Source organism: Moritella sp. 36, from assembly GCF_018219415.1.
Classification (GTDB): domain Bacteria; phylum Pseudomonadota; class Gammaproteobacteria; order Enterobacterales; family Moritellaceae; genus Moritella.
This window is the reverse complement of the sequence record NZ_CP056120.1, coordinates 3,863,987-3,921,657: the sequence shown is the minus strand read 5'-3', so window position 1 is coordinate 3,921,657 and position 57,671 is coordinate 3,863,987. Positions and strand designations below refer to the sequence as shown.

Here is a 57,671-nt window from a genome sequence, read left to right as displayed (position 1 = left end):
TAATAGGAATATCCAATAAAGTCAGATCTGACGCGATATCAGGGTTGAGATAATTTGGAACGGTGTTTGAAACAGTCGATGTCATGTTAGTGCTCTATTTTAGTTGAATACACCATTAAACTAGCATCTGATTATTTAATTTTAATGACAAAATTTCATATTATCGAAATAATAACGGCATAAAACTGTCACATACCCAGTCTAGAATGTGCGTCATAAATACTTATCTATTGTGTAGAAAGTTATCAATTAATTTATCAATAAAGGATGTTATTGATGCACATTTTTAAACAGTCAATACTCACTGCAGCCATCATTTTAGGTGCTTCTTCTCCAGCGTTTGCGAAAGAGGAACTGACCGTTTATACCTCTTTTGAAACGGACCTTTTAGCCTTATTCAAAAATACTTTTGAAGAAGCTCATCCCGATATCGATATTAAATGGGTACGAGATTCAACGGGGGTGATGACGGCGAAATTATTAGCCGAAGGTCAAAATGCGAAAGCGGATGTCGTGTGGGGACTGGCGGGTTCATCATTAGCATTACTTAAAGATAACGGGATTGTTAAACCTTATACCCCAGCTAATCTTGATGGTTTAAAAGCGAGCATGGTTGACCCAGAAGAAAACAAAGCCTGGTTTGGTAATGACGCCTTCTTTAATACTGTTTGCTTTAATACCATTGTTGCTAAGCAACTTGGTTTACCAAAACCGAAAACCTGGGAAGACTTATTAGATCCTGTCTACAAAGGTCACATCGTGATGCCTAATCCAGGTTCATCGGGTACCGGTTATACCCAAGTAATAGCCTGGTTACAAGGGATGGGCGAGCAACAGGGTTGGCAGTATATGGAGCAGTTGGATAAAAATATTGCGCATTATACCCATTCAGGTTCTAAACCTTGTGTTCAGTCGGCAATGGGGGAAACTGTGATCGGTATATCTGCGGCGATTCGAGGTTCGAAGTTGAAATCTCAAGGCGCACCGATTGACTTAATTTTACCTAAGGGCATAGGCTGGGATACGGAGTCTGTTGGCCTAGTAAATGCTAATTCTGACGCGGCTAAGAAGCTGGTGGATTGGTCGTTATCACTGGATGCGAACAAAATGTACAACACGATTTATCCTGTAGTTGGTCATAAAGACGTGAATGGCGCTGTTGCAAACTATCCAAACGTAGAGGATGCAATCGTCGATATGGACTTTGGTAAAATGGCTAATGATCGTAGCGCGGTACTCACTAAGTGGTCTGATAAATTTAATAATAAATCAGAATCGAAAGGCTAATTTAACGCTATTTTTTATAGTTTCAATTCAACTCACTATTTTAGTTAAATCGGTGCAGTAAGAGATTATGATGATCTTATTGCATTGGTGTTTTTGATAACAGGATTTGTCTATGTTTACACTACGCGCTTCTCACCTTATTTATAATAATCAGCCTTTTCATTATTTTTGGTTAAAAGATAATTGTCGTTGTAACGACTGTTTACATTCGTCTGGGCAACGCTTGCAAGAAATCCTTGATTTAGATTTAGCGATAAAACCCGAAGTGGTTACTATTGAAAATGATAATTTAGTGATCACTTGGCAAGATGGACATTGCAGTCATTACAGTCAAGACTTCTTAGACAGTATGCAGAGTTGTGAGAACAAGGGGGTTGACGTCGATCATCGGGTATTGTGGGATGGGCAGTTAGCCGCATCAGACATCACCTTTAGCTATCCAGACGTACTGAGTCGTAATACGATTAAACGTGACTGGTTACGTGCTGTGGATCAATTCGGCTTGGCATTTTTACAAGATGTCCCAAATACCGATAAACAGCTATTTGAGGTCGTAAAGCAGTTCGGTTTTGTGAGAGACACCAATTACGGCAGCCATTTCGAAGTTATCTCTGAAGAAAATCCGGTTAATTTAGCCTATACCCCAAAACCATTAAGCCTGCATACCGACAATGCTTATCGCCATCCAGTACCGACATTACAGTTATTACATTGCTTAGTGAGCGCTGAACAGGGCGGAATAACCGCGTTAACGGATGGCTTTTATGCGGCGCAATTATTACAGCAACGTTATCCACAGCAGTATGAGTTATTAACCTCGACGCCAGTGACTTATCGCTTTAAGAATGATGAGACGCATCTTGAACATACCGGTTATATCATTGAGTTAAACAATAGTGGTCAACTCGAGCGTATCCGTTTAAATAACCGCTCCATCCAAGCGATCAAATTACCGTTTGTTGAGATGGCTGCATTTTATGAAGCATATCAAAACTTCAGCCGGATCTTACACAGTGAAGAGTGTAAGTTCTCGTGTACTCTACAACCGGGCGAACTGATGATCTTTAATAATGAGCGTATTTTACATGGCCGAGAAGTAGCGGCCGAAGGGGCGCGTCATCTACAAGGCTGTTACGCCGACATTGATTCTTTAAAAAGTACCTTAGCGGTACTTGAGACTAAGTTAGAGACGACGTTAGAAATTCAATTAGAGTCTAACGTGGAGATTAAATGATGGATATTATTGCGTTTATTAAACAGCAGTTCGAAGAAAATGGTCACGTTGCTTATGGTGAGCATATTTCCATGGGTGAGCATATGCTGCAGTCAGCCTATTACGCGGAGCAAAAAAATAGTAGCGATGCGATCATTACGGCGGCGTTATTACATGATTTCGGTCATTTGATCTTAGAACTACCAGAAGATATTACCGAAAACGGTATTGATGGTTATCATGAGGATGTTGGGGCTAAATTCTTAGCGCCGTATTTTCCGAAAAAAATTATTGATGGTATTGCACTACATGTGCAAGCAAAGCGTTATATGTGCGCTGTAAAACCCAAATATCATGGTCAATTGAGCCAAGCATCGCAAGATACACTTGCCGTACAAGGCGGTCCTATGAATCTTAAAGAGATTGCTGACTTCGAACAAGAGCCATTTTATAAAGATGCATTACAAGTACGTTTATTTGATGACCTTGGTAAAAATATTGAATTAGAACATCCTGATTTAACGCATTACTTACGTATTGCCGCGCAGTTTGTCGTGTAAATAATAAGTAAAGCCTTCGTTTTTTTATAAGATGATTTTAAAAAATCGAGGGTTTTGTATCTATGCTAGTGGCTTCTACGTGTCACATTATCTCTATAGCATAGGTAATGATATTTAGGCTAATGAATAAACTGACAAAATTTACACTCGCTGACCTCAATCTCCTCATTTTCTCCATATTTTCCTGCCTATTTTACGGTATTATACGATATCAAAATTTTAGACGCGCTATTCATGGATGAAAGCTGCCACGCTCATTTTTATAGAAGAGATATAATGTATAAACGTACTTCCCTTACGATAATTAGCGCTCTTATTTTTAGCTTCGTTAGCTATACGGCTCCCGTTCATGCCAAAGGTGGCAATGCTGGAAAAAGTGCTGAACGTGTGGTTTCTGTATATACGGATACCGTGCAATATCATGAAGTTTCACAATCAATTTCATTGATTGGTAAATTACAGTCAGATCAATTTGTTAGTGTGGCACCTGAAGTGGCAGGTAAAGTCGACAGTATTAAGATTCGAGCCAATCAAACGGTGAAAGCAGGGCAGCTATTAGTGCAACTCGATGACGGTAAAGCACAAGCTGCATTGATGGAGGCAAACGCTTATTTTACTGATGAAAAACGTAAGCTAAATGAATATTCAACACTGGTAAAAAGTAACGCTATCACGCAAACCGAAGTGTATGCACAAACGGCATTAGTGGCTATTGCAAAGGCGCGTTTAGCGGCAGCACAAGCGAATGTGGATGATCATTATTTAACAGCACCTTTCGCTGGTACGGTTGGTTTGTTAGATTTTAGCCGAGGAAAAATGGTGTCGGTTGGCACCGAACTATTAACATTGGATGACTTATCGACGATGCAACTGGATCTTGCAGTGCCTGAGCGTTATTTATCGCAATTATCAACAGGCATGGTCGTTACCGCAACAAGTCGGGCATGGTCTGGCAGCAGCTTTAAAGGTGAAGTGGTTGCTATCGATTCACGGATTAACGCTGAAACATTAAATCTGCGCGTTCGGGTAAATTTTGAGAATAAAGATAATCGTCTTAAACCGGGCATGATGATGTCATCAAGTGTGGTTTTCCCCGCAATTAATGAACCAATCATTCCAGTACAAGCGTTGGAGTATTCGGGTACTAAGCGCTTTGTGTATGTGGTTGGTGAAGATGCGCGAGTGACGCGTACCCAAGTATCGTTAGGTGCACGTATTGTTGATCAAGTACTGATTGAAAGTGGTTTAGAAATTGGTGATCGTATCGTTGTTCAAGGCTTAGTTAATATGCGCAATGGGCTGAAAGTGAATGATTTGACTGGCCAACAGGAGACTAACTAATGTGGTTGTCTGATACGTCAGTTAAACGGCCGGTCGTCGCTATTGTATTAAGCTTATTGCTTTGTGTTTTTGGTGCTGTGTCGTTTAGTAAACTTGCGGTACGTGAAATGCCGGATGTTGAAAGCCCTGTTGTGAGCGTAATGACGCGTTATGAAGGTGCTGCTGCATCCATTATGGAAAGCCAGGTCACGTCTGTCATTGAAGATCAAATTACCGGCATTAGTGGTATAGATGAAGTAAGGTCAGTAACCCGTAATGGTATGTCGCGTATTACTGTTACCTTTGATTTGGGGTGGAACTTGACAGAAGGCGTCAGTGATATTCGTGATGCGGTTGCGAAAGCGCAGCGCAGCCTGCCAAATGAAGCGGATGACCCCATCGTATCGAAAGATAATGGCAATGGTGAACCCTCAGTTTATATCAATTTAAACTCAACGGAAATGGATAGAACTCAGCTGACTGATTACGCTCAGCGGGTATTAGAAGATCGTTTTAGCTTGATTTCTGGTGTGAGTTCGGTCGGTTTATCGGGTGGGTTATATCAGGTTATGTACGTTAAGTTGTTCCCTGATTTAATGGCTGGCCGAGCAGTAACAACCAGTGATATCGTCACTGCATTGAAAACTGAAAATGTCGAAAATCCAGGTGGTGAAGTACGTAATGATACCACGGTAATGTCAGTGCGTACGGCGCGATTATATGCGAAACCACAAGACTTTGAGTACCTTGTAGTACGTACTGCAAGTGACGGTTCACCTGTTTATTTACGCGATGTGGCACAAGTCTATGTCGGGGCCCAGAATGAAAGCTCGTCATTTAAAAGTAATGGTATCGTTAATCTTAGTTTAGGCATTGTCGCGCAATCGGATGCGAACCCACTCGATGTTGCGAAAGCAGTGCATGCGGAAGTTGATAAGATGCAAAGCTTCTTACCGAAAGGCATGAGCTTAGCGGTTGATTACGATTCAACGGTGTTTATTGACCAATCTATTTCGGAAGTGTACAGCACGCTATTCATCACGGGTGGTTTAGTTGTACTCGTCTTATACATCTTTATTGGTCAGGCGCGCGCTACCTTGATCCCCGCGGTTACCGTACCAGTATCGTTAATCTCGTCATTTATTGCTGCTTATTATTTTGGTTTTTCGATTAACTTAATTACCTTAATGGCACTTATTCTATCGATTGGTCTAGTTGTGGATGATGCTATTGTCGTGATCGAGAATATTTTCCATCACATTGAGCAAGGTGAGAAGCCACTGCTCGCTGCTTATAAAGGTACGCGAGAAGTTGGTTTTGCGGTAGTCGCTACGACAATGGTATTGGTGATGGTGTTCCTGCCTATCTCTTTTATGGATGGTATGGTGGGCCTGTTATTTACTGAATTTTCGGTATTGTTAGCAATGTCAGTGATTTTCTCTTCATTGATTGCACTGACACTAACGCCGGTACTTGCCAGCAAAATGTTAAAAACAGAACAAAAAACTAGCCGCTTTAGTTTATGGATGGAAGGATTATTCGAACGGTTAGAAAACGGTTATCGCGGTATTGTTGTTAAGGCTATTAAATATCGTTTGGCAGCGCCTGTGGTTATTATCGCTTGTGTTGCTGGCAGCTTTTTCTTGATGAAGCAAGTACCGTCACAGCTATCACCGCAAGAAGATCGCGGTGTATTATTTGCGTTTGTCAAAGGTGCGGAAGGTACGAGCTTTAACCGTATGACTGAAAACATGGATATTGTTGAAGCGCGCTTATTACCTTTAGTGGGGCAAGGTGTTATCAAATCCTTTAGCACGGAGGCGCCTGCATTTGGTGGCCGTGCCGGGGATCAAACCGGTTTTGTGATCATTATTCTTGAAGATTGGGCTGATCGTAGTGTCAGTGCTGGTGAAGCATTAGGCATGGTGGCAAAAGCGTTAAAAGATATTCCCGATGTGATGGTTCGTCCAATAATGCCTGGTTTCCGTGGCGGTTCGAGTGACCCAGTGCAATACGTACTCGGTGGTTCTGATTATTCGGAATTAGAAAAGTGGGCGGAATTACTAAAACAAAAAGCCGAGGATGCAGGTGTATTGGTTGGTGGAGACCTAGATTATTCTGAAAAAACCCCTGAGCTGGTGGTGAGTATTGATAAAGAGCGGGCTGGAGAACTTGGTATCAGCGTTGATGAAGTATCAACAACGTTAGAAATAATGCTTGGTGGTCGTAGTCAAACCAGTTATATCGAACGTGGTGAAGAGTATGATGTTTACCTGCGTGGTGATGAAAACAGCTTTAACAACGTCAACGATCTAAGCCAAATTTATATTCGTAGTGCCAATGGTGATCTGATTACGCTGGATACCATTACTACAATCGAAGAAGTGGCTTCAGCAAGTCGTTTATCACATAGCAATAAACAAAAATCTATTACCTTAAGCGGCAGTTTGGGTGACGGCTATACCTTAGGTGAAGTATTGGATTTCTTGGATGCACAAGCGATAGAATCATTACCGAGTGATATCTCCATTGCTTATTCTGGTGAATCAAAAGACTTTAAAGAAAACCAAAGTAGTATCTTAATTGTATTTGGTTTAGCTCTGCTGGTTGCTTATTTAGTATTAGCGGCGCAGTTTGAAAGCTTTATTAATCCGATGGTGGTGATGTTCACCGTGCCGATGGGGGTACTGGGTGGTTTCTTAGGCCTGTATTTCATGGGCGTTGGCCTGAATATTTACAGTCAGATTGGTATGATCATGTTAATTGGTATGGTGACGAAGAACGGTATCCTAATCGTTGAATTTGCCAACCAGCTACGTGACCGCGGCGTCGCTCTAGAGCAAGCCATTGTTGATGCGTCTGCACGTCGTTTACGTCCAATTCTAATGACGGCATTCACAACGTTAGCAGGCTCAATCCCATTAATATTATCCAGCGGGGCGGGTGCAGAAAGTCGTGTTGCTGTAGGTACTGTCGTGTTCTTTGGGATGGCGTTTGCGACCTTAGTAACCTTATTGGTTATTCCGGCAATGTATCGCTTGATTTCGGGAACAACGCATTCTCCGGGTCATGTTGAAGCTATGTTAGAGGCGGAATTAGCTGAGCAATCAGAAAAATTACGATCAGAACAATCAGCTAGACAAGTAAAAGGTGTGCATGTAGTGAAAGATGTTGCTTAACTATTCGTTGTAGATCTAATTGACGTTAATACTGACGATAAGGGCAAGCATAATCGATATTATGTTTGCCCTTTTTTGTGTTTAGTCGGCATGACCAAATAAAAATTCTTCTTTGTTTTCCAACCATTGTGGGTATTTTGCCATTGCTTTGGCAAATCGTTGATCTTGTAAATGTTGATTAAGCCAATTACGTAAATGTGGCAAGGGCGCTTGCAGATACCACTGGCGATCTACACGAGCAAATTGGCGGATCAGTGGTAAAATAGCGTAATCAGCTAAACTGACTTTCTCGCTCATTAAATAATGATGCTGACTGAGGCGTAATTCGAGCATAGTTACATAGTCAGCACATTGGTTTCGTAATTCAGCTTCATTATCTTCATGATAACGTACTGCATATTTGTATTTACTTAAGGCTGAAGTAAATACAGTATCGTGAATGTCAATTAGCGCTAACATTGCTGGATAAGCTTCTGGATCTTCACTGTGTAGTAAGTTCAATGGATCACTTTGATGTAGTGCCCAAATCATGATATCTAAACTTTCGTCAATTACACTACCGTCATCGAGTACTAATACCGGTACTGTTGCTTTAGGTGAAACCGCTAACATTTCTGTGGGTTTATTTTTCATGACCACGGCGCGTAACATGACAGGCTGCTGGGCGAGTAATAAGCCCAGTCGTGCGCGCATCGCATAAGGACAGTTTTGTAGTGAGTATAAAATTGGCAGTGACATTGACATTCCCTTCGTTCTCGTCACCGTATATTGATATCTAATGACGAAATTATTATTAGAAATCGATAGTAACGTATTCTCGATGGATGTCTAAATATACAGTATCACTTTAACTCAGTTAATTTTTAGCAATAAAAAAGCGAACCCTTAGATCCGCTTCGTCGTTTAAGATGCTGATAGCACTTCGTCATGATGCTGTTTTAATTGCTGATACAACACATCTTTTAACTTGGCTCGTCGTAATTTTAACTGTGTCATATGTCCATCATCAGTGGGGCTGCCATCCATTTCCAACTGGCGAATATCATAATCTAATAGGTGGTATTGCTTTGATTTCTCTCTGAATGTTTCATTTTTATAATTCAAATAAACGATATCTTGTTTTAATTCTGGAAAGTCAAAGATAAGTGCATGATTCTCATTTAGCATAAGGTTTCCTCAAGAATAAAAATAAACGACTTTCATAACTATAGCATTACTATGTACTGTAAACATCGACCTAATCACGTTTTTATAATTTACTAAGCATGTCAGTTTGACTTGATTTTGTAATTTTGAACAAATCTTATTTTTGCTGCTTAGCAGAGGCTTTTGATGATATTAGTTTGATCTTATCGACAAAAAGGTATGAATTGATGATGATATTTTTATAATTCTGTATAATTAATTTAAATCGCCTGATTATTGCTGCTTTGTTGGTGGAAAATATCCTTTTCGATTGGCTTTTTATGTTCGACGTTATGCCCCCTTTAATACTCCTGATAGGCTTGAGACATGCTTAATTATAGTAAAATAAATCAGATGTTTAACCAAGAAGAAGAGACTACGATTCATCTTGAGATGCTTTACAATATCGCGATTAATAATTATCAGGGACTATCTCGATTCTCAATTATTTTGATTAAAGACAATCAAGCCTCCAATTATTTTGTCCGTGATAGACTTGTAGCCGATTGTAATGGTGAAATTTTTACTCAAAAAGTAAATAAAGGGACCAGTCTTCCCAAAATGATAAAGTTAAATTCAGAACGTGTAGTGAACGATCTATCCAGTCTAAAATTAAATGCAAGAACCCTTTATTTATTAGAAAATGGTCATCGTAGTAGTTTTTCTTATCCCTTGGTGTTCAAGGGGCGTCCGATTGCTATTGTATTTTTTAATGCCTCAGAGCTTAATTTCTTTGCAGAAAATTCAGTACAGCAAGACATGTTATTTTTATCTATGCTCATTCGTTCTATCATGGTACGTCAATTTGAGAAAAAACAATTTATTAGTATTTCACTCGCGATCGCATTAGATATGGGTCATGCCAAAGATCCTGAAACAAAAGGGCACCTACATAGGATGGAGCGTTATAGCTCAAAACTTGCTTCTCTCTTAAGTAAAGAAAAAGGTATTTCCCATGAGTTTATTCGTTGTATCGAATCGTATGCGGCTTTTCATGATATAGGTAAATATAAGATCCCAGATGAGATTTTATTTAGTAGTACGATCTTTACCCCAGAAGAACGTAAAATCATGAATCAGCATTGTAGGCATGGGGTTGATATTATTAATGGTGTGCTTGGGTATTTTCCTGAGAATCTACGGCATGTTGAAGAATATCGTTTTTTAAAAAATATTATTCTTCACCATCATGAACATTTTAATGGTAATGGTTATCCGATGGGATTAAAAGGGGATGCTATTCCGTTAGAAGCTCGGATAGTAATGGTCGCAGATGTGTTTGATGCGTTATTAAGTAAACGTTTATATAAACAGGCTTGGAGCATTGATGATGTTGTTACCTATATGAAAGATAACTCAGGCATTATGTTTGACCCTGATTGCATCAATTCTTTAATCTCTAATCTACCTGAATTTATTGAAATTTATGAAGCTTATGCTGATTAAATTGAGGGCTAATATCTGCTATTGCAGGCCCTTGTAAACTATTCTGGTAGCCATCGTTCGTTAAATGTAATGGAAAGTGTAATTCTTGTTGGTTATGCCTCGCTATAATAGAAATTGAATCCGCTTGTAGTAGTGCTTTCAGCATTTCAGGTGGAATTTCTGCAAGTATTAAGTCATGAATATCATAATGTGTTTTACTCATACCGAATTCTTCTTGTAACGCATTCAGTTCAATTTCGGTTAAAACTTGATTGTCGGTATTTAATTTTGATTCATTAATTGGTTTTTTCATCGCATAACCTCGTAAGAAATAATCACTGTTACGGGACTAACGCAGTCATGATCGTCGTTTAACTAGACTACATTTAGTGTAATGTACGATAGCTCTATAGTAAGTCAGTCATTATTGTTAAAAGTTCGGTATTTTTTAATATTTAAACTTAAATTGTGAACAAGCTAATTGTGATTTTGTTTATTTGCTAAATGTTCAATTTTTATGAACGATAGGTTAATTTCATTCTAATGTTTTTAACTTATAGAGCAGGTTATACTATTGGCTCTTAGAAAGAGAGAGTCCAACATGTTCAAATTCGTTACCAATTCGTCATTTAAAAAAACAGACCTATTGTTTATCACTATCGGTTTATTGTGTCTAACACCGCTTATATCATCACCCGTGGCTTTAATATTGGGTTTTATGCTGGCCACGTTAGGTCTTGTTCCTCAAGGTATCAATTTAAGTGTCATCACTAAAAAAACACTGGCTTATTCTATTGTCGGTTTAGGTTTCGGTATTAACTTAGAAGACGCGATAATTGCGACGAAAGATGGGATTGGCATTATCGTTACGTCTATCTTCTTTACCTTAATATTAGGTTGGTTTTTAACTAAAGCGCTTAAAATTGAAAAAAAAACCGGTTATTTAATTTCTGCGGGTACAGCAATCTGTGGGGGGAGCGCGATTGCTGCTGTGGCGCCAGCCATTAATGCTAAAAATGATCAGACCTCGCTGGCATTAGCGACAGTATTTATTCTTAACTCTGTGGCATTATTCTTATTTCCTGTTATTGGTCATCTACTGGACATGAGTCAGCATGCATTTGGGGTATGGAGTGCGATTGCTATTCACGATACGTCATCTGTTGTCGGTGCAGCTTCAGCTTATGGTGATGAAGCATTATTAACGGCTACCACATTAAAATTGGCCCGCGCTTTATGGATCGTACCTGTGGCGTTTATTAGTGCCTTATTATTTAAAGGTGACAGTAAAAAATTAACAATTCCGTTTTTCATCTTATTCTATTGTTTTGCTATTTTTATTGCGTACGTATTGCCGGACTATCAGGTGTTTTATCAAGGTATTTTCAGTGTTTCTAAACACGTATTAGTCATGTGTTTGTTCTTGATAGGTGCGGGTATCACGGTACAAAAAATAAGAGATGCAGGTGTAAAACCATTATTGTTAGGTGTGTTACTTTGGATTGCTATTAGTGTCAGTTCACTGGTTTATATTTTGTTTTTTATGTAGTCGTATTGTTATAGATAGATAGATAGATAGATAAAGCGTTTAAAAGAGAGGTTCTACCACCTCTCTTTTTTATGTGTTTGCTTTTTTTTCTGCTTTCTTTTTCCTTAATAGATAGGTTATCAATAATGAAAATGCGGTGAGATCTAATGCTGATGATATTAATCCACTCGTGAAAACGGACAATAGTATAGATAAACATACCAGTAGTATTATGAGTTTGTTGATAAGCATATTGGCTCCTTGCGATTACTTGTATTTGTATTATTGAAGTAATAAGAGCAAAATGGGAAATACCGTAAATTTATATCTAATAACTAATAACAATTCTTCGTGTATTCAACACGTTGTTTTCATACTTCTTGCACTATTCTTATGATGCTCAATTTACATTTGTGAGGTCGGTAATGAAGGAAATACCACATGGTTTAATTAAGGGTGAGGTTACTGGGCGTATTAATTGGACTGATAGCGAATTCAGTTTACAAGTCACCGCCGAAATATCTCGTTATACCGCAGGCCAATTTACTAAGCTAGCACTGTTCGATGAGGCTGGAGAATGGATTCGTCGGGCTTATTCATTTGTTAACTCACCTAATCAGGCGCAGGGTCAACAGGTGATGGAATTTTTGATTATCACTGTGCCTGATGGGAAATTATCGCCACGCTTAGATAAGTTACAGGTAGGCGATGAAGTATATGTAGGGAAAAATCCTGCCGGATTTATGACCTTGGATGAGATCCCGCGTTATACGAAAGATCTATGGTTGTTGTCGACTGGCACTGCGATTGGCCCTTTCCTATCATTACTTGATGAAATGGATACTCAGCAGCGTTTTGATAATGTGGTATTGGTGCATGCCGTGAGAACGTCTGTCGAGTTAGTTTATCAGGATAAAATTCGGCTACTTGAAGCGCGATATCAGGGTAAGTTTCATTATGTACCAGTCGTGTCTCGAGAAAATAGGAAAGAAACATTACGCGGTCGGATCCCTGCCTTACTGGAGACCGGTGAGTTGGAAAAAGTAGCGGGTGTACCATTGACTCCGGAACGTAGTTTTTTCTATTTATGTGGTAATCCGAGTATGGTTAAGGACACGAGTGAGGTGTTAAAGCAGCTCGACTATCAAAAACACTCACGTCGCAGTTCCGGTCACTTTAGTTCAGAGAACTATTGGTAGTTACTTTCTCGTCCTTTTTTCGTATGTTGTAAAGCGGCTTGTTGCTTTAACCAGACCTTAAAACATTCAATTGCGGGCGAGTGATGATGTTGGATCAAATAATATCCAGCTTGTGCATCGATAGGACTGAAGGGCGAGGCTAAACCAGCTTTGGCTAGACCCGCTGTGGTTAAATCATTATCAAGCAGTGCGCAGCGGGCTAATGCAACACCTAACCCAGCGGCTGCGGCTGCAATTGCCATATCTGTACGATTAAAATAATGCCCGTGTTTACTGAGCACATTCTTTCCTGTGTTTGCTTGTTTTGTTTTTGGCGTTTCGAGAGACATTTGCTGTAACCAAAATTTCCATTCAGCGTTTTTATCGGCATGCTGCCAAGGCATCGCATCATGTAAGAGCGTAATCGTTTTCCAGAAATTACAGCTGTCACTATCGTTAATTTGGTTATTATTCGCCATATCCCAATTAAATTTTTCCATATATTGCGGGCTCATCACAGGCAATAACTGCTCTGCCAATAACAATTCAGCGTTAATCTTCTTATCACTCGATTGATAGGGGCTTTGGCCATAATCAATTGCCAGATCAAAATTAGTATCGGTATGATCCACTAGTGCTCCTTCGGCAAAGGTATGGATCTTAATATCTGGGTATTGCTGATAGAAATCTTGTAAGCGGGGGACTAACCATTTATATGCAAAAGAGGGGGTGAGTTTAAGATGCACCTCACCTGCATGGCGATTAACTTGTTGTAACTGGCTAATGACATCGCCAATATCCGTTAAGCTTTGTTCGACGACTTGATGTAATTGATATCCTGCTGAAGTTAAACGAATACCACGAGAATGGCGTTCAAATAGGGTCAATTTAAGGTTTTGTTCCAACTGTTTTATTTGCTGGCTAATGGCACCAGTCGTTATATGGAGTTTTTCAGCGGCTTGAGTAAAACTATTGCAACTGGCCGTCGCCGTAAATGTCGCTAAACCGGATAATAGATTATCGTTAATTTTTATCATCAATGGCTCCAATCTCGATTTTGCGTTTAGTTTATCTAAAGGCTGATGTTAATACTTATGGATTGTTAAGTAAATGTAACCTCCTTATGCTAGCCGTATTATTTATTGGTGATGGTCGGTATAACATGAAAGTGATGGTATTAGGTTGTGGGGTTATTGGATTAACGTCGGCGTGGTATCTGGCAGAAGCTGGTCATGAGGTGACCGTCATTGACCGTCAGGCAAAGGGGGCTGAGGAAACCAGTTTTGCTAATGCCGGGCAGATTTCTTATGGTTATTCTTCGCCTTGGGCTGCACCAGGCATTCCGGTGAAAGCCATTAAATGGTTGGCACAAAAACACGCGCCATTAAAAATAAAACCAGGACTATCACCTGATTTGTATTTATGGGCAGCAAAAATGTTAGCTAACTGTAATCAGCAGCGCTATGAAATAAATAAAGCGCGGATGCTACGTATTGCTAATTACAGTCGGGACTGTTTGATTGAGTTACGTCAGCAGCAAGATATTCACTATGAAGGTCGGCAAAAGGGTACCCTGCAGGTATTTCGTCATGAATCCCAGTTATCAGGGATAGCGAAAGACATTAAAATATTGGCGGATAGCGGGACTTCATATGAAGCGCTAGATGTTGCGGGCTGTATCGCGGTCGAACCTGGATTAGCAGGCGTTAAAGATAAAATTGTGGGCGGATTACGTTTACCCGATGATGAAACCGGTGATTGTTATCAGTTCTGTCAGCAGCTTACGGCATTAGCACAAGCGGCGGGTGTTAAATTTAAATTTGGGCTAACCGTCAATAAGCTCAATCAAAATGACGGCAAAATCAGCTCGGTGGATACCAGTGTCGGGGAATTAACAGCGGATGCCTATGTCGTCGCGATGGGCAGTTATTCATCTGCATTATTATCATCAACGCTGTCACCTTTCGGGTTAGCCCTGCCTATTTATCCGGTAAAAGGCTATTCGTTGACTGTGCCTGTTGTTGATAGTGCGCAAGCACCAGTATCAACCGTCATGGATGAAACCTATAAAGTAGCGATGACGCGCTTTGATCAACGTATTCGAGTTGCTGGAACGGCAGAGTTAGCCGGTTATAATTTAGATTTGACGGCTTCTCGTAAAGAGACCATCGCGATGGTTATCAAGGATTTATTTCCCAATGCTGGCGACATGAGCAAAGCTGAGTTCTGGACCGGATTGCGACCAATGACACCTGATGGCACACCTATTATTGGCAAAACGCCTGTGGCTAATTTATTCACTAATTGTGGCCATGGTACATTGGGTTGGACCATGGCATGTGGCTCCGCTCGTTATCTTGCTGATGTAGTCAGTGGGGTCACGCCAGATATCGATAGCCGTGATTTGGATGTTTACCGTTATGGTCATTAATGCTACCTAAACAAGGTGACATGATGACTTGCTAAAAATTGAGAACCCATTTCATAACCCATTTGATAATCGGCTGCTAATGCTTCATCACTGCTCCCTAAAATTCGACTTTCTAAAGCTTCGGGTGGGGCGATTTCGATGATCTTGGCATCTTCTGGTGGACTATGTATAAAGTCGATTGCTTCACTATATGAATTCTCATGGCCGGTAATAATATCCAGTACTTTCGGACAGCGTTGTGAACTGCATACCCAAGATTTCAGCTTATGTGCCCACGGTGAACGCGTATTATGGTGTGCAGGTACGGTGCGGATCACTATTATTTTTTTAGCGCCGCGATGATATGCTTCTTGAATTGGAATTGGCAGTGATACCCCCCCATCGACGTAATGTTCATCGCCAATTGCGACGCCTTTTTTATATAAATAAGGTAATGCACTCGATGCTTTTAACATGGTAAGCCAATTGTCAGCGGTGGGCTCAAAAAAAGTAGGACTGAACCCACTGATGTTAGTTGCAGAAAAGAGCAGTTGACGGTTTTTTAGTTGTGCTTGTGCGCAATCCATATTGAGTTGGTGATCCGCATCATTTACCTTGTCAAAATACCAATCTAGGTTAACCGTATTGCGTCCCATCAGCGTTCGTTTCATATTAAAGAATTCAGGATGCTTGGATAGTTGCATGATTGAGCGTTTAGCATGCCCAGATTGTCTGGTCATGTAGCTTGATAAATTTTGAGCGCCAGCAGAAGTACCAATCAATAATGCGAACGGATTAAAATCTTGCGCTAACCAGCTGTCTAATACTCCGGCTGTGAAAATACCGCGTTGACCACCACCTTCAACTACCAGTGCCGCGTCTTTAATCGGTACGCTAGCGTTGCAACTGGCAATATTAATTAAGGAATTTTGGGTTATGCAGTTCATATTCAAGTCCTAAAGAAGGTAAGAGCTAAATTTATCGTATATATTAACATTTGTTAAATCGATTGAATGTTTCTAATTGATAGCATTTGATTATCAATGGATTTTGTATCCTGGTTGTTTTCTGTTTTAAAATCTAAATTACTACCTTTTGAGTAATTATTTTAAATGCTGTTTTCTCATGCTTTTCTCATGCTTTGTCGATACTTTCGGTTTGCAGAAATAACGGCCTTTAGAATTTTTAAGTACAGTGTTATGCCATCCTTAAACATTGAAATTGAAAATAAAAACGATTGTTTATATGTGGTTACGTCTTTTTATGGTTTTTTTCATTAACTTTTTACTTTCGTATTTTAAATTTTCGCTGTATTTGATTGATGAATTAATTATCTTTTAAATTCACACTTCACCAATATAAATACTAAATCGACCCTTGCTCCTAATACTCAACTTGGTACTTTATTAATACTTCCCTTTTTGTCAGATAGTGCAAAGTAATTGATGCGAGTCGCAAATATTTAGCTTAATAAGCGGTTTATATTTGTTTCGAATAATCTGGTTGGAGAAGTTATATGTCTAAAATTAACAATGAAATAATTGTAAAAAATAGATTTATTCAAGGTGCGGTAGTGATTTCTGCGCTGTCATTTCAACCATTTGTGAATGCGCAGGTAAGCGCTCAGCTCGATCCCTCCCCACAGGTATGTTTCTATGAACATGATGATTTTGCGGGTCAGAAAAATTGTTTTGATTCTACACAACATACGGTTGGCAGTGAAAATGATACTTGGTCATCGGTAAAAGTCCCAAGCGGTTCGTTGTTGACACTGTTTGAACATGATGACTATGGCGGTAAGCAATGGACACTATATCCAGGTGAATATACGAGCCTTTCAAGCCATAACTTTAACGATATAGTCTCTTCATTTAGCATTGACCCATTAGTTTGTTTTTATGGGAATGCGGACTTCCAAGGTACTCCATCTTGCTATAGCGCAAGCCATCAATCTATCGGTAAAGCGAATGACTCTTGGTCTTCGGTCACTGTCCCTGCAGGTTATAAATTGACGATTTATCAAGATGATCATTACAACGGTAGTCGTATCGAGATTAATGATGCTGGGCAGTCGCGTTTAGCCAATATTAATTTTGATAATAAAGTGTCTTCATTTTCACTGACCAAAGCAGATAAAACTTTTAACGAATATAGTTGGGTTGGCGCTCATAATGCGCATGCTTCGCAAAGCTATGTATTTGAAATCGGTTATATGAATCAATGGCTCGATATACCGGAGCAACTACGTGACCATAATGTGCGTTCATTATTAATTGATATTCGTTATGAAGATGGTCGCGTTGAGTTAACGCATGATACTGATAATGCTGGTGAGTTCATCGATAGAATGAATGATGAGATTGTTCCATTTTTGAAAGCGAACCCTGATGTGGTGCTTACTTTTGATGTTGAGGTGACGAATAACGTCTTAACGAAAGAGCAGCTGAAAGCGGCGATGGATAAAATGCCTGAATTCACTGCGATGATGTTTGATCCGAGAGACCCTGTGTGGGATGGTAAGCAAGAATGGCCGACATTAGAAGAGATGGCTGCTGCTAATCAGCGAATCATCTTCTACATAGATAAGTATGATGTGTCGGGTGATTATGGCGATTATTACGTGCTATATAGAAAAGATGTCACCATGGAGAACATGTGGGCTGTCACTGATTATGATAGTTGTGAAGAACGACATAAATACGGTGTGCCAACAGTTAATATACTGGGACATAAAACGTGGTCAAGATTATTCAGTATGAATCATTTTCCTAAGGTTCCTTTTTCTTGGGGCGCTGGATCGGATAATAACTGGGATGGACTTTATCCGAGGATTATTGATACATGCATGCCTGCCACCTTGCTAGACAAAAAGCCTAATTTTATCGCAGTTGATTTTATTGAGAAGGGCGATGTTCAGGAAATAACAGAAGTGCTGAATGAAGGCGGGGTAATTTTTTATGAAGGTAACGGTGCTACACAGAATATAGTTTGTGGTATAGGCGGGGAGCAAACTCGCTATATTTCAAGTGGTCAGCACGGTTGTGAAAATGATGAAGCACGCTCTGCTAAACTCGTTGATGTACAGGCTGGCACCACGATAGTCGTGTACGACAGTCCTTCTGGTAATACTAATGATGACTATACGGTTGTTCAGGTTAAGCATAACTTGTCTGAATATGTCATCGATTCATTCGAAAATAATGTCAGTAACGCAGCGATTAGCCAGTGGGCATTTCATAATAACGGATTAGATGGAAAGATTTCTTATTTTGAAGTGTTTAAGCCTGGTGATTATGAAACTACGCCTGAAATAATGCTCTATGAAGGGAATAACTCGACGCAAAATATCGTCTGTACATTGAATGTGTATGACCGTGAGTTTAATTTTAAGAAGTCAGGAAGTTGTGATAATGATGAAACGCGTTCAGCTAAATTAGTTGGTGTGAGTGCGGGAACACAGTTCACCGTTTATGATTCTCCAAATGGCGACAGAGGTGATGATTATACTCAGATAACGGTATTACAAGATATCTTAGGAACTTATGATATAGACAGTTATGAGCACAGTTATAGTGATGACTATGTGCGTGTTAATTTCCATCGCCATAATGGCTTAGATGGCAAGGTATCTCGTATCAAGATCAGTGCACCATAAAGTGTGATTATAATAACCATAACTACTTTGTTATGAGCAAAAAAATAGCCCTTGTTAGGGCTGTTTTTACATATGGTTTTTTTATTTCATTGTTGGTTAGTTTAGGTAATCTTGCTGGTCTACGCTGTTTACTAACAACTCAGGTTTGATTTTTTGTAAACTCGCCGTAATAATTTGGCGTACACGTTCTCGAGACATAAATAGGCGCTCACCAATGGCGTGTAGTGTTTGTGGCTCTTCTCTACCTAGACCAAACCTTAGCTCGATGATCTCTCTATCACGGTCACATAAATGGCTTAATACTTCAGTTAAATAACTAGAGGTATCGGTATTTTCTACCTCATCATTGGGTTTACAAATAGAGCTGTCTTCAATCAGGTCAACGAGCGCAGTACTTGAGTCATTTTGGGTTTCAATGGTCCTATCTAAGCTTGCTTCTGTAAAATAATAAGCGAGCACACCAACAACGTCTTCAAACTCGATTTCGAGATTTACTGCAATTTTTCGTAGATCCTGATTACATTTCAGATCAAGTGATTCTTCACGAGCATTTTTTAAAATACGTTTGTAAGATTTACCTATATGGATAGGCACGCGGATGGTACGTGATTGATTCATGATGAAACGTTCAATGTTGTTCTTGATCCACCATACTGCATAAGTTGAAAAGCGAAATCCTTTTGTTGCATCAAACTTTTCGACGGCGTGGATTAATCCGGTATTACCTTCTTGAATGATGTCAACAAGTGACAATGACGTATGCTGATAACGTTTTGCAATATTGATTACTAATCGCAAATTAGATTGGATCATACGTTGACGTGCTTTTTGATCTCCTTCATGGACGGAAATAGCGGTATCGTATTCTTCTTCCTTGGTAAGTAAGGTGCTGTTTTTATTTACTTGTTGCATGTAAAGATCTAATGCGTTTGATTCGTTAAATAATTCCATTTTTTAACCCTCAACGTATTTTATTAGCGATACTCACTTATCCCTGTAAAAAATACGTAACTCTATGACAGATGAAGAAATTTAATTTCGTGACAGACTGTCTAATTATAATCTGCCAAATTTGAAAATATAGATAGTGATATGAATAAAAAAAGGGTCATATTGTGGATGGGTTAAAAGAACGGAACAAATAGGAGTGATGTCTGACCAGTTTTTTAGTAATTACTATCTATAATTAAGTATTTGAAATTAAATAAATTATTATATGGTCATCTGACCAATTAACATCCCTATTTACGCAGGTTGTACACTCAGGGCGGCTAGGAAGGAACCCTAATCAATCTAAGCTCCGAGATTAAGATTGAATAGGCTAGTATTTGAAAAAGTGCAACTTACATATGTGCTTTACGTTCTTCTTCGCATTCATACGAAGCCATTTCGAATATACGACATACCCAAGGTCTGTTTTCATAGATACTACACATCAAGGTGTCTCTATCGAGTGCAGCACACCAGCCATCATGGCTTTGCGCCATTACTTCACTTCCCCATTCATCTGTTGAAATGTAGCGTTTTGGCACACCAGTATCGGTTAAAATCATGACTTCTAAGCGACAACAGCAGGCTTCACAGTTAGAGCAAGTTATTTCGGTCGTTGGGAGGTTTGTTACTTCAATCGTCATTATTATGCCTTTTCTACCGGTTTAATACGGTTGTTAACAAACTCATGGGCTGAGGTTGCAATATCTGCACCTTCAGATCGTCGACCTAGATTGGCAGCTGCAATTAAGGTTGCGCCTGAACCGAAAAAGGGATCAATAACCAGATCGTCAACGCTTGAACTTTGGGTAATCAGTTTTTCAATTAATGGCACAGGTTTTTCGGTTGGATAGCCACGCCAAACCCGTTTTTCTTGCAACACATCCGGCATGCCTAAATCATGTAATTTACGTTTGCCTTTTTCGAAAAACAAAATGAATTCATAACGTGCGCGATAATGGTAACCCATACCAATTGCGCATTTGTCCCAGACAATTGGTTTCCAAAATTTAAACCCGAAATCTTCAGCGATCGGTTTAATCACAAACATTGTTTCTTGATCGCAAAATAAATAAAAATGGCTGTTCTTTTTCAGTACTCTATATATTTGTTCAACTAACGCAGGGAAATCACTGTTCGGGAAAATGCTAAACCATTGATTACTTGAGCCTGCGCTGTTTTTTAAACGCGTTGTGGTACCAATCTTTCGGTGTTTTTCTAAGGATTCATAAGGGGGATCTGTGATGACTAAATCAATACTTTCACTAGGAAGCGTTTTTAACCAGTCTACGGCATCAAGTTTATGTAGCTTCATTTATGTTATTTCAATCTTTTCGCAGTTATCTGCATGGCTTAGGGCGGCTATGTTATCAGGTAACGGCTGCAAACAGTAGTATTGCGTGTGTTATATCGAATAGACATATAAAGAGAGAGAGGTTAATCGAAAGGCATACCCCCAGTAGCATGACGCGTATTTTGGGGATATGGATTCGGGCTATAGTGCCCTAGGTATTATTCTTCGCCGTAATCTAAATCTTCGTCTTCTTCATTGATCACGCGAATGCCATCTTTTACCAAAACTTCGACATAGAAAGATGCATCTTTGCTTAGGTCACCGCTATCAATAGATTTATTGATTTCAGACAGGTGAATAACCTGCGCTTCTTGTTCTGTTACACCATACTTACAATCAAAGTCCCAGTAATCGACACCTTTAGGTAGAACTTTATTACGTTCTCTTTTAATGTATTTTCTGATTTCGCTTTTGATAGATTCAACTTGGCGAGCTGGAACAATTTTTGGGTGGTTTAATACAAACGTTTTTTTCATCTTTACCCTTTAAGGAATTACGGAATATTTCATAACATAGGTTAATTATATCAGGGAAAGGAATAAATGTGGCAAACAGTACACTTTGTCTGCACTTTTAATCGGGTTAAGTTTTCTTGTGACGAATAATCGTGGAGTTGATTATGAAGTATGGTTTCTTAATTATCTTATTTCTCCTTACTTTTTCTGTTCAGGCAAGTTATTGCAGTGGCCGGAATTGGCGGGATGCTTATCAATTTTATACACATAATATCGACCTACTTAACTACCATATTGATCGCTATAATATATTGTTGGACAAACAATATTCGGTTAATGAAGATGATGAAAAATATACTTATTTGATTGTCAAACTATCGGTAGAAGAATTAGATAAACTCAGTATCGATGTCGAAATTTTAGAGACCAAATTTAATAAGGTAAAGCACCTGTGGCAACTGATCAGTGAACACTGCTTGCATGATGATGAGCTAGATTATAATAATATGGCGATTAAAAATGCACGAGGGGCAGATATTGGCCGACAAGAAGTGAATGATTTATTAGCTCGAATTAAATTTTTAAGACAGCGGTTTCGTTTATCGGCTCAATGAATGTTAGAAGTAATATTACTGAACATGAAACGAGGTCAATGACCTCGTTTCATGTATTTGTAAGAGACTATTTTTCAGCGACTTTGTCTGCGCGATATTCGAGGTAAAACTCCTTCATCCTTTCGTAAGGGTCAATGTAAGCTTGTTTAAAGGCTTCATAATCTCCAAGACTAAAGTATGTTGCATTTACCTTATCTACACCTTGAACAGCAAATGACAGTTTGTCAGGTTGTAAATAGGATAGTGGACTAAGGAAGTAATCCGCGCCACGCCCAACTGTATCTCTTAGGGTTGATGGGCCAAAAATTGGCCACACAATATAGGGACCATTGCCTATGCCGTATTTACCTAAGGTTAACCCCATATCTTGATTATTTGGTTGCCAATCCAAATAATCTGCAGCTGGGTCCATTACTCCTAACAAACCAACTGTCGAGTTAACAACAAAACGTCCTAGCTCAGTACCTGAGGATTTAATATCACCTTGGAATAGACTGCTGGTAAATCTGATCGGCATGGTTATATTGTGAAAGAAGTTGGCAACACCGACACGAAAAAACTGAGGCGTAATTGCCTTATAACCGATTGCCGTCGGACGCATTACCCAAAAATAAAGCTTATCATTAACATAGAACATGGTCTTGTTAAAGTAGTAGAAGGGATCTGAAACCTTATTGCTGTCATCTATCTCAGCGGGACTATCATCATCAAATGGGTCATCATCAAATGGGTCATCATCCTCTTCTGTAAATGGATCATCACCATCATCTTCTTCTGTAAACAGTCCATCATCTTCAATATAATCAGGTGTTGAACTTACGACAGTCGGGATAGATTGACTTTGTGGTAATTCGGAGTGAACTTCAGCGCTTTCTTTATTATTGCTTTTAGTTGTTGTACAACCGCTCATCACTAAGATGAGCAGTAATAACGGCACTGTAAAGAAACTGGAAAACTGATTATTCTGCATTACTTTCCGTATGAGCTAGGTTTTTTTCATTAAGTAATGTGAGTAATTCATCGGGTGTCTTTTTCAGTAATAATGCTGAATATTCCTTACGAAATGAATTAACTAAACTTCTGCCTTCCACTTTAATATCATAGATACGCCATTCATGATTTTTAAAGCGTAGTGAATAATCGATAGCTGTTTTGCTATTAATTAAGCTGTTTACACGAGCGCGTTGCATATTACGGATCGGTTTCATTGCAGATGAATCTGTGAGTGAAACTGTAAACTTACTGTCATTGTTTAGTCTGTCTAAGTATAAGTTACCAAGATGGATAGTAAAGGCGTCAGTAAACTGTTCTTGCTGGCTTTCTGTAAAACGACGATCGCTGTAATCACCAAGAGGGCGAGTCGAATCAGCTGCAAATTTCCCTAACGTCAACTCCGAGATTAATGTAAAGTCAAAATAAGTGGTCAAAACTGGCCATAATTTTTTACGTTTGACTTCAGTTGTGAGACTTGGATCATTAATAATCGTTAAGGATTTTTGCATTGCTCCATCGATTAATGCGGTTGCTTGGCTGATATTTGCAACGTGTGCGCGCACTGTACTTGTAAATAGTAGCAATGTTGAAATAGATAAAACGATTATTCTTTTCATGTGATTTCTCATAATGAAGTTGTTTGACATACTGTTACTCATCTTTGATATCATTATTTACTGTCGCCACTAAATATGTATTTACTAATAAGGTCTTCAATATCAAGCGCAGATTCTGTTTCTTCAATGCTATCACCTTCTTCTAGCAGTTCATCACTACCACCCGGGGTAAGGGATAAGTATCTGTCACCGAGTAATCCCGCTGTTTTTACCGATGCCATGACATCGACCGAGAGATTTATGCGCTTTTCAATTTTTAGTTTTACACGTGCTATTTTGATATTTGGTAGCAATATAATATCTTCAACTTGACCGATTCTCACACCTGCCATTTCGATATTAGCGCCACCTTTCAGGCCTGTCGCAGAATTAAAGTCTGCATACACACTATAGTAGTTATCACCTAACAGCTCCATTTTTCCGAGTTTAATAGTCAGGTAGCCGACGCAAAGTATACCTATCAGTACAAATATACCAACAGAGGTTTCGATGGATGATTTTTTCATAATAGTTCCAATTAAATAGGTTGATCGATTTTGAGTCACGATGACTCGTGGCCATGGACAAATTCTGAAATAACAGGGCTTTCATCATTGTTTAGTTGTTCAGGAGTACCTTGAAAAATAATGTCACCTTCATTAAGCACTGCAATGCGTTGAGAAATTGTAAATATCTCAGGAATTTCGTGGCTTACAATGATTCCGGTAAATCCGAGCTTACGTTGATAGTCTGCAATCATTTTATGTACTGCTTTTTTACGTATTGGATCTAACCCTGTCGTTGGTTCATCAAATAAGATAATTTCAGGTTCTGTGACGAGTGCGCGCGCTAGAGCGACCCTTTTCCGCATACCACCTGATAGCTGCCCTGGGTATTGTTGTTCTGTACCTAAGATATCTAGCTGTGTCATACGTTTTTCAACACGCTGTTGTATTTCTATTTTATTTAATTTACTTGCTTCTCGTAAGGGGAGAGCAATATTGTCATATACCGTCATTGAGTCAAACAGCGCAGAATCTTGAAACATGTAACTGAATTTTTTCTTTAAGTTATGTTGTTCTGTTTTTGCATGTTCGGATAAACTCTTACCATTGAATAATATTGAGCCAGAGTCAGGAGTCAATAAGCCGATAATATGTTTGAGTAAAACACTTTTCCCTTCACCACTTTTACCTATGATCGTCGTTATCTCGCCTTTAAAAACACTGAGGTTGATATTATTTAATACTTGAGTGCCATCAAATGCTTTACTGACATTACAAAATTGAATAAGTGGAATATTCATAGTTTTCCTATAATAAGACAGACGTTAAAATATAATCAATAACAAGCACGAGAATACTTGCTTGTACAACTGCTGTTGTTGTTGAAAATCCAACGCCTTTTGCGCCAAAGTTATTACGGCGAGTGTGGGTGTAATAACCGTGATAGCAGCATACCGTTATTACAGTAATAGAGAAAAATAATGATTTAATAAAACCTTCAATAACATCAGCCATGAGGACGCTGTTTTCTACACGATAGAAGTAAATCGCAGGATTAATACCTAATAATTGAGATCCAGTAAGGTAGCCGCCAAAAATGCCCACTGTATCGAAAATAGCGGTTAATAATGGAAAACTAATGAGTGCTGCAATGATGCGAGGGCTAACTAGAAATCGAATTGGGTCAATGGTCATCGTTTTAAGCGCATCGATTTGTTCTGAAATTCGCATAATTCCAATTTCTGCAGTCATTGCTGATCCTGCACGGCCGATAATCATTATTGCGGTCAACACGGGACCTAATTCACGAATAAGGGTAAGTGCGACAGCAGAACCTAATAAACCAGTCGAGCCAAATTGAGATAGGGTGTAATAGCCTTGTAACCCGAGCACCATTCCGGTAAACAGACCCGTTACACAAATAACAACAATTGACTTTGCTCCAATAAAGTAGAGTTGTTCAAGCACTCTTCGCCATTGCCAAGGACGAGAAAACATATGTGTTATCCCATGCAACAGAAATAGTGCTGCTTTACCAAAGCGTTGGAGTAAAGTCATGACTGCACGACCAAGTTGGGCTAATGGGCTAGTCAAAAAGATAGCTCGAGACATGCATATTCCTTAAGATATTTAGAGCCTGTTTGACGTTTATATTAATGATTGTCATCAAATCAGGGAATTTAAAATAGTATCAAATATTTAATCTGTCAAAAACGAACTGAAAAAGCGATCTAATTATTATTAATATGGGCACTCATTCAGATTTTATATTTTATATAATTTATTTTAGTTAATTTCATCGCAAATATATGACGGTGTACTATATTTGTAATTAGGTCGACTGGATATTTTATTCCTACTACCTTTGCAATATGTGAATAACGTGCATGGCAGATACGTGTAATTAAGATGAGTAACGTACGTGACAGGTACGACTTAGTAAAGAACGTAAGAGTAAGTAAGTGTAAGTAAATGTAGGTAAGTGTAAGTGTAAGTGTAAGTGAAGGCAAGTGTAAAGTAAGACAAATAACGTATGTGCAAGGTACGTGTAAGTGAAAGTAAGGTTAATAACGTATGTGAGAGGTACGTGTAAGTAAAAATGAAGACGAATAACGTATGTGAAAGGTACGTGTAAGTGAAAGCAAGTAAAAATGAAGACGAATAACGTATGTGAAAGGTACGTGTAGTGAAAGAAAGTGTAAATGAAGACGAATAACGTATGTGAAAGGTACGTGTAAGTGAAAGCAAGTGTAAATGTAAATGAAGACGAATAACGTATGTGAAAGGTACGTGTAAGTGAAAGAAAGTGTAAGGAAGTCTGTAAGTGAAGAAAGCAAGTAAATGTAAGAAGAAAAGTATTGCGAAGATAGAAGTAAGTATTTCAGTCGACCTTCTTTTCCAATATATGTAAGTCAGGCTAACAACCTGACTTTTTTTTGCCTAAAATTCATACCCCATTGTCCTCAGCTAAATGATAATACCAATCAATGGTATAGGCCTGTCATACATATAGGTGTTATAACGTGATGATAGATTTGTCTTGGGTAGTTAGAGTATGGGCTGTTTAGGGTCTATGAAGTGTATATAAAGGGAGTAGCGAAGGGGTTAACATCCCGATATTAAAGTATATCGGGAATTAAAGTTGATAATGTCAGTTGATGTAATTAAACGTTTACTAGCATATCAATAAAGTTACGGCGTTCTGTTACTGTTGCAAGTTGAGCTGTTTTCTCACCTTGTGAATCAGTAAATGCTACTCGGTTTTTGTGAACTGAAATCGAGTGTACCGGTTGTTTAATTTGGATCTGTGTACCATTAAAAATAATAGTCATAATAAAACTCACTATATAAGGCGTAGCTTAAAGCTATCGCATAATTTGTAATAAGCTTCATTACCGTATAACGATAATATTCTGAAATCTAACTATTTTTATTATTTATAAATAGTTGATTTAGTAAGAAGTGTTTACAGCACGCAACATTTGCTGTATTTCGTTGTTCAATAATTTAGCTTTGTATGTTGGATTTTTTAATCTGGCTTACGGAGATTTTCTAGGTAAGGCTTAATCGTTGATTTTTAATTCGAGGATTGTTATTAAATAAATCTGAGCCGATAGTAACAGCGGATTTTATTAGTAGCAAGTTTATTTTTACTTATTTTTATTTATTGTGTAGGTAAATCACACTTTCAGCTATCATACCCCCCATACTGATTAAGATAACATGATGTTTTACTGATTGTTTATTTTTTAATCCACCTATGTAATTTATTGTAACGGCTAGCCGTTGGAGAAAAATATCATGAAGTACCAATGGATCTTGTTTGATGCCGATGAAACCTTATTCCATTTTGATGCGTTTAAAGGGTTGAAACTGATGTTTTCTCGTTTTGGTATTGATTTTAGTAGTGATGATTTTAGTCATTATCAGACAGTTAATTTACCTTTGTGGGTTGATTACCAAGATGGTCGAATCACAGCAACACAATTGCAAAATAAACGCTTTCAATTATGGGCGGATAAACTGAAGGTGACAACCCAAACTTTAAACAGTGCATTTATGACTGCAATGGCTGACATATGCAGTTTACTACCCGGTGCTCAAGCGCTTATTTCGGCATTAACTGGGAAAGTAAATATGGGTATTATTACCAATGGATTTACAGAACTACAGCATGTGCGTTTAGAAAAAACCGGTTTAAAAGATGTATTCGCACCACTTATTATCTCTGAGCAAGTGGGTATCGCTAAACCCGATATCGGTATATTTGAATATGCGTTAAGCCACATGGGTGACATACAGCGTGAGCAAGTATTGATGGTTGGCGATAATCCGCATTCTGACATTTTAGGTGGGATAAATGCAGGTTTTGATACTTGTTGGCTTAATAGTGAGAATGCTGTATTACCGGACGGTATCAAGCCTAGTTATCAAGTTACGTCATTAATACAGCTGCAATCATTGCTATTAGCCGCTTAATTCGATTGTAGGCATCAAATGTTTATATTTTACGGAATGTTGCCGATATGCTTTTAGTCATCAATTTAAAATTTACTATTTAAAGTTTAATTTATTTATAGGGAAAGAAAATACATGTTTAAAGTTTCAACGCTTGCAAGCATACCGTTACTTATTGTTGCGCCAACACTGATGGCAGAACCTTTTGACCATAATAATGCGCAGCTAAGTTACCGATCTGGGCATTGGGCTGTAAATGTTGAACGTGCTATTACAGAGCGCTTTTATATGGCAGGTTTTTATCATCACACAGATGATATTGAACTAAATCCAGGTGTAAAAGCCAAAGCGAAAATACTTGGTGCAGGTTTAATGACATCAACAAATGCCGGCCATATGACAGAATTTTATGCCGGTGCGAATTTAATCCAAAGTTCAATAAGGGTATGGAAAAATGATACTCAGTCGCAAGATTCAAATTTTTACCCAAGTGTTATTGCGGGTGTAAAACTTTCTTCTAGCCCTAAATTTGAAGCTGACTTTAATGTTAATCGCGCGTTCAATGGTACAGAAGTGACATATGGTTACCTTGATTCTACGTCTTACACCCTAGGTGCTAAGTACTTTATCGATCAATCAATGGCGTTAGGCTTATCTTATGTGTGGACTCAAGATAAACCTAATGGTAAAGCAAGCAATTGGGATAATATTGGTGCGTCGTTTAGCTTATATTTTGAATAATCCCAATGAGAGTAATAACGGAAAATAGAGCATTATGATGCGTTAATTGCCACAATTGAGTTGCTATTGTTGATTTAAGCAAAGCATATTATCAATAGGTTGTGGCTCTCCAATGCCGTAGCCTTGTGCGAAATCGATACCAATAGCTTCAATTTTTTGTTTTATAGCATCATTTTCGACAAATTCCGCGACAGTTTTTAACTTCATTAAATGTCCTATTTCATTAATCGATTTTACCATTGCAGCGTCTATTGGATTAGTTAAAATATCTTTAATAAAGATACCATCAATCTTTAATGTGTTAACTGGTAGGTTTTTTAGATAAGCAAACGAAGATAAACCACTACCAAAATCATCCAGTGCGAATTGGCAGCCAAACTCACTTAAGATATTGATGAATACTGTTGCGTTGGTAAGGTTACTAATTGCGGCTGTTTCGGTAATTTCAAACATGAACTGTTGAGGAGTTAAACCTGCTTGGGTTATATTCCGCATAATATGCTGCAATAGTTCATCATCGCCGAGTGAAGTGCCTGATAAATTAATACTAATATGGTCAAAAATATCCAATTGTTGGCTATGTTCTCGCATCCAATCTAATGTGTGATCAAATACCCAACGATCAATTGGTTGCGATAAGTTATAGCGCTCTGCGATAGGTAAAAATATGCCGGGCGCAATGATCTTGCCGTCTTTAGCTTGCATACGTAGTAGCACTTCAAAAACATGTTTATGTTCAGGATCGGATAATGCAACGATAGGCTGAGCGTAGAGTTCAAATCGGTCTTCATTAAGTGCTTCTTTTATCTCGTTTACCCAGCGGAACTCACCGTCACGAGTAGTAAGTAATTCATCATTATGGTGATAAGTATGTACTCGGTTTCGTCCTAAATCTTTAGCGGCGTAACAGGCTAAATCTGCATGAATAAGTACTTCGCTCGTGTTACCTGAATTACGGCTTATTTCTGCAACACCAATACTGACACCGATACTAAAACAACTTTTTTTCCATATGAATTGGAATTTTTTAACTTTTTCTAAGATTTCATTTGCGGCGGAAACCGCTTCAGTAAGTTGGCAGTTGCGCATTAATATGGCAAATTCGTCGCCGCCTAGTCGGGCTAATATATCGTTTGGTTTTAAGTTGTCGTCAATTAATCCTGCTACTTGGCGTAATAACTCGTCACCTGCAGCATGGCCACACGTATCATTAATTATTTTAAACTGGTCTAAGTCTAAAAAGAATAATACGTGGGTAAGTTGACTGCCTTGTGCGCTGCAAACAGCATCGGTTAATTGATGTTCGAATTCATAACGGTTAATTAATCCTGTTAGCATATCGTGTTTTGCTTGATAGGCTATTTGTTTAGCTATGATCCGAGATTCGGTAATATCTACTTGAATACCAATAAAATGGGTTATTTCGTCGTTAGCATTAGTCATTGGAATTATGGTGACTTTAGCCCAGTATAATTCACCATTTTTACGCTGGTTGTGAACTTCCTCAGACCATTCATTACCACTTGAAATACGGCTCCAGAGCGCCTTGTAAGTAGTATTGGTGGTTTCTATCGAACGGAAGAAATTGGCTTTCTCACCGATCGACTCTTTTGATGAATAGCCTGTGATTTGTGTAAATCGAGGGTTGACGTATTCAATAATCCCGTTGGTATTAGTGATCAGGATACCGTCTAAACTGCACTCAACGACTCGTGATAATTTTTGTAAATTAGACGTGTTTTGTTGTTGTAAGGTGATATCGTCACAAACCCCTACGCCACCATCTATCTCACCAGTACTTGAATACAATGGGACTAAATCAACTTCTAAGTAGGACTTTTTACGGTGTGATATTGAAATATATTCGCCTTCGAAAGTACTTATTTGTCCTTTCAATGAGGATTTCATTGCAGTGGCGAAAGGGGGATTTTTGATATTACTCAACATGTTGAAGCCAATCAGTCCATCTTTGTTCGCCCCAAATATCTTTTCAAAATGCCGGTTGGTTTTTAATAAGATCCCTTGTTTATTGTAATGGAAAATACCGACTGGAGAATGTTCAAAAATAGAGTTTAACTTTGCTTCACTTTGTACTAATTCAGCCGTTCTTTGCGCGATCTTATGACGTAGTTTTTTTAATTGTTGGCGATAGGTAATGGCCTGTATAAAAAATAGAGAAAATACAGAAAAAATAAAAAGAACAGAGATTAGCATTATCTTATTAAAGTGTTGATTGAGTTGAAAAGAAATCGTATCAATAGTGATGTCAGCCGCCGCAATATAAACACTTCCGTCTGCGGCATAAATGGGAATGAAAATACTACGAAATCGACCCCATTTATCTTGGTATTCAATTAAGCGGGGTTGTTGATCGGTAAAAATATTATAAAGCTGGGTGTCTGCATCATTGTAAGCGGTTAAGAATTCGATATCATTGCTATCAAAACCATCGTCATCAATATTTGTGGTGCTTGCTGAAGTAAATAGGATCTGATTATCGCGCAGGATAAGCGTATATAAGTTGGATATATTTATATTTTTAGCGTAATTGGATAAGACAGTTCTGTTTATGCTATTTAGTTGCGTTGAATTTTTATCATAGGCCATTTTTTTTTGATGGAAATTGGCTGGCAATAATGAAGAGATCGTTAGGGCTGCCGTTTTTAATTTTAAATCAAGGGCTGTGTAAATGTGATTTTTCTCTTGGAGATAGCTATAAGTTGCCAAGCTAATAATAGATAAAATATAGAGTGTAATCGAAACATAAATCCGCTTATTTAATTCAAAATGCTGCATTTTTAGTGAACTATCTATGGTTGACGACTTTTAAATATGCCTGTTTTGAATATTGATTGCAACACGTTGACTGATTTTTTATACCTCTTAGGGTATAACTTTAAATTCTAGCACTTAGGTATAGCTATTGGTATGGGGAGTGTACGATTAATCGTGTGCAGGTTATATTTATCATTGACTTAGTGATTTAATTTACTCGATAAACATTAAGGACTTTACATAAATAAATAGTATATTTATATACTGTATTAATCGCACCTGTTTAGATTAAAATACCGCTCTAGGTCGTTTGGTTGATATTATCATCTGTACGTTCGACTTTCATGCAAATATTAAAGTGTCAGAAGTAAACGTTGAAAATGATAATACTTATCATTAGAATTCGTTTTTTTGCAGCGCGAATAAAGCTGACTCAATTCTGAGGGTAAATTTACGTGAAAAATATTAACTGGAAACGTCTTAATCGAAACACACATTATTGGGGGTCGATAATAATTGCGATTCCAGTGCTAATTATTATAATTAGCGGTATCTTGCTACTCATCCGATCTGAATTTTCCTGGATACAACCTACAACGATGAAAGGAATTGGCACAGAGCCTAAGCTCTCTTTTGAACAAATATTTGATATTGCATCCCAGGTACCAAACTCAGATATACACAGCTGGAAAGATATAAGTAAATTGGATGTCAAACCATCTAAAGGTATTGTTAAAGTAAGAGCTAAAAATAATATCGAAATTCAAATCGATAATACCAGCGGTCAGGTTTTACAGGTCGCTTATCGCCGTGTTGGAATTATCCAAGAATTACATGAAGGATCATTTTTTAATAAGCATATGCCATTATGGGTGTTTTTACCTGCAGCCTTTATTTTATTCATATTATGGGTAACAGGTATGTATATGTTCTTACGGCCTTATATTTTAAAACGAAAAAATAATAAGAAAAAATAGTCTGCGAAAGTAAGAGTAGCTTACCAACTAATTAAGACAAGTACCAAATCTCAGCGCTGTATATCGACCGCGATGCAGACTAAAATATACTTAGCATATAAGTTTTAACGTTAATGTGCTTTTTTTGTTTTATTTCCTTTACATTTCGTAGGCTTAGGTAAGAATGTTACTTCTATTTCTTTTAGTCGTGGGAGTAACATGAATTTATTTTTTAGAATGTTGATTATTATTTTTCGTGCCCGTAAGCTGGATGCGGTGGCGCTTGTGAATAAACGCAGTGACGGCTTTCGGGTGTGGTTACATGATCTCGGCTGGCGCGACCATTTACCTAATTACCGTGTATTTAGTTTTATGGAATTAGGTCGTTTTGGTATCTGGCACTCTTCTCGACTCGCGTTATCTGGGCGTTATGGCTTACGCATGATTGCTGCACAAGATTTTATTTATCTAAAACCAATTCGTCCGTTTCAAGCGTTTACGATGACGACTGAAATTTTAAGTTGTGATGAAAAATATTTCTATTATCAGCACCAGTTCTTTTGTAACGACAAGCTCGTGGGTATTGGTTTAATCAAAGAAGCTGCATTGAAATCAGGAAAACCTGTTACACCACAATCATTGTTAATGGCTGATGCAGAACTTAACGGTTCGGTTATCAAGAATGTGGGAAATACAGAATTACACCCTATTGTCGAAAGTTGGCTGACGATGCAGCAAGCCATAAAAGAAAACAGCTAGATAACGACGTCATACTTTGCGGGCAAAAAAAGACCGAAGCGATGACTTCGGTCTTTGTATACCTGGATACTCGTTAATTACACCGTATACAGGGCAATGGATTGATCTAATGTTTTAGCCTGATTAGCGATGTCACTGGCTGCTTGTGCATTTTCATGGGCGATATGGGAATTTTGACTGGTAATATCTCGTATTGACGTTACGTTACGGCCAATTTCATCGGATACGACCGTCTGTTGTTCAACGGCGGTGGCAATCTGAGTGCTGGTATCCATGATGAGTTGCATATCAGACATTATTTGGCCAATCTTCGACTCTGCACTGTCAGCTTGTTCGACGCTTAATTCACCTTGTTCGTGGCAGCGGCTAATATGTACAACTACCTGACCCGTTTGCTCTTGTAACGTGGCAATAATGCTGGTGATCTCTTCTGTAGATTGACGTGTTCGAAGGGCGAGTGAGCGAACTTCATCTGCTACAACCGCAAAACCACGGCCTTGGTCGCCTGCTCTTGCCGCTTCAATTGCTGCATTTAGAGCAAGCAGATTAGTTTGTTCTGCAATTGAGCGGATCACATCAAGCACTGAGCCAATATTGTCGGACAGTGTTGATAAATTTGCGACTTCATTACTGGTTTTAGATAAGTCATCAGATAAAACACGTATACGATTCTTTGTTGCACTCACTTCTGATAAACCTTCTTGAGCGCCATTGTAACTGTTATCAGCATTGCTGGCGGCACTCTCTGTATTACCTGCTATTTCTTTGATTGTCGAACTCATCTCGGTGATTGCGGTTGCGACTGCATCGGTCTCGGCTTGTTGGCGGCTAATTGCTGTATCAGAATCCACACTACGGCCCTGTAACTGACTTGATGCCGAGCCTAGTTCATGTACAGCTTCTTTTACGTTGCTAACGAGTTCACGGAGATTGGTTAATAAGTAATTAAAATTACTTGCCATATGTGACAATTCATCATTGCCTTGTTCATCTGCAACTGCTGTTAAGTCATGACTTTTCGCTATCGTGGCCATCAAACTACTTAAGCTTTGTATGCGGCGTTGGATAGAGTTACTAATTAACCAAGACAGTGTAATGAGCGCTATTATCACGGCTAATACAGCCACAAGAATGATCGTTATAGTTTGTTGCTGTTGCTTGGCTATCTCGTCATTTAATTGTTGGCTGACATCTTTAAAAGTACGTTCAACTTGATGTGAATACCCTCGCATTTCGCCGCGTAATCCAACTTCGGGTGTATCACCTATCGTTTTGTATTGCTCTATGATTTTAGCCATCGTTGCGCGAAAATCGGTATAGCTGCTACCAAAATCAAGTGCAAGCTGTTGATCATAAAGTGTAAACTTAGCTTGATATTCTAGGTAATATTCATGATTTCCGAGTAATGCGAACATTTTTGCTGTTTGTGCAAGATCGGTCGTAATGAGAAGATTACGGTTATATCGATCTGCTGTTTGCAGTAAACGTTTATAGCTATTATTGAGGCGCTTTAGTAATCCTTGCTCAGGGGTAAGGCCAAGGGCTTGGTAATTATTGACCAGTGCAATCATACTGAGATTATAATCTTGCATTGATGCAGGTAAGGTTGCAACACTTGGCACTATAATATTAAGTGATGTAAGCTCTTTTTCTAGTTCGCTTAATTTCGTTTGAAATAATGCGTAGTTAGCTTTAAATTTGTCGAGATATTTGGTGTCTCGTCGCAGTAAAAAATCTTTTTCATTGCGGCGTAAATTTAATAGCGTAACTTCGAGTTGTTTTACATCGGTTGCGGCATTGTTAATATTCGTAACTTGTTTATTGGCAACCCAAGACATTCCAAGTACCAATAAGAGTGCACTTACCGAAATACCAGTAAGACCTAATAATTTATCTCTGATTTTCATCTTTTACGACATCCTAGCTGATTAACATTACCGATTTTACGGCTTACTCTAAGTTTCGGCTTGATGTGTAATAACTTTAAGGATAAATGGGGGTAAACAATACTATTTTCATTCTGTTGACATAAACATTTTTAAAATTAGTTTGTTATACATAAATCAATTTTAATTAATTTATGTATCTTGATATTGTCTGTTATTTTTAAGTTGACGGCGTATTCCTTTCGAGTGTTACTTATAGGTATTAATTTGGAGACTAAATGCAAAGTATTAATCTTCTGTATTAAACTCCAGTTCGAATAAACACGTTTCTAAGCCTGCTGGTAAATTCAATAAAAGTCGATCGGTATTAAGTTCAAACTCTATGTCGCTAAACTGTATTGCATCTAAAATACTAAGCTGCTCGGAAAATAGCAGTAATCCTGTGCTAACAAGAATAGCGTAATAGCATTGTCGTGACGCCGAGTCTTCTGTTTCCATTATGGTTTTAAATGTTTCTAAAAAAAGTATCAATATTTGTTCTTGTGTTTGATTACGATAAGACTCTTCAAGTTGAATTAATTGAGAGTAGGTGAGTGTAAACTGATGATTAAAGTTACGCATATTAATGCACACGCTATCTTCTTTCTTATTATCATTGAAATTCACGAATCGGGCTAAATTATCGCTTTTTATATCAATAAGAAAGCTCACATTAATATCGTTATACATTGATTTTTTGATCGCCTCAACACTAATACCTTCTTCGTGTAGCGCGCTAATATGATAGTTTAATATCGCTTTTATTAGTTCATCTTTACTTATACCTGCATGCAGCATTTGCTGATAAGTATCAGTAAGGTGGATACCTGCAATATCAGAAGATTGATTTTGATAAGCTGTGCTGCTGATAAAAGATGCGATCACTTGATTTGAAAATTCAAAGTCAAAGCCATTTAAATGAATATACATATCAACTCCTTATTAGCATTCGCTAAATCGGGGAGGAACAACGCAGTTGCTATAAGTATAACGGGTTATATTTGCTTAGTAAGGCAGATTAAGTATTGTCAGTATTTTAAGGTAAGTATAGTAAATCGCGGGAAATGGCGAGGAAGAATGGCTGTTTTTTTAGATAAATATAAAGAGTTGAGCAGAGAAAGTAAAAATTTCTCTGCCTCAACATAGCGTTAATAAGTTAACGTTATTTTAATTTTAGTGGCAGTGTTTCAAATTGAATGCCTGACCAGCCTGTGCGCATGAAATAACGGATGTTGGCATGATCATCACCCTCTGGATTATTTAATACGTCATCACGGTAATAAGTACCGAAACATTCTAACATTTGTTGTTTAGTGAATTTATTTAAACGACCTAATGCGAACAATTTGCATGAAGCTATATTTTCAGTAGCGTCGTTTTCTAGGTAGCCATTGTAAAATTTAGTGGGAGTGAAATCATAGCTTGCATCAATAACAGCGATGACATCGTCGAACTGAATAGTAGTTGGCTGTGCCGCTAGTTTATTTAAAAAGTCATTTAACATGGAGTGTCCCATTAATTTAAAGTATTTGCTATCTTTGCCTAATTTATCATAAATGTTAGTTAAATGAGTGATAATTTACCAATTAGTTTCAATGTTCACCTACTTATTCAATAAATGAGGGATTATATAGTACGCTTTCTCACTCAAATTGTGATTTTTTCGTGATAAGTTAAACCTAGTATTTGATGTATGCTTTACTTAGAAATAAGTGGTAATAAAAGGAATGATTATGGTCATAGATCCTGTAGAGCAATTTAGAACGGTGATTAAAGGAAACATAGAAGGTGTCGATCAAGGGGTTGCTTTACTAACCTCTATGACAAATGAGCAGTATTGCATGCGCGCCAAGCCTTATGTTAATAGTTGTATTGGTGAACATTTACGTCATGTATTAGACCTGTATTATGCGTTAAAAGAACACGTTGGGATTATTAATTATGATGTTCGTCGTCGTGGCGCATTAGTGGAATCTTGTCGTGTGACGGGATTATGTGAATTAAAGCAAATCAAGACGTGGCTACTCTCATTGCAGCCAAGCATGATGAATAATAAAATGATTATGTCGACAGAAATTTCTGTGGTTGATACGTTAGTTACACAAGTCGAGACATCATTAATTCGTGAACTTATATTTGTGAGTTCGCATGCTGTTCACCATTACGCATTGATGGATATATCTGCTAAATTGTGCGATTTTGATACACCTGATAATATGGGTATAGCACCTGCGACGCTCACGGCATTAAGGAATGATTCATCATGTGTACAGTAAGCTGGTTGTTGGCAAATGATGGCTATCAAGTTTTTTTTAACCGAGATGAACAAAAAGGTCGGGCATTAGCCTATTTCCCCAAATATTTTAATGAACGAGGGGTTAAATATTTAATGCCAGTGGATCCGGTCGGCGGCGGTACTTGGATTGCAATTAACCAAGCTGGCTTATCAATATGTTTACTTAATTATTACCAAAAAAATACCCACCGGAAAGATTTGATTAGCCGTGGTTTATTAGTTAAATCATTAATCAGTCATACATCCTTACCCAAGATCCGTTACGCACTCAGTAAATTGCCTTTACAGCGCTACGCTGCCTTTACGTTACTTGTGTTTCCGAGTCATCTTACAGCGCAAACTGGCGATGTTTACGCAGTACGTTGGGATGGTCATACGTTAACAACGGTTACTGCGGTATCGCCAATGATATCGTCATCAGTTGCATTGGCAGAAGTGACTAATTATCGCGAAGATCATCACAATTCTATTTTATTGCAGCATCAGGTCTTATTTTCAGGTGATGGTTGTAATGATGAGCTGGAAATTAAAAACACGCCTGATTTGTTAGAGCCGGATTGTGTAGAAGAGAATATTATTGAGTTGACGAACCTACGCCGTATCGAAGATAAAAACAGTTTAGCGCTGACTCGATTTCATGCCAGCCATGAACCCACACCGTCTTATTTATCTGTCTGTATGCACCGCGATGATGCTCACACTGTTAGTTTTACCCACCTTATCGCCACGCGTAAGCAACTTAAAATGAACTACGTATGTGGTTGTCCGTGCTCATCTAAGCAACATCAGTCTTATGCTTTGTATCCACAGCGAGAAGCTTACGTCGACGTTATTTAATATCGTAAGTTGGTTATACGCCGTAAACCGCTTAGGGTAATACGGCGTTATTGCTGATAGGCTTACTACTTTGCTGATAGAGCATATAAATAGCAATTAATGGTAATACTCCCCAGTAGACGTAGTTAAGGCTAACGGTAGTTACGTTAGACATAACGGTTAATCCTGTAAAAAACATCACAATGCCAAGCTGAGAATAGAGGCTCTTGCTGACTAAATACTGGTAATTAGCTTGTTGTTTCGCCTTATCATAAAAACGTTTATTGAAATATAAACGAAACAATGCAGTAGCAAATGCCACACTGAGTAAGCCTAACCCAATTGTAAAACTGCTCCAATCAGGAGAGATCCAACCGCGGACTAACCAACCACAAAAATAAAGTAATGTCGCGACTTGATATAGTCGGTATTGTGGCTGTTTGTCGATGGTATTTTTGATGAAATAAAAGATTAATCCCAAGGCTAAAGACAGTGCAATGACAGTTAAACTAAATTGACTGGTATCACTGTTGGTTAAATGATAAATACTCAGCACCCATAAATAGCTTTCGAGATACAAAAAAGGCCCATCAACAAGAAACACGATTTTATCACGGGTACTAATCACTGATTTAGCCTGAATATGATCACTACGCTCGTAAACAAATGTCTGCGTTGCGAGTGATTTTATAGTCATGATACAGAAACCGAGCGCTGCCATTATGCTTAACGACAATATAACCCAAGGTTGTGTTTGCATAAAATAGCCGCCAAACAAGATCCCCAGTTTTAAACTGAATCCTAATATTAGCTGTAAATTACCAAACAGTCGCCCGGTATTACTACGATTACCATTACCATTACCATTACCATTACCACTAGCACCACTGATGCTATTAAAAAGGATTCGTTGTAACATCCAATAGCTACAATTAAATAAGCCGTTGAGTAAGCCAAGTATGATTAAGTTAATGTTTGCTATATGAAAGAGCGCGACATAAATAAGCCCGATTTCTAAGGCGAACGATAAGATGATTAATGTGCGCCAGTAACCTCGGATGAATAATTGATGCCAGCCCCATAATGCCATAACGAACCCCGCGCCAGTCCAAGCGATAAATTCAGTGAGTGGTGCGAGTTCTTGATATTGCAGCCAAATCAGAATGGGAAGGAAGAAGGGCAGTAATCCGATCACAAAACTGTGAGTGGCTGAAAATAAAGTAAAGTGGCTGGCAGGTGTCAGCGTCGATATTGAGCGAGACATTAGAATATGTCTGCTTGTTGATTTTTTACTATCGTAATTAAACCAAGATGCTCAGAAAGATCGTCAGCTTGGCCATAACGTGGATAGTTATGCATGTTCAGATAAGGACGCGAATTTACTTCGAGGAAGATCAGTTTTTGATTGCGGGCATCATGTTCAATACCTTGCTCCATTATCACATCAATACCAAGAATTTCGGCGTCAAACAGAGCTAATACTTTGGCAAATAATTCATTATTGTATGCAGGGATAAGATCGCGCTGTATGGTTTCCACAACACCACCGGGTGCTAATGAAATACGATAAAATAAATCAATTTGTTGCTCTGTATCTGGAATCGACGATAAGGTCAAACCTTGTTTCGCCAGATAATGGATGGTTTGTTGACCCAGCGAAATAGGGTTGTTACACGGATATAGTCCCATTTTTTCACGTACATTATTTTCTGTATGAATCAAGGTACTGATTGTGCTGACACCGTCTCCTTTTACAAATGCAGGGTAGCGTTGTAAAACAGAGATAACACCGGATTTAGTCATCACTACGCGATAGTTTTTACCTTGTAAGTACTGTTCTACGACCGTTGTTGGCCACCATAATTTAGCAAAAAAGATAGCGCGCCACAGCTCTTTATAATTACGGATCGGAAAATGGCTACCACGAGAGAAACCACTTACGTTTGGTTTGATGACTAATGGAAAACCATGTTCTTTGGCAAATTTAACCGCAGTGAAGGGATTGAAAAAGATTGTGCCTTTAGCGTGAGGAATATTACCTTCAGCAAATTTATCACGAGCTTGCTTCTTGGACCGACAACCGCGGCGAACTTCAAGGCTGTTATAATTACTACAACCGCCCATGAACTTGCTACTGATCCACTTGTAGATTACTTGTTTTATTAGTTTCATCTTGATTTAAAATCCTTGTATTACGACCCCGTTTAGCGGCGATCAACTTATTAAAAAAGATACCTTGTGTTACTTTTTTGCCGTTTAGCTGTTGCGCTAATTGAGCAAGAGAATACGTGGTGTTATACAGTAACTGGTATTTCTGTAACCGGGTCAAATTGTGACTTAATAAACTTAATGGCATAGGAACATAGAGATTTACTTCGACTAATTTAAATTGTCGCTGCAGAAGGGAATCTAATGAATCTGCCTTTAAGCTATATCGTGCAATCGTAAAGTCACCCATACGATTTAACTCTTTCCACAAGGCCTGTTGCTCTGTGACGGTGAGCAGGTCTGTAATATCCTGATATTGGGTCTCGGTATTATAAATACCATTAACGGGGAACTTATCAGTGCTGTTGTTAATGACTTGAGTTATCGACATCACCGAAAATTGACCGGTCTTTTGAGGGTCTTTAACAACAAACACTTCAAATTCGATATTGCCTGTTGCTGCTTCTTGAATTAAATAATTCTGAACCTGATAACCAGGGCTTTCTCGTAATGCTTTCAGCTCAGCATAATTACGGATACAGCTGACGCCCGTTGAATTTTGTCCCCATTCTGGTTTTGCGAATACGGGATAGCGCGTCGGAAGTAAATCACTTCTATCAATATACTGATTTAAACGCCATTCCTCAGGGGTGATAGCATCTAAATCTTGCTTCGAAAATATTTTCTTTTGATTATTGAAATATCGCGCATTAAGCTGAAAGTAACGCCATGGAATAGTCAAAAAGCGAAAGCAAAATGCGAGATAATGTAATATTAATAAGCCGCGTATAATCATATGATTACTCTGCTTTGATTAGTTTTAAGTTAATAGCGCATAATACTAAGCCTAAAATTAAGATTGATACGGCAGCCATAAATAATGAGCCGCCATCGCTTTTGCCTTCATGTAATACTTCAACACCCAGCGGGGTAAATAAGTGAAAGAAAACTGCACCAGCCATGATACCGGAAGACGCTAAACCACCCAACACGTGTATTTTTGCACGTAAACGCATGCTATTTTGACCTGATATTTTATCTTTAATCAACAAAACCAAAGGACTTAGCAAAAGTAGACTTGTGGCTAATTCTGCACTACCAACGACAATGGCACCGTATTGCGCAAAAAAAGTACCTAAATCGACAGATAAGGTTGCAGCCATCCATGAACCGATTGTAGAGAAAATATGCTCTGTATCTGGATGACCAGAGAATTTGTACGGGATGGAAGTCAGGAATATTTTAGCGATCCAAAAAACGATAGCCCAGCTTGCGATAATGTAAATACGTTTTTTTGTTAGCATATTAACAATCCTTTTAATTATGTTTAATACTGTCACTCAATTTATGATGATTTAGTTTAATACGTGAGGCCAGTTTTGGTCCGCTTTTACAATAAAGTTTAGTTTGTCTTTTAACCATTGCTGCCTGATATCTGCGTTGTAGTTTAAGTAAAGCTTACCGTTTACAATCGTCCATTGTGTAGGATCTGAAGAGGCGGTGTCATTTTTAGCGACTGCATAGGCACAATAACCGCCATATTGTGGCGCGTATTTTTCTGGTTCTTGTTTGAATAACGCGAGGTGTTGGCTATTACTAAAATACCAATCTTCCCCTTTATATTCGTAAGTGAATTTTTTTAAGCCTTTAACTGCTTTTGATTGGGTGAAATAAGCAACAGTGTCGTAGCCACTTACTGCTTTACTACTAAAATAACCCGTATAGATAGGCGCTTTAGCAAAACTGTTAAACGAGAATATTAGGCTGCTGATAACTAACAATTTAATTATATATCTCATGTCTATTTATCCTACTGCATTAAGTTGATCTAGTCAGGTATCTACTAGGTGTTGTATATACTATAGCGGTAATTAGATTTATAATTATCACGAAGTTATCACAATTTAATAGCAAAACAGCACATTGTGATATTGTAGCTCTGTTAGCATCCACTCTTTATTGTTTATAGTTTTTACCAAAGGTAATTTTATGGATTTTTATACGTTGGCCTTAGGTCTATTTATGCTGTGTCATGGTAGTTATATTTTATTCACGCGCGCTAAAGCAAAACATCAAAAAGCACGTTTAGACTTTATGACCAAAGCATTAGGTCGACCATTTGGTTTTACCATTTATTCGATTATTTATGTCATCTTACCTATTGGTTTTGGTGCATATATCGCGTACGCAGGTTTCAATAATGTGTCCTTGAGCACAATCTTTACTGGTTAATGGCCTGAGGAATACACATGTCTGTACAAGAAAAATCATATAACGTTAATATGTTGAAGCTTGTTAGAGAGGGTCTAACGGCACTTTCTGATGCGCAAGCACAAAAACGTAGCTTACAAAATCCAGTATCAGAAACTCACTTTCTCGGTAATTGGATTATTAGTGCGTTAAAAGAAAAACGTTTTGATATTATCCTCGCGGGTGATTTGAATATTTGGTTGCAAGAAAGCCGTACATTAGGGCCTAAAGCTAATTTTAAGCAGCGTTTTGAAAAAATAGAGCGAGTGTATACACAGATTTGTGAACTGGAATATAAGAATTTAACGCAGTTTATTTTAGAAGATATTTTGACTGAGTTAGATAATGAAGGCTGGTTGATTGAAACTGAAAGTAATGTGACGGATAAGTTTAAATTAAGCTCAAGCGGTGAAAATTCACTGGTTATTTGTGCTGAAGTTTATGATCGTGCTTTCTCTGATACCGATGGTGTATTAGAAAGCCCGCTTTCAGTCTTTATTCGTCATGGCGATCAGGTATTTATTGATAAAATGTTCTCACACGGCTATTTGGTGTTTGGTTCAACAAACCGTTCGATTGTGAAACGCCATAACCGTTATATTCTCCGTCCGTTTAATCACGCTAAAAAGTTAGCTATTTTACCGACACTAGCAGACTAAATTAGCATGATATGCAGGGATGATCTTGATTGATTATCCCTGTGTTATACGTGCTGTTAGTATCTTATTCATGCCCGTATTTTCGCTATTTATACTTTCAGTATCTTCTGGTGTTGTAACCGTTTTAGCAAATTGTTCAGGCAGAGGTTTCAACAAGCTAAATATTTGCGAAAACATGACAATCACAAACGTAATAAATAGATTGAAATGTTGAATACCGGGTAACGGTAATATCACGCTAAATAAAATGAAAATGAGTGCGAATTTACAAGCATGACCGAGGATCATAAAGGTATTAGCGCGCATTATATTGGCTGAGCCAGTATACAAAAATGACAATCGGGTAAAAATATATTGTGGCAGCAAGAAGATCATCCCACCTAACGCTGCGGAACGTGTCGACTTGTGATCTGTACCAAGATAAGTCGCTGAAACAATAAATAATACGAGCAACAACTGACCTAAAATGAGTTTTAGTGCATAACCTCTGATGGCTAATTCATATGCATTATGTGGCATTTACAGCTTACCCCCTATTAGATGAATTACACATAAGCGCTATTTTACCGTTTTCTCGCGAGTTATGCATGAAAATCTTTAGTTTTGAAGTGTAAATATTCTTAAATATACGAGTAACATTTTATCCAACCTCTACTCTTATTAGAAAATAAAGAGCATGCATTTAATGAAAAACAAAATGTACTCGTTGTTATGGTGCATAACTGAATTAGAAATTGTTACTTTAAAATAAATTAAAATGCGTAGTTATAGCCAACCGCAAAACTATCATCACTTGAATCGCCGTCATCTCCGCGATAAATCAGGGTTACATTTTGGCGATCAGTGAACTGGTAACCAAGGGTGAGGTCGTATTTAGCTTTAGCCATTTGTAAGCCGCCATCTGCGATATTATCAGACCAAGATTTACCTTGAATATCCGTGGTATAAGAGTAGCTACCAAGTGCCCACAGTTGGTCGGTGATCGCGTAACGCGCATACACCATACCAGTGATTACCGCTGAGGCAATATCAATACCGTCACTTGACATTGAGTTGTCCATCGGGAAGTGTTCACTGTTGTTTTCTACAAGTACACCGCCGACATACACGATAGGCCAAATGTAGAAACTGTCACCCACAGGAATTGTCATGTTTGGTCCTGTTTGTACAACCGTCATATTGCCAAAGAACGGGTGTTCTGCATTTACCGCATCAATTGACCAACCTAAACCATTTTCGGTGTTAATTGTGCCCCAACGCAGGCGATAAGAGCGGGCACTAACTTCGTCGCGTGTTAGTGGGTTAATTGCGTCAGCATCTTCATTAAGCATATTTTTAGCTTCAAAAATCACCCCTGTTTTTTGTGTCTCTGTGCTTGATAGCATCAGCATGCCTTTAAAGTCTAATCCCGCGGTACCGTAAGCTAGGCCCAGCGTGGTATATACATCGGTTGGATCTGACATGTCGAGTTGGGCACTTGTTTCGGCTGCTATTGCTGGAGACATAAAGGTTAGTACTGCAAGCGTCATGATCGTTTTTTTCATAATTGACTCCGTTCTAGATGAAATATTTATATGATTGAAAGCTATATTTTCTCTATATCGTTAATGGCATGAGATCATGCTGTGACTTTTGTGAGCTGACGTTGTTGCCATTTTTTACTGAAAAATAAGTAAGCATAAATACTATTGATAATGAAACTGGCGGCACCTGCGGCAAGCATTAACTCGTCATTACGTGGCATGACAACAACATTACTTTCAAACATGGCGGGGTTGCTGAAGTAATACATAAATGAACCGGCTAAGGTAAATGCACGGGCTTGTAACCAAGTGCCTTTTTTAATGAATAATGCGGGAATGGTTGCCGATATGAGTACCATCAATTGGGCTGTCGCTGAGCCTGGGAAATTTAAGTAAACAAAAACAATATTCCATACATCATAAGCAATGATCCAGAATGTTGTCATTGCAGGCCAGACCATGTCCCGCTCTTTACTTTTATCTGCTTGGATACTCATCCAGCCACTTAAAGTGATAATCGATAAGATACCGCCAATGGCATTCAGCACATTCGCCGTATTACCCATACTGAAGTCTTGCATGACTGCTTCGGAGATATTAATGGCGAGGAATGCTGCGGCACCAAATTTAGCCCATTTCATGTTACCTATTTTGGTAAAACGGATCAGGGTGAATAATGCAGCCGCACCGACTACCGAATAAAGTTTTACCCATTTAAACCAGTAAGTAACATCGTAGCTAGACCACAGAGGGATAAGTACAACAGGTAAAATAAAGAACAGTAAGTAGTTACTCCAAACTACGCGACGGCATATTTCGTTCAGTAGCATTAGACCAAGTAATACCAAGAGTACGTGCCCGTAGGAGCGGTATTCATACCATTTGTGGATGGTAAATGAATCACCATCTAGGTTAAAGCTAACGCGATCATCAGCGAAGAATGTTAGCGTTGCACCGTCAAAATCTTTAATTTTAGAGTCTTCGTTGCTGCTAATGATGATACGGTTATCTTGCTGCTGCCAAGTTTGCGGTTCGCTGTGGTTAAATCCCCCCGATTGTTTGATTACTTGTACTTGGTTATTATCTGCAAATTCTAAACGATAAAGCATGCTGCCTTCGCCTGGTTTACCATCTCGTGTACCTTGCCAAACCGTATTTTTAATGTCGGTTACGTAGCTTATATCATTATTGGTTGTGGTTGCATTTACGCCGCTAGCACAGAGCATCAGTAGCAATGTGCACATTGCCATAAACATAGCGTTAATTCTGTTTGTCATCATCGTGCTCTCTATCATTTAGATTCAGGGACTGCGTCCATCCCATGGACGCGATTTGTTGAGTATTCACATTGATATAATCAAACCCTTATTTGTTTTCCTCTCATTGCAGGATCCAACTCCGTCCCCGCGTATTCGCTTATTAATGGTTGGTTTTTACCACAAGGTGGCTCTCCAGTCGGGTTGTTACGTTTTTTATTGAAGTACCAAATGGCAAATGGAACGTGTAGTGCAAGGTTGATCGCACCCCAGAACCAGAGCATTTGCTCATTGGCCCAGCTTGAAGAGTCCATTACAGGTGTGAAGATATCGGCGTTTGCACGTACTAGGATATGGAAAGCGAGCGTATATACACGTGCTATGATGTATAGCTCTGGGCGACCTTTGATTAGTGGATATAGCTCTGCGGCCATTAAGATACAGAATGAACTTGCAAAGAAACCCGGGTTTTCACCAAATACAAATGCCAGATTCCATGTTGTGTAAAGGAAGTTCCACGCTGCGGTAGAGTAAAATAGCAGGTCGTTAGGTTTATCACGACCGATCACCCAATACATACGCTGGCCATTTTTGTAACGTGGAAATGGGATCGTAATACACAAGATCACACCACAAATAGCATTAAAGTGATTAGCTGTTGCGAAGTCTTTAACGGTGGCTTCGGCGATATTGAGGAAGAGTACTGCATAGAGCACTTTTAGTACCCAATCCCCTCGGAAGAAGGATAAGAACTTATTTGGATTATCGTGATATAGCCAAGCGATACGTGCACCACCCACCACAATTGCGGTTGGAATCAGCACACTGACAGTTTTAGCCCAGCGGAACCAGCCATCTAAGTTTTCTGCCCATAAGGGCGCGGTTAATAATGAGAGTAACCAAAATGCAGCGGTCAGTTTTGGGGTCCGGCGCATGCCTTCTACCATTAACAGTAGGAATAATATGTAACCACCCATGGATACAATATATTGCCAAGCAGGAATATTCATACTACCTCCAATCAGTTTATAACTTATTAATTAAGGTGTAGAGTAATGGCTCTAACTTGGTTTTATTATAATTATGTAGCGGTGTTTATTAAGCGATATTGATCACGGCCTACAATGTTAATAACCCTAAATGAGTACTGGTTGACTACTCTGTGGTTCACATCTAATTTATGCTTTTTTTTTGCGATATGGCGCTGTTTTTCTCTTTCTATGTAGGTCAATCATTGATGTATTTACTGGGTGTGAGATACAGATAATAATATGTAATGTAAAGATAATGCTGACCGCTGTTCATTTTGCTAGCATAAAGTAATCATTATCAAGGAACTGATGAAAATGGACATAGAATCGAGTTACAACACTTTTACGTTAACAGTCGAGAATAGCGTTGCGCATTTACAATTTAGTCGGCCTGATAAATTGAATTCAATGAATTTGGATTTTTGGCGTGAATTCCCTGCGGCTATCGCGGCACTTTCGATGACAGATGATTTACGTGTGTTGGTTATTTCGGCGCAAGGCCCACATTTTTGTGCTGGTATGGATTTAGAAGTATTCCAGAGCCCTGATAATTTCCCTATAGGTAAAGAGAAAGCCAGAGTCAGTGAAGCGATGCGTCGTTTTATCATGCAGTTGCAGCAAGTATTTACTGATATTGAACAGTTACGTATACCTGTATTAACGGCAATTCAAGGTGGCTGTATTGGTGGTGCTCTGGATCTTATTGCGGCATCAGATATGCGTTATTGCACGCAAGATGCGTTCTTCACGATTAAAGAAGTGGAGTTAGGCATTACCGCTGATCTGGGCACATTACAGCGTTTACCGAGTATTTTACCGCAAGGTATCGTGCGTGAACTCGCGTATACAGGGCGTAATTTTAGTGCCGCAGAAGCGGATAAATTTGGGTTGGTTAATCAGGTATTTGAAACGCAAGAAGCCATGCTAGATGGTGTGTTACAGATCGCTAGTCAAATTGCAGCACATTCACCATTGGCAGTAACAGGCAGCAAAGAGATGCTTAATTACAGCCGCGATCACGGTGTTGATGATAGCTTGAAATACATGGCAACTTGGCAAGCTGGTATGCTGTGTTTAGAAGAAACGATGACGATATTACAAGCCAAGAAACAGCGTGTAAAACCGGAGTTAAAACCATTACGTAAAGTGACTGGGTTGTTTAGCGGTTAAGCGTTAGCGACTGTATCAGAATTTAATCGGTGGTATTTAAATAGCCTCAAAAACTATAATCCATAAGGGATTGGTCTAGAGGCTATTTTGTTGTTGTCTGTTTATTCTTTAATTCTCGATGGTTGGAATTATCGCTGTGTTTTGCGCTAACGAAAACTCAATCAGTTCCAGCATCTTATCTTGGATCATCGGCAGACTTCTAGCGTCTACTGCCGCCTCTAAAGGTTCATTCAAAGACGTGCTATAACTACGGTAACCTTTTTTAATCGGAATAGACATCGACATTGGAATGCCTTGGGCAACACCACCACCAATTAACTCGATTGCTTGTGCTGTAATTAACACGGTTTTAGGATCGTGAATCGGTTGGAAAATAATACCATTCTCATCTGAACGAACCATTATCCCTGATAGATCTGGTCTCCAAGTCTCATCTAATTGTGGCATGAAACGCCATGCACAATGCCAGTCTTGGCATACAGAAGGCCTTTTGGTATAGATTTTACAGCCACCTTTTTCCATCAAATTTTCACAGACTTGATCGGCAGGTTTTTTAAAATGTTCATCATCAATCTGAAGGACAACGCAGCAGGCTGTACACTCTCCACATTCTCGACCAGAAACTAAATGCGACTCGTTATTTTTACTCAATTCTTCCACCTGCATACGACAATTTAAAAATGATTGATATTTCTAGCAGCTCTTATAACTTAACATTCACTGTATTACTACTGTTCTTTGTTGTGTATAGCCCATCAGTCGCTAACCTATTGAAATAGGATAGCCTAATATTGAACAGGGGCAGAATAGGACTGTAAAAGTTTATTGCTTACTGAATTTTAGATACAAAAAAAGATGCCCTAAGCATCTTAATATAAATCTTTTAACAAAGAGAATGGCGGTGACGGAGAGATTCGAACTCTCGAAAGGTTGCCCTTTACACGCTTTCCAGGCGTGCTCCTTCAGCCACTCGGACACGTCACCTAATCAGATTGTTATATGGTATATAACGATGCGTACTTTAGGTAATCCTCTCTTAAAGGTCAATAAAAAATTCTTATTAGAGGTTTGATTGCTGCATTACTGAGCATCAGTATTCATATTAAGCATTGTGAGCACGATCAAAAAGTAATCTATAAGTAGCGTATTTCTCTATTTTTTTGTGCGACTACACGAAATTAACTAAAGTTGTTACCAGAAATGACGATATAAACCTTATAATGTTGGTGATGGAACATATCGCTATTCAAATATCATAAGGATCCATGGTCTGATGAAGATTCAATTCTCGAAATCATTGCTGTTGCCTTTTACGCTTGGCATTGCAGCCACAAGTTGTCAGTTATCTGCGACGGAGTTTGATGCTCGCTCATACGCAATGGGCGGCGTTGGTGTTACTACGGCGGATTACGTTACTGCGTCGTTTCACAACCCTGCAATGGCAGCTAAACATGATGTGCGTGATGACTTTGGCTTATTAGCACCTGTGATTGGTCTTCAAGTCGATGATCCTGATGATTTATATCATGACGCCTCCAATATTTATGATGTTGTTTCTAAGGCTAACTTCCCTGATGATACAGCAGCAGTTGATGCTGCGTTAGCGACAATTGCGGGCGATAAAGCCTATGCTGAAGCTGGCTTTGGTTTAGTTGCGTCTGTGCCGACACGTTATTACTCCACCAATGTGTTTCTTAAAGGCTACGCGGATTCTTTCGTCTTCTCTGATGTAATCGCAGATGATACTGACAATGGTGTTATCGATTCTAAAATGAGTGTGTATGCGATCTCTGTGGTTGAATTCGGAATGACCTTTGCGCGTAAATTCGATACGCGTTATGGCGGCATGCATATCGGCATGTCGCCTAAATACAATATTATTTCGACTTATAACTACTCACAAACAATTAATACATTTGATCCAGACAAATACAAAGATGGTGCAACCAGTGATAAGAAAGGCTTCAACCTAGATTTAGGGATGGAAGTTGGTTTGCAGCATGGACTAAGCGTGGGTGCAGTGGTTAAAAACTTAATCCCACAAAAGATCGATTTAAAACCGATGAATGGTTCAAGTGCGAGTTATAACTTAAACCCAATTGTCACTACAGGGTTAAGTTGGAGTCATGACTATCTAACGCTAGCCGTTGATGTTGACGTTAATGCCAAGAAGCGCTATGAAAATATAAACAGCCTATCGGGTGTTCAAGATGATTTTGATAATACCCAAATGCTGAGAATTGGTGGTGAAATTGGCCTACCGTCAGCAATGCAACTGCGTGCTGGTTATGTAAAAGATTTGCAAGACAATAAAAAACAAGTATTTACTGCAGGTATCGGTTTATCTCCCTTTAATGTTTTCCATCTTGATGTTGGTGCCAGTTATGGTGGTGCAAATAAATTTGGCTTAGTCGCACAAACCATGGTGTGGTTTTAAGATCTAATTTTCAGAAACTGTTTAAAAAGCAATAGTAACATTTTAAGTAAAATTTGTAATAGCTCCTATATTTGAATCTAAGTATTGTATTTCAACATAATCTGGGTATTTACTCTAAGCATATAAAAGCTTGAGATATGTCATAAATTTAAGTGACTCTTTATTCTACTATCTTGTGATACGATTTATTATTGAATCTAATACAAGGAGAGTTAGAAGATGCCAAGTAATCAAGCGGCCATACAAGCACCACGCGTAACTGTGGATATTAACGATGATGTCGCCATTGTTACGTTAAATCGAGGCCAAAAGTACAATGCATTAGACATGGATATGTTTTATGCATTAGATAACACAGCAACAGAACTTGCTAATAATAAAGCCATCCGAGCAGTCATTGTACGTGGTGATGGTAAGGTGTTCTGTGCTGGTCTTGATGTCAAAAGTATTATCAAAAATCCCCTCAATCCCGGCAAACTATTAAAACGTGAAGAAGGCGAACTTGCTAATCTGGCGCAAAAGGTCGGTTATCTTTGGCGTCAAATCCCTGTTCCTGTCATTGCTGTCACCCATGGTGTGTGCTTTGGTGGTGGACTGCAAATTGCGTTAGGGGCTGATTTCCGTTATAGCACCGCCGATTGTGAATTTTCTGTGATGGAAATTAAATGGGGACTCATTCCTGATATGAGTGGCATGATCACCATGCGTGAGCTCACCCGTATTGATATAGCCAAAGAGCTTACGATGACAGGGCGTAAGTTTAGCGGTATCGAAGCGGAGAAATATGGTTTGGTGACGCATGTCTGTGATGATCCAATGGCGGCGGCGATGACCTTTGTTGATAGCCTTAAAACGCGCTCTCCAGATGCGATTGTGGCGGCGAAATCATTACTTAATGATTCATGGGCGGCATCAGAACAAGCGGTATTAGTATTGGAAACTCAAACTCAAAGAAAAGTCATGGGAAAGTGGAATCAAATTATTGCAGTGACTCGTAATTTTATCAAAAAATCATTACCCTATAGAAAACGTAGTATTTAACAGGCGGTCTCATAACTATGTCCCAATTGAATATCAAAGCATTATTAGAACCTTCATCTATTGCCGTTATTGGCGCTAAAAATAGCCCAGAAAGTATTGGTTATTGGGTCGTTAAAAATTTAATTGCTAGTCAGTATGACGGTCCTATTATGCCGGTATCATTAAAATCGAACAATGTATGTGGGATTTTAGCGTATGAGAAACCAAGTGAGTTACCTATTGCACCTGATCTTGGCGCGATTTGTACACCGATTCGTTTTGTAACCAAGATCGTAAAAGAACTCGGTGAGGTAGGTTGTAAAGCGGTTATCTTATTTAGTGATGAGCCTTATGAAGGCAATGCCGAAATTTGGGAAAAAATTGGCTTAATCGCGGCAAAATACAATATTCGCGTATTAGGCCCAAGTAGTTTAGGGGTATTAAATCCGCGTCTTAAATTAAATGTCAGCTTGGCTCACGTCGCCCCGCCTGCGGGTGATGTAGCGGTTATTTCACAATCCGCGGCGTTTGCTACATCTATGATCGACTGGGCTGAAACGCGTGGTGTAGGCTTCTCTTGTTTCATTTCGATTGGCACCCGTATTGATGTTAATTTTGCCGATTTAATCGATTATCTAAGCCGCGACCGTTTTACTAAATCAATTGCTTTGTATGTCGATAATATTATTGATACACGCCGTTTTATGTCGGCAGCGAGAGCCGCGGCATTTAAAAAACCAATTGTGGTGGTACGTTCAAGTTCAAATGTGAGCGGACCAACGGCGTTATTACAAGACCGACGCAATAAAATATCTTATAACACCGCTTATACAGCCGCATTCCAACGCTCGGGTATGTTACGGGTTAATGATACCTTTGAACTTCTGTCGGCAATCAAAACTATTGCGACGATCAAGCGCTCTGTACGTGGCGATAAAATGTTGATCATCTCGAATGGTGGTTCACCGGCGTATATGGCAACTGATGTACTGATTAAATCTGGTTGTAAGCTGGCTGAATTAAGTTATGAAACCGAGCAGAAATTATTAAAAGCATTACCGGGTAAAATTACCAGCATGAATCCTATTAATATACTCGGTGGCGTTGACGCAGAGGCGTACAGTAAAGTGATCGATATTGTATTAGAAGATGCACAGTACGATGCTTTATTGATTATTCATGCGCCACAGGTGACGGAAGTCTGCCATGTTACCGCCGAAAAATTGATACCACAACTGGTTAAAAATAACAAAAAAGGCCCGATTATATTTACTTCATGGATGGGGGAAACCAGTGGTCGCATTGCCCGCCAGACCTTGATTAAAGCCGGTATTCCGTCGTACGGTACACCAGAAGTGGCAGTGAATGCCTTCAATTATATTGTTAAATTTAGACGTCACCAAAAGCAGCTAATTCAAACCCCTGAAACATTAGCTGATTTGAATCCAGGTTTGATTACTGATGCTAAGATGATGATCGACAAAGCCATGCGTAAAGGTGTGAAGGAGGTCAACGAAAAAGGTATCACCTTGTTACTCGCCGCATACGGGATTATGTCGGATACGACGCTAACTAAAGATGAAGTGAATAAATTCCGTATTGAAGTTGTCGACGATGCGGCCTTTGGTCCGATTATTTGCTTAGGTGAAGCTGGTGGTAATTGGGATATAGATCAAGATGCGGGGGTTGCGTTACCACCGTTGAATATGGCGTTATCCCGTTATCTTGTGGTGGGCTCCATCAAGCAGGGCATTATCCGTGAGCGTAGTTTATCTGTGCGTTTAAACATGGAAGGCTTGTGTGAAATATTAACCCGAATTTCTCAAATGATTATTGATTTTCCGATGATCAAATCTATTTCGATAGATCCATTAGAATTAGGGCGTAGTGGTTATAACATTAAAGTTGATAAGGTTAATATTGGTTTACGTGGTCGACGTTCACTGCAAAAGTTAGCGATTTTACCGTATCCGAAAGAGCTGGAAAGTATCTACACCATGAAAAATGGTAAAGCGGTGTTATTAAGACCGATCCGTCACGAGGATGAGCCACAACATCAGGCATTTGATTCATCGTTAACCGCAGATGATCGTTACCTACGTTATTTTGGTTCGCGTTCTAAATTCAGTCATTTCGAAATGGCGATGTTAACGCAAATTGATTATGAACGTGAGATGGCATTTATTGCTAGCGCTAAGAATCCAATGGGTCAGCCTGAAACCTTAGGGGTGGTGCAAGCTATCTTTGACTGGGATCGCGGCGAAGCTGAATTTGCTATTTCGGTACGCTCAGATTTGAAAGGGCAGGGCTTAGGTAAAGCACTTATGCTGAAAATCATTGCGTTTTGTCGTCAATTAGGCTTAAAAAATATGGTTGGTTTCACCATGCCAACCAATTCGGGGATGATTAAATTAGCAAAATATTGTGGCTTTAAGGTGACAATGGATTATCGTGAAGGCAACGCAGATTTAAAATTAAAACTAAATGATTAATTTACAACGCATCAACCTCAATTTATTAGTCAGCTTGCAGTACTTGTTACAAGAGCAGCAGGTCACTGCCGCTGCACAGCGTCAATACATTACTCAATCGGCAATGAGTAAAAATCTGGCGAAATTACGTGAGATATTTTCCGATCCGTTATTAATAAAACTGGACAATAAAAGTCAGTTAACCGAAAAAGCCAAGCAATTAAAACCAGTACTGGCACAGATCTTAAATAATATTGATGGCTTGTTAGTGACTGGAGGGTTTGATCCGCTGCAATCTCAGCGTGAGTTTACCATAGCGTCAACCGATTACGTGACCGACTATATACTACCTGCCGCCCTTGCATATTTATATCAACAGGCTCCGAACATTAAACTTAATCTCACCTATTGGGATAAGTTTACGTTAGCGGCGATGGAGCGTGGCGAGATTGATTTAGGGGCAACCATTATTCGACCCGAGCATAAACATCTTTCTTATTTACCGTTAGAAAAAGATAATTACGTGTGTATCATGCGCCAAGGGCATCCATTAGAAAATGAAGTGTTAACATTAGCGAATTATACCCAATATCCGCATGGCATTATTACCTCGGGCTCAGACAAAGCGGGTGATATTGATGTCGCCTTATCTGCTCAAGGACTGTTTAGAGACGTGGCATTGCGTATTCCTTCTTACTCTTCGGCTTTTAGTATTATCGCTAAAACCGACCATTTATTGACCATACCTAACTCTATTGCAGATAAATTAATCATTGGTGAGCAATTTACGCGAAAAGAATTACCGATCAAATTACCTATTTTACAGGCTGCAATTATATGGCATCCCCGTTTTGACCATGATTTGGCACATAAGTGGCTGCGTGATGAACTACATGCGCAATTAAGCTGCAACATTCCTAGCGGGACTGCGGTAGAGTAGAAGAAGTCATTATATTCATTTCGATTAACGTTCTATGATTACCCTAACGCAATGGAGTGGTAATCATTATGTACGAAATTATAGTGTCTTTATTAGTAGTTAATTTTTTTGGCATGCTCAGTCCAGGCCCTGACATGATGTTAGTGCTAAAATACGGTAGCCTAAACGCTAAACGTGCCGCGTGGTATTGTGTTGGTGGTATTATTTCTGGTTTAGCCGTACACATGATGTTAGGTTTATTTGGTATTTCATTACTGATTTCGAGCCACCCAATGCTGTTCAATGTTGTGCGTTGGTTAGGTGCTGCTTATCTTATTTATATCGGTATTAAATCACTGCGTGCAGGTAAAAGCGACATTGAAGTGGATGCCGGTACATTGAACTATCGTCCAACGAAAGCGTATTTAGACGGTTTGTTGTGTAATTTATTAAATCCGAAGATCTTGATGTTCATGGTGGCGGCATTCAGTCAGGTTATTGCACCTGAAACACCAACATCAGACAAGTTATTAATTAGCTTATCTATATTTTTAGAAACGGCAGTAATGTGGTCGTGTTTCATCATATTGCTGAACCGTGGCGCACTTAAACAAATGCTCAATCGTTATCAAGATAAGATCAATAAAGCCACAGGTGGCCTTTTGATTACCTTGGGTGGTTTCATTGGTTTAAGCAGCTAACAAAAATTGCTTTAAAAAAGGCGCTGTGGGTTAATAACCGACAGCGCCTTTTTGCATTAATGGCGATATAAGCTAGAGTTCAAACACATTACTTTGTTGCTGGAAGGCTTCTACATCTGCAATATAGGTGCCTTCAAGCTTTTCTACATGATCTTCTTCGTATTCATCGTCATGTTTATTTACTTGGTTTATCGTAGACATGATCAAGCGGTCAGAGGTGCGAGATTTTAATTCCACCATAAAGCGAATAAGGTCGATGCGTTCTATTTTTTCTAATTCTTCTGCGATCCTCTCGGATTTATTAAAGGCTTTATCTTTAATACCAATGGCGTGCCACAGACGTTTACTTTTGCTGTTTATGTTGGCATCTGGTTCATGTAATTTAGAGATCAAGCCTTGTTTACTTGATTGCCATTGCTGTTCGGTAAACGAGATCATCCCGAACGGGAAGAAATCAATAAAGTCATTGATCGCATCCAACAGTTTCACTGGTTGAGTATGTGGTGACTGTACATAGAACATCAAACCCGCATGACGATTAAGCGGGATATTACCTGTACCAACGACATAACCCAATTGTTGTTGGGTGCGTAACTCATAGAAGAATTTAGACGACATCACATGATTAGCCAAACTGTAATAAGCGAGCTCTTTTGGTGATATCTCTGATGCTTGGTAATAAACAATCAGCGCGGCATCATTATGTTCAGTAGCAACTTCATGCACCAACGAACCTGTATCGCGAATGTCCACTAATTTACGTATTGTCTCTTTACCGGGAGAGCTAAATGGATGCAATTTATCTCTCACATACTGGCTTATTTCTAGCGCTTGAGATTGATGCCAGTCACCGTGTACGAATACTTCAACACTGATGTTTTGATATACTTTTTCCAAGTACTCAGGTAATTGCTCCTGCTTAATACTCACTAACGCTTTCGCTAAGCGCTCGCTCGAGGGATTATTTGGTTGTAGCACCGAGGTGAGCGTTGAAAATAAGCGATTGATTGGTTTTGCTTGTTTCTGATTTTCCCACGAGATAAGCAGCTGATTACGAATACTCGAGAAGGTTTCACTATCAATCATTTGTAAGTGACGATGACCGATGATCAGTTTTAATAATTCGAACTGTTTCTGGGCAAACCCGGCAATGTGTAAGGTAAAGCCGCCTTGGTGCGCATAAATGTGGTAATTAATGCCAGCAATCTCGGCTTGATAAGTCAGGCTGTTTAATTGCTCCATCAAGAGTTCAACCGCTAATCGGGTCATCGCAATATTATGGGTATTGGCAATGGCATATTCACTGTCTATTGAAATGAAGATATTACCCTTAGGTAAATGGAACTGATGTTC

General features: G+C 38.8%; 56 protein-coding genes and 1 tRNA gene (2 of these 57 running past the window's edge). 25 read left to right on the top strand and 32 right to left on the bottom strand.

What is annotated here, in order from left to right; translation table 11 throughout:
- On the bottom strand, positions 1-85 hold the 5' portion of the coding sequence (locus HWV03_RS17275) for an ureidoglycolate lyase (RefSeq protein WP_211677003.1). The gene continues 587 nt to the left of window position 1, outside the view; only the first 85 of its 672 coding nucleotides appear in the window; the start codon lies at positions 83-85; its stop codon lies beyond the left edge, outside the window.
- 191 nt (positions 86-276) lie between these two features.
- Between HWV03_RS17275 and HWV03_RS17270 the strand changes: the two genes are divergently transcribed.
- From HWV03_RS17270 to HWV03_RS17250, 5 genes are all read left to right on the top strand, one after another.
- On the top strand, positions 277-1,287 hold the full coding sequence (locus HWV03_RS17270) for a putative 2-aminoethylphosphonate ABC transporter substrate-binding protein (RefSeq protein ID WP_211677002.1): 1,011 nt from the start codon (positions 277-279) through the stop codon (positions 1,285-1,287).
- Positions 1,288-1,399: 112 nt separating this feature from the next.
- Positions 1,400-2,521 (top strand): TauD/TfdA family dioxygenase, encoded by a 1,122-nt coding sequence (locus HWV03_RS17265; protein WP_211677001.1) that lies wholly within the window; start codon positions 1,400-1,402, stop codon positions 2,519-2,521.
- Positions 2,518-3,060 (top strand): HD domain-containing protein, encoded by a 543-nt coding sequence (locus HWV03_RS17260; RefSeq protein WP_255546894.1) that lies wholly within the window; start codon positions 2,518-2,520, stop codon positions 3,058-3,060. The genes HWV03_RS17265 and HWV03_RS17260 overlap by 4 nt, the downstream gene beginning before the upstream one ends.
- Positions 3,061-3,336: 276 nt before the next feature.
- Positions 3,337-4,401 (top strand): efflux RND transporter periplasmic adaptor subunit, encoded by a 1,065-nt coding sequence (locus HWV03_RS17255; protein ID WP_211677000.1) that lies wholly within the window; start codon positions 3,337-3,339, stop codon positions 4,399-4,401.
- Positions 4,401-7,559 (top strand): multidrug efflux RND transporter permease subunit, encoded by a 3,159-nt coding sequence (locus tag HWV03_RS17250; RefSeq protein ID WP_211676999.1) that lies wholly within the window; start codon positions 4,401-4,403, stop codon positions 7,557-7,559. Before HWV03_RS17255 ends, HWV03_RS17250 begins: the two co-directional genes overlap by 1 nt.
- Before the next feature lie 81 nt (positions 7,560-7,640).
- On the opposite strand, the gene HWV03_RS17245 is transcribed toward HWV03_RS17250, so the two are convergent.
- Positions 7,641-8,297 carry a glutathione S-transferase gene (locus tag HWV03_RS17245; RefSeq protein WP_211672718.1) on the bottom strand — a complete coding sequence of 219 codons (657 nt, stop codon included), beginning with the start codon at positions 8,295-8,297 and terminating at the stop codon, positions 7,641-7,643.
- Positions 8,298-8,462: 165 nt separating this feature from the next.
- On the bottom strand, positions 8,463-8,726 hold the full coding sequence (locus HWV03_RS17240) for a YdcH family protein (protein ID WP_211672717.1): 264 nt from the start codon (positions 8,724-8,726) through the stop codon (positions 8,463-8,465).
- 345 nt (positions 8,727-9,071) lie between these two features.
- Here HWV03_RS17240 and HWV03_RS17235 point away from each other — a divergent pair, with 345 nt between their 5' ends.
- On the top strand, positions 9,072-10,190 hold the full coding sequence (locus tag HWV03_RS17235; protein ID WP_211676998.1) for an HD domain-containing phosphohydrolase: 1,119 nt from the start codon (positions 9,072-9,074) through the stop codon (positions 10,188-10,190).
- Here the strand turns inward: HWV03_RS17235 and HWV03_RS17230 are convergent.
- Positions 10,159-10,482 (bottom strand): hypothetical protein, encoded by a 324-nt coding sequence (locus HWV03_RS17230; protein ID WP_211676997.1) that lies wholly within the window; start codon positions 10,480-10,482, stop codon positions 10,159-10,161. The two genes, HWV03_RS17235 and HWV03_RS17230, sit on opposite strands and share 32 nt — an antisense overlap.
- 288 nt (positions 10,483-10,770) lie before the next feature.
- Between HWV03_RS17230 and HWV03_RS17225 the strand changes: the two genes are divergently transcribed.
- Positions 10,771-11,718, top strand: a complete 948-nt coding sequence (locus tag HWV03_RS17225) for a YeiH family protein (RefSeq protein WP_211672714.1) — start codon at positions 10,771-10,773, stop codon at positions 11,716-11,718.
- Between the two features lie 404 nt (positions 11,719-12,122).
- Positions 12,123-12,896: a ferredoxin--NADP reductase gene (locus tag HWV03_RS17220; protein WP_211676996.1), complete on the top strand. Its 774-nt coding sequence runs from the start codon at positions 12,123-12,125 to the stop codon at positions 12,894-12,896.
- Here HWV03_RS17220 and HWV03_RS17215 read toward each other — a convergent pair.
- Positions 12,887-13,912, bottom strand: coding sequence for a LysR substrate-binding domain-containing protein (locus HWV03_RS17215; RefSeq protein WP_211676995.1), 1,026 nt, complete (start codon positions 13,910-13,912; stop codon positions 12,887-12,889). The two genes, HWV03_RS17220 and HWV03_RS17215, sit on opposite strands and share 10 nt — an antisense overlap.
- Before the next feature lie 86 nt (positions 13,913-13,998).
- On the opposite strand from HWV03_RS17215, the gene HWV03_RS17210 reads away from it, so the two are divergent.
- Positions 13,999-15,306 (top strand): D-amino acid dehydrogenase, encoded by a 1,308-nt coding sequence (locus tag HWV03_RS17210; RefSeq protein ID WP_274609797.1) that lies wholly within the window; start codon positions 13,999-14,001, stop codon positions 15,304-15,306.
- Between the two features lie 2 nt (positions 15,307-15,308).
- On the opposite strand, the gene HWV03_RS17205 is transcribed toward HWV03_RS17210, so the two are convergent.
- Positions 15,309-16,232 carry a patatin-like phospholipase family protein gene (locus HWV03_RS17205; protein WP_211676994.1) on the bottom strand — a complete coding sequence of 308 codons (924 nt, stop codon included), beginning with the start codon at positions 16,230-16,232 and terminating at the stop codon, positions 15,309-15,311.
- A gap of 569 nt (positions 16,233-16,801) precedes the next feature.
- On the opposite strand from HWV03_RS17205, the gene HWV03_RS17200 reads away from it, so the two are divergent.
- Entirely contained in the window at positions 16,802-18,940 is a 2,139-nt protein-coding gene (locus HWV03_RS17200) for a peptidase inhibitor family I36 protein (protein ID WP_211676993.1), read from the top strand.
- A 96-nt stretch (positions 18,941-19,036) separates the two neighbouring features.
- Here HWV03_RS17200 and HWV03_RS17195 read toward each other — a convergent pair whose 3' ends face one another.
- The 4 genes from HWV03_RS17195 to HWV03_RS17180 all read right to left on the bottom strand — a co-directional run bounded on the left by HWV03_RS17195 (position 19,037) and on the right by HWV03_RS17180 (position 21,760).
- The gene (locus HWV03_RS17195; protein ID WP_211676992.1) at positions 19,037-19,891 is read right to left on the bottom strand and encodes a sigma-70 family RNA polymerase sigma factor; all 855 of its coding nucleotides are present in this window, start codon (positions 19,889-19,891) and stop codon (positions 19,037-19,039) included.
- 392 nt (positions 19,892-20,283) lie between these two features.
- Positions 20,284-20,574, bottom strand: coding sequence for a YkgJ family cysteine cluster protein (locus tag HWV03_RS17190; RefSeq protein WP_211676991.1), 291 nt, complete (start codon positions 20,572-20,574; stop codon positions 20,284-20,286).
- A gap of 2 nt (positions 20,575-20,576) precedes the next feature.
- Positions 20,577-21,245, bottom strand: coding sequence for a DNA-methyltransferase (locus HWV03_RS17185; protein WP_211676990.1), 669 nt, complete (start codon positions 21,243-21,245; stop codon positions 20,577-20,579).
- Between the two features lie 197 nt (positions 21,246-21,442).
- Complete coding sequence (locus tag HWV03_RS17180) at positions 21,443-21,760, bottom strand: DUF6172 family protein (RefSeq protein ID WP_211676989.1); 318 nt, start codon at positions 21,758-21,760, stop codon at positions 21,443-21,445.
- A gap of 143 nt (positions 21,761-21,903) precedes the next feature.
- Between HWV03_RS17180 and HWV03_RS17175 the strand changes: the two genes are divergently transcribed.
- A complete protein-coding gene (locus HWV03_RS17175; RefSeq protein WP_211676988.1) occupies positions 21,904-22,353 on the top strand; it encodes a hypothetical protein in 450 nt (149 codons plus the stop codon).
- A 67-nt stretch (positions 22,354-22,420) separates the two neighbouring features.
- Here the strand turns inward: HWV03_RS17175 and HWV03_RS17170 are convergent, their stop codons facing one another.
- From HWV03_RS17170 to HWV03_RS17145, 6 genes are all read right to left on the bottom strand, one after another.
- Entirely contained in the window at positions 22,421-23,323 is a 903-nt protein-coding gene (locus HWV03_RS17170; protein ID WP_211676987.1) for an MlaA family lipoprotein, read from the bottom strand.
- Positions 23,313-23,963, bottom strand: a complete 651-nt coding sequence (locus HWV03_RS17165; RefSeq protein WP_211672704.1) for an MlaC/ttg2D family ABC transporter substrate-binding protein — start codon at positions 23,961-23,963, stop codon at positions 23,313-23,315. Before HWV03_RS17165 ends, HWV03_RS17170 begins: the two co-directional genes overlap by 11 nt.
- Before the next feature lie 53 nt (positions 23,964-24,016).
- The gene (gene mlaD, locus HWV03_RS17160; protein WP_211676986.1) at positions 24,017-24,469 is read right to left on the bottom strand and encodes an outer membrane lipid asymmetry maintenance protein MlaD; all 453 of its coding nucleotides are present in this window, start codon (positions 24,467-24,469) and stop codon (positions 24,017-24,019) included.
- Between the two features lie 35 nt (positions 24,470-24,504).
- A complete protein-coding gene (locus HWV03_RS17155; RefSeq protein WP_211676985.1) occupies positions 24,505-25,248 on the bottom strand; it encodes an ABC transporter ATP-binding protein in 744 nt (247 codons plus the stop codon).
- Between the two features lie 7 nt (positions 25,249-25,255).
- Complete coding sequence (locus HWV03_RS17150; RefSeq protein ID WP_211672701.1) at positions 25,256-26,059, bottom strand: MlaE family ABC transporter permease; 804 nt, start codon at positions 26,057-26,059, stop codon at positions 25,256-25,258.
- Positions 26,060-27,111: 1,052 nt separating this feature from the next.
- Positions 27,112-27,279 (bottom strand): hypothetical protein, encoded by a 168-nt coding sequence (locus tag HWV03_RS17145; protein WP_211672700.1) that lies wholly within the window; start codon positions 27,277-27,279, stop codon positions 27,112-27,114.
- A gap of 469 nt (positions 27,280-27,748) precedes the next feature.
- On the opposite strand from HWV03_RS17145, the gene yjjG reads away from it, so the two are divergent.
- Both yjjG and HWV03_RS17135 read left to right on the top strand, forming a co-directional pair.
- Positions 27,749-28,426 (top strand): pyrimidine 5'-nucleotidase, encoded by a 678-nt coding sequence (gene yjjG, locus HWV03_RS17140; protein ID WP_211676984.1) that lies wholly within the window; start codon positions 27,749-27,751, stop codon positions 28,424-28,426.
- A gap of 114 nt (positions 28,427-28,540) precedes the next feature.
- Positions 28,541-29,146, top strand: a complete 606-nt coding sequence (locus tag HWV03_RS17135; RefSeq protein WP_211676983.1) for a hypothetical protein — start codon at positions 28,541-28,543, stop codon at positions 29,144-29,146.
- Between the two features lie 63 nt (positions 29,147-29,209).
- Here HWV03_RS17135 and HWV03_RS17130 read toward each other — a convergent pair whose 3' ends face one another.
- Positions 29,210-31,942, bottom strand: a complete 2,733-nt coding sequence (locus HWV03_RS17130; protein WP_211676982.1) for an EAL domain-containing protein — start codon at positions 31,940-31,942, stop codon at positions 29,210-29,212.
- A gap of 434 nt (positions 31,943-32,376) precedes the next feature.
- On the opposite strand from HWV03_RS17130, the gene HWV03_RS17125 reads away from it, so the two are divergent.
- Both HWV03_RS17125 and HWV03_RS17120 read left to right on the top strand, forming a co-directional pair.
- Positions 32,377-32,898: a PepSY domain-containing protein gene (locus HWV03_RS17125; RefSeq protein WP_211676981.1), complete on the top strand. Its 522-nt coding sequence runs from the start codon at positions 32,377-32,379 to the stop codon at positions 32,896-32,898.
- A gap of 198 nt (positions 32,899-33,096) precedes the next feature.
- Positions 33,097-33,636: a thioesterase family protein gene (locus HWV03_RS17120; RefSeq protein ID WP_211676980.1), complete on the top strand. Its 540-nt coding sequence runs from the start codon at positions 33,097-33,099 to the stop codon at positions 33,634-33,636.
- Between the two features lie 77 nt (positions 33,637-33,713).
- On the opposite strand, the gene HWV03_RS17115 is transcribed toward HWV03_RS17120, so the two are convergent.
- The 3 genes from HWV03_RS17115 to HWV03_RS17105 form a co-directional block, all read right to left on the bottom strand.
- A complete protein-coding gene (locus HWV03_RS17115; protein WP_211672694.1) occupies positions 33,714-35,543 on the bottom strand; it encodes a methyl-accepting chemotaxis protein in 1,830 nt (609 codons plus the stop codon).
- A gap of 267 nt (positions 35,544-35,810) precedes the next feature.
- Positions 35,811-36,491 (bottom strand): hypothetical protein, encoded by a 681-nt coding sequence (locus HWV03_RS17110; protein ID WP_045109401.1) that lies wholly within the window; start codon positions 36,489-36,491, stop codon positions 35,811-35,813.
- A gap of 232 nt (positions 36,492-36,723) precedes the next feature.
- The gene (locus tag HWV03_RS17105) at positions 36,724-37,065 is read right to left on the bottom strand and encodes a HopJ type III effector protein (protein WP_211676979.1); all 342 of its coding nucleotides are present in this window, start codon (positions 37,063-37,065) and stop codon (positions 36,724-36,726) included.
- 229 nt (positions 37,066-37,294) lie between these two features.
- Between HWV03_RS17105 and HWV03_RS17100 the strand changes: the two genes are divergently transcribed.
- Positions 37,295-37,837 carry a hypothetical protein gene (locus HWV03_RS17100; RefSeq protein ID WP_211676978.1) on the top strand — a complete coding sequence of 181 codons (543 nt, stop codon included), beginning with the start codon at positions 37,295-37,297 and terminating at the stop codon, positions 37,835-37,837.
- The gene (locus HWV03_RS17095) at positions 37,825-38,694 is read left to right on the top strand and encodes an NRDE family protein (RefSeq protein WP_211676977.1); all 870 of its coding nucleotides are present in this window, start codon (positions 37,825-37,827) and stop codon (positions 38,692-38,694) included. The genes HWV03_RS17100 and HWV03_RS17095 overlap by 13 nt, the downstream gene beginning before the upstream one ends.
- Before the next feature lie 31 nt (positions 38,695-38,725).
- Here HWV03_RS17095 and HWV03_RS17090 read toward each other — a convergent pair whose 3' ends face one another.
- From HWV03_RS17090 to HWV03_RS17070, 5 genes are read right to left on the bottom strand one after another with little or no spacing between them, the layout of a single operon-like run.
- The gene (locus HWV03_RS17090) at positions 38,726-39,937 is read right to left on the bottom strand and encodes a hypothetical protein (RefSeq protein ID WP_211676976.1); all 1,212 of its coding nucleotides are present in this window, start codon (positions 39,935-39,937) and stop codon (positions 38,726-38,728) included.
- The gene (locus HWV03_RS17085; RefSeq protein ID WP_211676975.1) at positions 39,937-40,845 is read right to left on the bottom strand and encodes a cyanophycin synthetase; all 909 of its coding nucleotides are present in this window, start codon (positions 40,843-40,845) and stop codon (positions 39,937-39,939) included. The genes HWV03_RS17090 and HWV03_RS17085 overlap by 1 nt, the downstream gene beginning before the upstream one ends.
- Entirely contained in the window at positions 40,805-41,677 is an 873-nt protein-coding gene (locus tag HWV03_RS17080; RefSeq protein WP_211676974.1) for a hypothetical protein, read from the bottom strand. Before HWV03_RS17080 ends, HWV03_RS17085 begins: the two co-directional genes overlap by 41 nt.
- 4 nt (positions 41,678-41,681) lie before the next feature.
- Positions 41,682-42,185 (bottom strand): hypothetical protein, encoded by a 504-nt coding sequence (locus HWV03_RS17075; protein WP_211676973.1) that lies wholly within the window; start codon positions 42,183-42,185, stop codon positions 41,682-41,684.
- A 51-nt stretch (positions 42,186-42,236) separates the two neighbouring features.
- Positions 42,237-42,680 carry a YHS domain-containing (seleno)protein gene (locus tag HWV03_RS17070; RefSeq protein WP_211672685.1) on the bottom strand — a complete coding sequence of 148 codons (444 nt, stop codon included), beginning with the start codon at positions 42,678-42,680 and terminating at the stop codon, positions 42,237-42,239.
- A 190-nt stretch (positions 42,681-42,870) separates the two neighbouring features.
- Between HWV03_RS17070 and HWV03_RS17065 the strand changes: the two genes are divergently transcribed.
- On the top strand, positions 42,871-43,113 hold the full coding sequence (locus HWV03_RS17065) for a hypothetical protein (RefSeq protein WP_211672684.1): 243 nt from the start codon (positions 42,871-42,873) through the stop codon (positions 43,111-43,113).
- Positions 43,114-43,130: 17 nt separating this feature from the next.
- Positions 43,131-43,790 carry a DUF2913 family protein gene (locus HWV03_RS17060; protein WP_211676972.1) on the top strand — a complete coding sequence of 220 codons (660 nt, stop codon included), beginning with the start codon at positions 43,131-43,133 and terminating at the stop codon, positions 43,788-43,790.
- Positions 43,791-43,823: 33 nt separating this feature from the next.
- Here HWV03_RS17060 and HWV03_RS17055 read toward each other — a convergent pair whose 3' ends face one another.
- From HWV03_RS17055 to HWV03_RS17040, 4 genes are all read right to left on the bottom strand, one after another.
- Positions 43,824-44,309 carry an ATP synthase subunit I gene (locus HWV03_RS17055; RefSeq protein ID WP_255546891.1) on the bottom strand — a complete coding sequence of 162 codons (486 nt, stop codon included), beginning with the start codon at positions 44,307-44,309 and terminating at the stop codon, positions 43,824-43,826.
- Positions 44,310-44,542: 233 nt separating this feature from the next.
- Positions 44,543-45,334, bottom strand: coding sequence for a hypothetical protein (locus HWV03_RS17050; protein WP_211676971.1), 792 nt, complete (start codon positions 45,332-45,334; stop codon positions 44,543-44,545).
- Between the two features lie 74 nt (positions 45,335-45,408).
- A complete protein-coding gene (locus HWV03_RS17045) occupies positions 45,409-46,593 on the bottom strand; it encodes a DUF5692 family protein (protein ID WP_255546890.1) in 1,185 nt (394 codons plus the stop codon).
- 77 nt (positions 46,594-46,670) lie between these two features.
- Positions 46,671-47,579 (bottom strand): hypothetical protein, encoded by a 909-nt coding sequence (locus HWV03_RS17040; protein ID WP_211676970.1) that lies wholly within the window; start codon positions 47,577-47,579, stop codon positions 46,671-46,673.
- A 336-nt stretch (positions 47,580-47,915) separates the two neighbouring features.
- On the opposite strand from HWV03_RS17040, the gene HWV03_RS17035 reads away from it, so the two are divergent.
- Positions 47,916-48,770: a crotonase/enoyl-CoA hydratase family protein gene (locus HWV03_RS17035; protein ID WP_211680291.1), complete on the top strand. Its 855-nt coding sequence runs from the start codon at positions 47,916-47,918 to the stop codon at positions 48,768-48,770.
- Between the two features lie 108 nt (positions 48,771-48,878).
- On the opposite strand, the gene HWV03_RS17030 is transcribed toward HWV03_RS17035, so the two are convergent.
- Complete coding sequence (locus tag HWV03_RS17030; RefSeq protein WP_211676969.1) at positions 48,879-49,421, bottom strand: hypothetical protein; 543 nt, start codon at positions 49,419-49,421, stop codon at positions 48,879-48,881.
- 245 nt (positions 49,422-49,666) lie between these two features.
- Positions 49,667-49,754 (bottom strand) — tRNA-Ser (locus HWV03_RS17025).
- Between the two features lie 289 nt (positions 49,755-50,043).
- On the opposite strand from HWV03_RS17025, the gene traF reads away from it, so the two are divergent.
- From traF to HWV03_RS17000, 5 genes are all read left to right on the top strand, one after another.
- Positions 50,044-51,207: a conjugal transfer protein TraF gene (gene traF, locus HWV03_RS17020; protein WP_211676968.1), complete on the top strand. Its 1,164-nt coding sequence runs from the start codon at positions 50,044-50,046 to the stop codon at positions 51,205-51,207.
- A gap of 219 nt (positions 51,208-51,426) precedes the next feature.
- Complete coding sequence (locus HWV03_RS17015) at positions 51,427-52,248, top strand: crotonase/enoyl-CoA hydratase family protein (protein WP_211676967.1); 822 nt, start codon at positions 51,427-51,429, stop codon at positions 52,246-52,248.
- A 17-nt stretch (positions 52,249-52,265) separates the two neighbouring features.
- Positions 52,266-54,719, top strand: a complete 2,454-nt coding sequence (locus HWV03_RS17010) for a bifunctional acetate--CoA ligase family protein/GNAT family N-acetyltransferase (RefSeq protein WP_211676966.1) — start codon at positions 52,266-52,268, stop codon at positions 54,717-54,719.
- Positions 54,712-55,638 (top strand): LysR family transcriptional regulator, encoded by a 927-nt coding sequence (locus tag HWV03_RS17005; RefSeq protein ID WP_211676965.1) that lies wholly within the window; start codon positions 54,712-54,714, stop codon positions 55,636-55,638. Before HWV03_RS17010 ends, HWV03_RS17005 begins: the two co-directional genes overlap by 8 nt.
- A gap of 68 nt (positions 55,639-55,706) precedes the next feature.
- Positions 55,707-56,318: a LysE family translocator gene (locus tag HWV03_RS17000; protein WP_211676964.1), complete on the top strand. Its 612-nt coding sequence runs from the start codon at positions 55,707-55,709 to the stop codon at positions 56,316-56,318.
- 72 nt (positions 56,319-56,390) lie between these two features.
- Here HWV03_RS17000 and HWV03_RS16995 read toward each other — a convergent pair whose 3' ends face one another.
- Positions 56,391-57,671, bottom strand: partial view of an insulinase family protein gene (locus HWV03_RS16995; RefSeq protein ID WP_255546887.1) — the end only. The gene runs 1,518 nt beyond the window's last position; 1,281 of the gene's 2,799 nt are visible here — the last part of the coding sequence; its start codon lies beyond the right edge, outside the window — the gene reads right to left on this strand; its stop codon occupies positions 56,391-56,393.

Excerpts from the sequence above, each read along its gene's own strand:
- HWV03_RS17270 (WP_211677002.1), top strand. The coding sequence starts at position 277 with ATGCACATTTTTAAACAGTCAATACTCACTGCAGCCATCATTTTAGGT.
- HWV03_RS17265 (WP_211677001.1), top strand. The coding sequence starts at position 1,400 with ATGTTTACACTACGCGCTTCTCACCTTATTTATAATAATCAGCCTTTT.
- HWV03_RS17260 (WP_255546894.1), top strand. The coding sequence starts at position 2,518 with ATGATGGATATTATTGCGTTTATTAAACAGCAGTTCGAAGAAAATGGT.
- HWV03_RS17255 (WP_211677000.1), top strand. The coding sequence starts at position 3,337 with ATGTATAAACGTACTTCCCTTACGATAATTAGCGCTCTTATTTTTAGC.
- HWV03_RS17250 (WP_211676999.1), top strand. The coding sequence starts at position 4,401 with ATGTGGTTGTCTGATACGTCAGTTAAACGGCCGGTCGTCGCTATTGTA.
- HWV03_RS17245 (WP_211672718.1), bottom strand. The coding sequence starts at position 8,297 with ATGTCACTGCCAATTTTATACTCACTACAAAACTGTCCTTATGCGATG.
- HWV03_RS17240 (WP_211672717.1), bottom strand. The coding sequence starts at position 8,726 with ATGCTAAATGAGAATCATGCACTTATCTTTGACTTTCCAGAATTAAAA.
- HWV03_RS17235 (WP_211676998.1), top strand. The coding sequence starts at position 9,072 with ATGCTTAATTATAGTAAAATAAATCAGATGTTTAACCAAGAAGAAGAG.
- HWV03_RS17230 (WP_211676997.1), bottom strand. The coding sequence starts at position 10,482 with ATGAAAAAACCAATTAATGAATCAAAATTAAATACCGACAATCAAGTT.
- HWV03_RS17225 (WP_211672714.1), top strand. The coding sequence starts at position 10,771 with ATGTTCAAATTCGTTACCAATTCGTCATTTAAAAAAACAGACCTATTG.
- HWV03_RS17220 (WP_211676996.1), top strand. The coding sequence starts at position 12,123 with ATGAAGGAAATACCACATGGTTTAATTAAGGGTGAGGTTACTGGGCGT.
- HWV03_RS17215 (WP_211676995.1), bottom strand. The coding sequence starts at position 13,912 with ATGATAAAAATTAACGATAATCTATTATCCGGTTTAGCGACATTTACG.
- HWV03_RS17210 (WP_274609797.1), top strand. The coding sequence starts at position 13,999 with ATGCTAGCCGTATTATTTATTGGTGATGGTCGGTATAACATGAAAGTG.
- HWV03_RS17205 (WP_211676994.1), bottom strand. The coding sequence starts at position 16,232 with ATGAACTGCATAACCCAAAATTCCTTAATTAATATTGCCAGTTGCAAC.
- HWV03_RS17200 (WP_211676993.1), top strand. The coding sequence starts at position 16,802 with ATGTCTAAAATTAACAATGAAATAATTGTAAAAAATAGATTTATTCAA.
- HWV03_RS17195 (WP_211676992.1), bottom strand. The coding sequence starts at position 19,891 with ATGGAATTATTTAACGAATCAAACGCATTAGATCTTTACATGCAACAA.
- HWV03_RS17190 (WP_211676991.1), bottom strand. The coding sequence starts at position 20,574 with ATGACGATTGAAGTAACAAACCTCCCAACGACCGAAATAACTTGCTCT.
- HWV03_RS17185 (WP_211676990.1), bottom strand. The coding sequence starts at position 21,245 with ATGAAGCTACATAAACTTGATGCCGTAGACTGGTTAAAAACGCTTCCT.
- HWV03_RS17180 (WP_211676989.1), bottom strand. The coding sequence starts at position 21,760 with ATGAAAAAAACGTTTGTATTAAACCACCCAAAAATTGTTCCAGCTCGC.
- HWV03_RS17175 (WP_211676988.1), top strand. The coding sequence starts at position 21,904 with ATGAAGTATGGTTTCTTAATTATCTTATTTCTCCTTACTTTTTCTGTT.
- HWV03_RS17170 (WP_211676987.1), bottom strand. The coding sequence starts at position 23,323 with ATGCAGAATAATCAGTTTTCCAGTTTCTTTACAGTGCCGTTATTACTG.
- HWV03_RS17165 (WP_211672704.1), bottom strand. The coding sequence starts at position 23,963 with ATGAAAAGAATAATCGTTTTATCTATTTCAACATTGCTACTATTTACA.
- mlaD (WP_211676986.1), bottom strand. The coding sequence starts at position 24,469 with ATGAAAAAATCATCCATCGAAACCTCTGTTGGTATATTTGTACTGATA.
- HWV03_RS17155 (WP_211676985.1), bottom strand. The coding sequence starts at position 25,248 with ATGAATATTCCACTTATTCAATTTTGTAATGTCAGTAAAGCATTTGAT.
- HWV03_RS17150 (WP_211672701.1), bottom strand. The coding sequence starts at position 26,059 with ATGTCTCGAGCTATCTTTTTGACTAGCCCATTAGCCCAACTTGGTCGT.
- HWV03_RS17145 (WP_211672700.1), bottom strand. The coding sequence starts at position 27,279 with ATGACTATTATTTTTAATGGTACACAGATCCAAATTAAACAACCGGTA.
- yjjG (WP_211676984.1), top strand. The coding sequence starts at position 27,749 with ATGAAGTACCAATGGATCTTGTTTGATGCCGATGAAACCTTATTCCAT.
- HWV03_RS17135 (WP_211676983.1), top strand. The coding sequence starts at position 28,541 with ATGTTTAAAGTTTCAACGCTTGCAAGCATACCGTTACTTATTGTTGCG.
- HWV03_RS17130 (WP_211676982.1), bottom strand. The coding sequence starts at position 31,942 with ATGCAGCATTTTGAATTAAATAAGCGGATTTATGTTTCGATTACACTC.
- HWV03_RS17120 (WP_211676980.1), top strand. The coding sequence starts at position 33,097 with ATGAATTTATTTTTTAGAATGTTGATTATTATTTTTCGTGCCCGTAAG.
- HWV03_RS17115 (WP_211672694.1), bottom strand. The coding sequence starts at position 35,543 with ATGAAAATCAGAGATAAATTATTAGGTCTTACTGGTATTTCGGTAAGT.
- HWV03_RS17110 (WP_045109401.1), bottom strand. The coding sequence starts at position 36,491 with ATGTATATTCATTTAAATGGCTTTGACTTTGAATTTTCAAATCAAGTG.
- HWV03_RS17105 (WP_211676979.1), bottom strand. The coding sequence starts at position 37,065 with ATGTTAAATGACTTTTTAAATAAACTAGCGGCACAGCCAACTACTATT.
- HWV03_RS17100 (WP_211676978.1), top strand. The coding sequence starts at position 37,295 with ATGGTCATAGATCCTGTAGAGCAATTTAGAACGGTGATTAAAGGAAAC.
- HWV03_RS17095 (WP_211676977.1), top strand. The coding sequence starts at position 37,825 with ATGTGTACAGTAAGCTGGTTGTTGGCAAATGATGGCTATCAAGTTTTT.
- HWV03_RS17090 (WP_211676976.1), bottom strand. The coding sequence starts at position 39,937 with ATGTCTCGCTCAATATCGACGCTGACACCTGCCAGCCACTTTACTTTA.
- HWV03_RS17085 (WP_211676975.1), bottom strand. The coding sequence starts at position 40,845 with ATGAAACTAATAAAACAAGTAATCTACAAGTGGATCAGTAGCAAGTTC.
- HWV03_RS17080 (WP_211676974.1), bottom strand. The coding sequence starts at position 41,677 with ATGATTATACGCGGCTTATTAATATTACATTATCTCGCATTTTGCTTT.
- HWV03_RS17075 (WP_211676973.1), bottom strand. The coding sequence starts at position 42,185 with ATGCTAACAAAAAAACGTATTTACATTATCGCAAGCTGGGCTATCGTT.
- HWV03_RS17070 (WP_211672685.1), bottom strand. The coding sequence starts at position 42,680 with ATGAGATATATAATTAAATTGTTAGTTATCAGCAGCCTAATATTCTCG.
- HWV03_RS17065 (WP_211672684.1), top strand. The coding sequence starts at position 42,871 with ATGGATTTTTATACGTTGGCCTTAGGTCTATTTATGCTGTGTCATGGT.
- HWV03_RS17060 (WP_211676972.1), top strand. The coding sequence starts at position 43,131 with ATGTCTGTACAAGAAAAATCATATAACGTTAATATGTTGAAGCTTGTT.
- HWV03_RS17055 (WP_255546891.1), bottom strand. The coding sequence starts at position 44,309 with ATGCCACATAATGCATATGAATTAGCCATCAGAGGTTATGCACTAAAA.
- HWV03_RS17050 (WP_211676971.1), bottom strand. The coding sequence starts at position 45,334 with ATGAAAAAAACGATCATGACGCTTGCAGTACTAACCTTTATGTCTCCA.
- HWV03_RS17045 (WP_255546890.1), bottom strand. The coding sequence starts at position 46,593 with ATGATGACAAACAGAATTAACGCTATGTTTATGGCAATGTGCACATTG.
- HWV03_RS17040 (WP_211676970.1), bottom strand. The coding sequence starts at position 47,579 with ATGAATATTCCTGCTTGGCAATATATTGTATCCATGGGTGGTTACATA.
- HWV03_RS17035 (WP_211680291.1), top strand. The coding sequence starts at position 47,916 with ATGGACATAGAATCGAGTTACAACACTTTTACGTTAACAGTCGAGAAT.
- traF (WP_211676968.1), top strand. The coding sequence starts at position 50,044 with ATGAAGATTCAATTCTCGAAATCATTGCTGTTGCCTTTTACGCTTGGC.
- HWV03_RS17015 (WP_211676967.1), top strand. The coding sequence starts at position 51,427 with ATGCCAAGTAATCAAGCGGCCATACAAGCACCACGCGTAACTGTGGAT.
- HWV03_RS17010 (WP_211676966.1), top strand. The coding sequence starts at position 52,266 with ATGTCCCAATTGAATATCAAAGCATTATTAGAACCTTCATCTATTGCC.
- HWV03_RS17005 (WP_211676965.1), top strand. The coding sequence starts at position 54,712 with ATGATTAATTTACAACGCATCAACCTCAATTTATTAGTCAGCTTGCAG.
- HWV03_RS17000 (WP_211676964.1), top strand. The coding sequence starts at position 55,707 with ATGTACGAAATTATAGTGTCTTTATTAGTAGTTAATTTTTTTGGCATG.